The sequence below is a fragment of the Paeniglutamicibacter kerguelensis genome, assembly GCF_017876535.1.
Classification (GTDB): Bacteria; Actinomycetota; Actinomycetes; order Actinomycetales; family Micrococcaceae; genus Paeniglutamicibacter; species Paeniglutamicibacter kerguelensis.
In genome coordinates this window covers 113,886-171,556 of sequence record NZ_JAGIOF010000004.1, presented here as the reverse complement: position 1 = coordinate 171,556, position 57,671 = coordinate 113,886, and the positions used below count along the sequence as shown (strand labels likewise).

At 63.4% G+C, this 57,671-nt stretch carries 46 protein-coding genes (2 of these 46 cut by a window edge); 29 read left to right on the top strand and 17 right to left on the bottom strand.

The window, feature by feature from the left end:
* Together JOF47_RS20220 and JOF47_RS20215 are read left to right on the top strand one after the other, a co-directional pair.
* Nucleotides 1–1,215: the 3' portion of an APC family permease gene (locus JOF47_RS20220; protein ID WP_210002302.1), read on the top strand. It extends 66 nt beyond the left edge of the window; 1,215 of the gene's 1,281 nt are visible here — the last part of the coding sequence; its start codon lies beyond the left edge, outside the window; the stop codon is at nucleotides 1,213–1,215.
* Between the two features lie 237 nt (nucleotides 1,216–1,452).
* Nucleotides 1,453–2,997: an alkaline phosphatase family protein gene (locus JOF47_RS20215; RefSeq protein ID WP_342592878.1), complete on the top strand. Its 1,545-nt coding sequence runs from the start codon at nucleotides 1,453–1,455 to the stop codon at nucleotides 2,995–2,997.
* 76 nt (nucleotides 2,998–3,073) lie between these two features.
* On the opposite strand, the gene JOF47_RS20210 is transcribed toward JOF47_RS20215, so the two are convergent.
* Both JOF47_RS20210 and JOF47_RS20205 read right to left on the bottom strand, forming a co-directional pair.
* Entirely contained in the window at nucleotides 3,074–4,819 is a 1,746-nt protein-coding gene (locus JOF47_RS20210) for a BCCT family transporter (RefSeq protein ID WP_210002299.1), read from the bottom strand.
* A gap of 514 nt (nucleotides 4,820–5,333) precedes the next feature.
* Complete coding sequence (locus tag JOF47_RS20205; protein ID WP_342592877.1) at nucleotides 5,334–6,005, bottom strand: response regulator; 672 nt, start codon at nucleotides 6,003–6,005, stop codon at nucleotides 5,334–5,336.
* Between the two features lie 383 nt (nucleotides 6,006–6,388).
* Here JOF47_RS20205 and JOF47_RS22405 point away from each other — a divergent pair, with 383 nt between their 5' ends.
* Together JOF47_RS22405 and JOF47_RS20195 are read left to right on the top strand one after the other, a co-directional pair.
* On the top strand, nucleotides 6,389–7,654 hold the full coding sequence (locus JOF47_RS22405; protein WP_210002297.1) for a sensor histidine kinase: 1,266 nt from the start codon (nucleotides 6,389–6,391) through the stop codon (nucleotides 7,652–7,654).
* A 435-nt stretch (nucleotides 7,655–8,089) separates the two neighbouring features.
* Nucleotides 8,090–8,713, top strand: a complete 624-nt coding sequence (locus JOF47_RS20195; RefSeq protein WP_210002295.1) for a malonic semialdehyde reductase — start codon at nucleotides 8,090–8,092, stop codon at nucleotides 8,711–8,713.
* Between the two features lie 91 nt (nucleotides 8,714–8,804).
* Here JOF47_RS20195 and JOF47_RS20190 read toward each other — a convergent pair whose 3' ends face one another.
* Nucleotides 8,805–9,980 carry a hypothetical protein gene (locus tag JOF47_RS20190; RefSeq protein ID WP_210002293.1) on the bottom strand — a complete coding sequence of 392 codons (1,176 nt, stop codon included), beginning with the start codon at nucleotides 9,978–9,980 and terminating at the stop codon, nucleotides 8,805–8,807.
* Nucleotides 9,981–10,079: 99 nt separating this feature from the next.
* Nucleotides 10,080–13,457, bottom strand: coding sequence for a DEAD/DEAH box helicase (locus JOF47_RS20185; protein WP_210002291.1), 3,378 nt, complete (start codon nucleotides 13,455–13,457; stop codon nucleotides 10,080–10,082).
* A gap of 441 nt (nucleotides 13,458–13,898) precedes the next feature.
* Here JOF47_RS20185 and JOF47_RS20180 point away from each other — a divergent pair, with 441 nt between their 5' ends.
* Both JOF47_RS20180 and fdhA read left to right on the top strand, forming a co-directional pair.
* On the top strand, nucleotides 13,899–15,176 hold the full coding sequence (locus tag JOF47_RS20180; protein WP_210002289.1) for an NAD(P)/FAD-dependent oxidoreductase: 1,278 nt from the start codon (nucleotides 13,899–13,901) through the stop codon (nucleotides 15,174–15,176).
* A 213-nt stretch (nucleotides 15,177–15,389) separates the two neighbouring features.
* Nucleotides 15,390–16,610 carry a formaldehyde dehydrogenase, glutathione-independent gene (gene fdhA, locus JOF47_RS20175; protein ID WP_210002287.1) on the top strand — a complete coding sequence of 407 codons (1,221 nt, stop codon included), beginning with the start codon at nucleotides 15,390–15,392 and terminating at the stop codon, nucleotides 16,608–16,610.
* Nucleotides 16,611–16,722: 112 nt separating this feature from the next.
* On the opposite strand, the gene JOF47_RS20170 is transcribed toward fdhA, so the two are convergent.
* On the bottom strand, nucleotides 16,723–17,577 hold the full coding sequence (locus JOF47_RS20170; RefSeq protein WP_210002285.1) for an NAD-dependent epimerase/dehydratase family protein: 855 nt from the start codon (nucleotides 17,575–17,577) through the stop codon (nucleotides 16,723–16,725).
* Nucleotides 17,574–18,203 (bottom strand): uracil-DNA glycosylase family protein, encoded by a 630-nt coding sequence (locus JOF47_RS20165; RefSeq protein WP_210002283.1) that lies wholly within the window; start codon nucleotides 18,201–18,203, stop codon nucleotides 17,574–17,576. Before JOF47_RS20165 ends, JOF47_RS20170 begins: the two co-directional genes overlap by 4 nt.
* A 157-nt stretch (nucleotides 18,204–18,360) precedes the next feature.
* On the opposite strand from JOF47_RS20165, the gene JOF47_RS20160 reads away from it, so the two are divergent.
* The 4 genes from JOF47_RS20160 (at nucleotide 18,361) to JOF47_RS20145 (ending at nucleotide 21,356) form a co-directional block, all read left to right on the top strand.
* Nucleotides 18,361–18,870 carry a nucleoside deaminase gene (locus JOF47_RS20160; RefSeq protein ID WP_342592876.1) on the top strand — a complete coding sequence of 170 codons (510 nt, stop codon included), beginning with the start codon at nucleotides 18,361–18,363 and terminating at the stop codon, nucleotides 18,868–18,870.
* A gap of 359 nt (nucleotides 18,871–19,229) precedes the next feature.
* Nucleotides 19,230–19,967, top strand: coding sequence for a DsbA family protein (locus JOF47_RS20155; protein ID WP_210002279.1), 738 nt, complete (start codon nucleotides 19,230–19,232; stop codon nucleotides 19,965–19,967).
* 18 nt (nucleotides 19,968–19,985) lie between these two features.
* The gene (locus JOF47_RS20150; RefSeq protein WP_210002277.1) at nucleotides 19,986–20,861 is read left to right on the top strand and encodes a cytochrome c biogenesis CcdA family protein; all 876 of its coding nucleotides are present in this window, start codon (nucleotides 19,986–19,988) and stop codon (nucleotides 20,859–20,861) included.
* A gap of 147 nt (nucleotides 20,862–21,008) precedes the next feature.
* Nucleotides 21,009–21,356, top strand: a complete 348-nt coding sequence (locus JOF47_RS20145) for a LexA family protein (protein ID WP_245357084.1) — start codon at nucleotides 21,009–21,011, stop codon at nucleotides 21,354–21,356.
* Nucleotides 21,357–21,907: 551 nt separating this feature from the next.
* Here JOF47_RS20145 and trpS read toward each other — a convergent pair.
* Nucleotides 21,908–22,948, bottom strand: a complete 1,041-nt coding sequence (gene trpS, locus JOF47_RS20140; RefSeq protein WP_210002273.1) for a tryptophan--tRNA ligase — start codon at nucleotides 22,946–22,948, stop codon at nucleotides 21,908–21,910.
* A gap of 407 nt (nucleotides 22,949–23,355) precedes the next feature.
* On the opposite strand from trpS, the gene JOF47_RS20135 reads away from it, so the two are divergent.
* The 10 genes from JOF47_RS20135 to JOF47_RS20090 all read left to right on the top strand — a co-directional run bounded on the left by JOF47_RS20135 (nucleotide 23,356) and on the right by JOF47_RS20090 (nucleotide 36,784).
* On the top strand, nucleotides 23,356–23,823 hold the full coding sequence (locus tag JOF47_RS20135) for a hypothetical protein (RefSeq protein WP_210002271.1): 468 nt from the start codon (nucleotides 23,356–23,358) through the stop codon (nucleotides 23,821–23,823).
* 133 nt (nucleotides 23,824–23,956) lie between these two features.
* On the top strand, nucleotides 23,957–24,838 hold the full coding sequence (locus JOF47_RS20130) for an aldo/keto reductase (protein ID WP_245357082.1): 882 nt from the start codon (nucleotides 23,957–23,959) through the stop codon (nucleotides 24,836–24,838).
* Between the two features lie 114 nt (nucleotides 24,839–24,952).
* Nucleotides 24,953–25,747, top strand: a complete 795-nt coding sequence (locus tag JOF47_RS20125) for an SDR family oxidoreductase (RefSeq protein ID WP_210002269.1) — start codon at nucleotides 24,953–24,955, stop codon at nucleotides 25,745–25,747.
* A gap of 92 nt (nucleotides 25,748–25,839) precedes the next feature.
* On the top strand, nucleotides 25,840–26,151 hold the full coding sequence (locus JOF47_RS20120; protein WP_210002267.1) for an antibiotic biosynthesis monooxygenase family protein: 312 nt from the start codon (nucleotides 25,840–25,842) through the stop codon (nucleotides 26,149–26,151).
* Nucleotides 26,152–26,393: 242 nt separating this feature from the next.
* Entirely contained in the window at nucleotides 26,394–29,090 is a 2,697-nt protein-coding gene (locus tag JOF47_RS20115; RefSeq protein ID WP_210002265.1) for a PEP/pyruvate-binding domain-containing protein, read from the top strand.
* Nucleotides 29,091–29,186: 96 nt separating this feature from the next.
* Nucleotides 29,187–29,798: a TetR/AcrR family transcriptional regulator gene (locus JOF47_RS20110; RefSeq protein WP_245357080.1), complete on the top strand. Its 612-nt coding sequence runs from the start codon at nucleotides 29,187–29,189 to the stop codon at nucleotides 29,796–29,798.
* A 7-nt stretch (nucleotides 29,799–29,805) separates the two neighbouring features.
* Nucleotides 29,806–31,539 carry an ABC transporter ATP-binding protein gene (locus tag JOF47_RS20105; RefSeq protein ID WP_210002263.1) on the top strand — a complete coding sequence of 578 codons (1,734 nt, stop codon included), beginning with the start codon at nucleotides 29,806–29,808 and terminating at the stop codon, nucleotides 31,537–31,539.
* Entirely contained in the window at nucleotides 31,536–33,506 is a 1,971-nt protein-coding gene (locus tag JOF47_RS20100) for an ABC transporter ATP-binding protein (RefSeq protein ID WP_281070324.1), read from the top strand. Before JOF47_RS20105 ends, JOF47_RS20100 begins: the two co-directional genes overlap by 4 nt.
* A gap of 135 nt (nucleotides 33,507–33,641) precedes the next feature.
* Nucleotides 33,642–34,919 carry a Y-family DNA polymerase gene (locus tag JOF47_RS20095; protein ID WP_210002261.1) on the top strand — a complete coding sequence of 426 codons (1,278 nt, stop codon included), beginning with the start codon at nucleotides 33,642–33,644 and terminating at the stop codon, nucleotides 34,917–34,919.
* A gap of 857 nt (nucleotides 34,920–35,776) precedes the next feature.
* Complete coding sequence (locus JOF47_RS20090; protein WP_245357117.1) at nucleotides 35,777–36,784, top strand: glycoside hydrolase family 3 N-terminal domain-containing protein; 1,008 nt, start codon at nucleotides 35,777–35,779, stop codon at nucleotides 36,782–36,784.
* Here the strand turns inward: JOF47_RS20090 and JOF47_RS20085 are convergent.
* The 5 genes from JOF47_RS20085 to JOF47_RS20065 form a co-directional block, all read right to left on the bottom strand.
* Nucleotides 36,781–37,980, bottom strand: a complete 1,200-nt coding sequence (locus JOF47_RS20085) for a serine hydrolase domain-containing protein (RefSeq protein WP_210002257.1) — start codon at nucleotides 37,978–37,980, stop codon at nucleotides 36,781–36,783. The two genes, JOF47_RS20090 and JOF47_RS20085, sit on opposite strands and share 4 nt — an antisense overlap.
* Before the next feature lie 162 nt (nucleotides 37,981–38,142).
* Nucleotides 38,143–41,472, bottom strand: coding sequence for a S8 family serine peptidase (locus tag JOF47_RS20080; protein WP_210002256.1), 3,330 nt, complete (start codon nucleotides 41,470–41,472; stop codon nucleotides 38,143–38,145).
* A 419-nt stretch (nucleotides 41,473–41,891) separates the two neighbouring features.
* Entirely contained in the window at nucleotides 41,892–42,716 is an 825-nt protein-coding gene (gene thiD / locus JOF47_RS20075; RefSeq protein WP_210002254.1) for a bifunctional hydroxymethylpyrimidine kinase/phosphomethylpyrimidine kinase, read from the bottom strand.
* 289 nt (nucleotides 42,717–43,005) lie between these two features.
* Complete coding sequence (locus JOF47_RS20070; RefSeq protein ID WP_210002252.1) at nucleotides 43,006–43,662, bottom strand: hypothetical protein; 657 nt, start codon at nucleotides 43,660–43,662, stop codon at nucleotides 43,006–43,008.
* Between the two features lie 196 nt (nucleotides 43,663–43,858).
* Nucleotides 43,859–44,530, bottom strand: coding sequence for a TetR/AcrR family transcriptional regulator (locus tag JOF47_RS20065; protein ID WP_210002250.1), 672 nt, complete (start codon nucleotides 44,528–44,530; stop codon nucleotides 43,859–43,861).
* A gap of 273 nt (nucleotides 44,531–44,803) precedes the next feature.
* On the opposite strand from JOF47_RS20065, the gene JOF47_RS20060 reads away from it, so the two are divergent.
* The 7 genes from JOF47_RS20060 to JOF47_RS20030 all read left to right on the top strand — a co-directional run bounded on the left by JOF47_RS20060 (nucleotide 44,804) and on the right by JOF47_RS20030 (nucleotide 51,110).
* Nucleotides 44,804–45,526: a queuosine precursor transporter gene (locus JOF47_RS20060; RefSeq protein WP_210002248.1), complete on the top strand. Its 723-nt coding sequence runs from the start codon at nucleotides 44,804–44,806 to the stop codon at nucleotides 45,524–45,526.
* Nucleotides 45,527–45,681: 155 nt separating this feature from the next.
* Entirely contained in the window at nucleotides 45,682–46,374 is a 693-nt protein-coding gene (locus JOF47_RS20055) for an ABC transporter ATP-binding protein (protein ID WP_210002246.1), read from the top strand.
* On the top strand, nucleotides 46,367–48,088 hold the full coding sequence (locus tag JOF47_RS20050) for a DUF6297 family protein (RefSeq protein ID WP_210002245.1): 1,722 nt from the start codon (nucleotides 46,367–46,369) through the stop codon (nucleotides 48,086–48,088). The genes JOF47_RS20055 and JOF47_RS20050 overlap by 8 nt, the downstream gene beginning before the upstream one ends.
* 139 nt (nucleotides 48,089–48,227) lie before the next feature.
* Nucleotides 48,228–49,451 (top strand): MFS transporter, encoded by a 1,224-nt coding sequence (locus JOF47_RS20045; RefSeq protein ID WP_210002244.1) that lies wholly within the window; start codon nucleotides 48,228–48,230, stop codon nucleotides 49,449–49,451.
* 258 nt (nucleotides 49,452–49,709) lie between these two features.
* On the top strand, nucleotides 49,710–50,150 hold the full coding sequence (locus tag JOF47_RS20040) for a MarR family winged helix-turn-helix transcriptional regulator (protein WP_210002241.1): 441 nt from the start codon (nucleotides 49,710–49,712) through the stop codon (nucleotides 50,148–50,150).
* Nucleotides 50,151–50,233: 83 nt separating this feature from the next.
* The gene (locus tag JOF47_RS20035) at nucleotides 50,234–50,656 is read left to right on the top strand and encodes an organic hydroperoxide resistance protein (RefSeq protein WP_210002239.1); all 423 of its coding nucleotides are present in this window, start codon (nucleotides 50,234–50,236) and stop codon (nucleotides 50,654–50,656) included.
* On the top strand, nucleotides 50,649–51,110 hold the full coding sequence (locus tag JOF47_RS20030) for a DoxX family protein (RefSeq protein WP_210002238.1): 462 nt from the start codon (nucleotides 50,649–50,651) through the stop codon (nucleotides 51,108–51,110). The genes JOF47_RS20035 and JOF47_RS20030 overlap by 8 nt, the downstream gene beginning before the upstream one ends.
* 114 nt (nucleotides 51,111–51,224) lie before the next feature.
* Here the strand turns inward: JOF47_RS20030 and tgt are convergent, their stop codons facing one another.
* From tgt to JOF47_RS20015, 3 genes are all read right to left on the bottom strand, one after another.
* Nucleotides 51,225–52,532 (bottom strand): tRNA guanosine(34) transglycosylase Tgt, encoded by a 1,308-nt coding sequence (tgt, locus tag JOF47_RS20025; RefSeq protein ID WP_210002236.1) that lies wholly within the window; start codon nucleotides 52,530–52,532, stop codon nucleotides 51,225–51,227.
* Nucleotides 52,533–52,677: 145 nt separating this feature from the next.
* A complete protein-coding gene (locus JOF47_RS20020; protein WP_210002234.1) occupies nucleotides 52,678–53,124 on the bottom strand; it encodes a hypothetical protein in 447 nt (148 codons plus the stop codon).
* A 120-nt stretch (nucleotides 53,125–53,244) separates the two neighbouring features.
* Nucleotides 53,245–53,664: a hypothetical protein gene (locus tag JOF47_RS20015; RefSeq protein ID WP_210002231.1), complete on the bottom strand. Its 420-nt coding sequence runs from the start codon at nucleotides 53,662–53,664 to the stop codon at nucleotides 53,245–53,247.
* 426 nt (nucleotides 53,665–54,090) lie between these two features.
* Between JOF47_RS20015 and JOF47_RS20010 the strand changes: the two genes are divergently transcribed.
* A complete protein-coding gene (locus tag JOF47_RS20010) occupies nucleotides 54,091–55,161 on the top strand; it encodes an FUSC family protein (protein WP_210002229.1) in 1,071 nt (356 codons plus the stop codon).
* Here JOF47_RS20010 and JOF47_RS20005 read toward each other — a convergent pair.
* A complete protein-coding gene (locus JOF47_RS20005; RefSeq protein WP_210002227.1) occupies nucleotides 55,158–55,697 on the bottom strand; it encodes an NUDIX hydrolase family protein in 540 nt (179 codons plus the stop codon). The genes JOF47_RS20010 and JOF47_RS20005 overlap by 4 nt on opposite strands.
* Before the next feature lie 166 nt (nucleotides 55,698–55,863).
* On the opposite strand from JOF47_RS20005, the gene JOF47_RS20000 reads away from it, so the two are divergent.
* On the top strand, nucleotides 55,864–57,303 hold the full coding sequence (locus tag JOF47_RS20000) for an MDR family MFS transporter (RefSeq protein WP_210002225.1): 1,440 nt from the start codon (nucleotides 55,864–55,866) through the stop codon (nucleotides 57,301–57,303).
* 114 nt (nucleotides 57,304–57,417) lie between these two features.
* Here the strand turns inward: JOF47_RS20000 and JOF47_RS19995 are convergent, their stop codons facing one another.
* Nucleotides 57,418–57,671, bottom strand: the final stretch of a protein-coding gene (locus tag JOF47_RS19995; RefSeq protein WP_210002224.1) for an Lrp/AsnC family transcriptional regulator. 733 nt of this gene lie beyond the right edge of the window; the window shows 254 of its 987 coding nt (coding positions 734–987); its start codon lies off the right edge, out of view; it ends in the stop codon at nucleotides 57,418–57,420.

Genomic DNA, 57,671 nt, shown 5'->3' with positions numbered 1-57,671 from the left:
CAGGACGCAGTCATGATCGGTCTGGGATCCATGATCGGCGCCGGCCTCTTTTCCGCCTTCACGCCGGCGGCTGCCTCTGCAGGGTCTGCCCTGTTGGTGTCCCTGTTCCTGGCTGCGGCACTGGCCTACGCGAATGCCCGTTCCAGCGCCCAATTGGCGGCACGGTATCCCACCTCCGGGGGCACCTACGCCTACGGCAGAGAAGTGCTGGGCCCCTGGCCCGGATTCATCGCCGGTTGGGGGTTCGTGGTGGGCAAGACTGCCTCGGCGGCTGCCATGGCGCTGACTTTTGCCACCTATGCGGTGCCCGAATCATGGGTCAAACCAGTCGCAGCGGGGGCCGTTGCGCTGCTCGTCGGAGTCAATTATCTAGGGGTCACCCGGACGGCGGCAGCCGCACGAGTCATCGTGATGTCGGTGCTCGCACTCCTGGCGATCGTGTTGATCGCGATCCTTGGCGGAATCCAAGATGGTTCGACGGCCGTCTCGGGCGGAAATCCGGGCTTGGCGGGGATACTTCAGGGCGCTGGCCTCCTCTTTTTTGCCTTCGCAGGATACGCCCGCATCGCAACTTTGGGCGAAGAGGTTCGAGACCCCGCGAGGACAATACCTCGAGCCATCGGGTTGAGCCTCGGGATCGTGGTGGGTCTCTACGCCGTTGTGGCGCTGGTGTTGCTTCATAGCCTGGGCGCCGGCGGAATCGCTGGGACCAACAAACCGCTGGCTGCGGCGTTGGGCCAATCGTGGGCGCTGCCGCTGGTGCAGATTGCGGCGGCGCTGGCTTCACTTGGGGCTTTGCTCGCACTCATTGCCGGGATTGGGCGGACGGCCATGGCCATGGCTCGGGAACATGACCTGCCGCATGCGCTGTCTGCCATCCATCCGCGTTTTTCGACGCCGCACCGAGCCGAACTGACAGTGGGTGCGGCCGTCCTGGTGCTCATCGTGTTTTCCGATCTGACCACGGCGATCGGATTCTCATCCTTCGGGGTGCTGGTCTACTACCTGATTGCGAATATTTCGGCCGTCAGGCAGCCGGCCAGCGAAAGACGGAGCCCGCGGTGGGTGGGTATCGCCGGTGCCATCGGTTGCGCGGTGCTGGTGGCCATGCTTCCTGCCACCGCCGTCATCGGCGGCCTGATCATGTTTGCCGCTGGCATTTGCTACAGGTTCCTGCGGCTGTCCATACAGCGGCAGGGTTTCACCCGGCTCTAGCTCGATCCGGGAGTTCCTGCATATATACACAAGTTGAAGTGGTGCTCCCGACCAAATTAGCCAAATTTTTCATGTATTTCCGATGACCAAAACGGTTGGACCACGATCAAGTGTGAACGTTGTCTGAACAAGCGCATGTTGGCATTGAAGCGTGCCCGAATGGGCAGAGAAGATGGTCGCGTTCGTTCGGGAAAACCCGAGATGACCGCCCCATACTGATCACCCAAGGAAAATACCGTGCATTCTTCGCCACGAATCCGTACCTCCGTTGCAGCAACCGTCCTGGCACTGGCTGTTGTTGCTCCCACCGCTGCCATGGCGATGCCAACCGCGCCCAAGGCACCCGTTGAAGCCAAGAAATCCACACAGAATTACAAGGGACTTCCATCCGGAGTAAGCAAGAAAAAGACGCTCGTCATAGGTCTGGACGGCGCGGCGGCAGCACAGATCAACGAGAAGAACACCCCGAACCTGGCCGCATTGGTCAAGAACGGCATGCTTGCGAAGTCGAACCTGTACGCCAACCCCATGGCCCCCACGGTCTCCGGTGCCGGCTGGTCGACGATTGCCACGGGTGTCTGGCCGGACAAGCACAAGGTTCCGGATAACTCGTTCGCCAATCCGAACTACGCGCAGTACCCGGACTACCTCACCCGCCTGGAAATCGCGCGCGCCCAAAGCTCAACCCTGGTCGTCGGCACCTGGTCCCCGATCCCGCAGAAGGTCTTCGGGGAGAAGACCGACCTGCGCCTTGCCGGCGGGAACGATGCGGGCACCACCGCCAAGACCGTCGACTACCTGAAGAACGGCAACCCGGACAGCACCTTCGTGCACCTCGACGAGATCGACGGTGCCGGACACAGCAGCGGAAGCTCCTCGGCCGCCTACGCCAAGGCCCATGCCACGGCCGATGCGCAGATCGGGCAGATCCTTGCGGCAGTTGATGAGCGCAAGGCCAAGAAGAGCGAGGACTGGATGGTTGTCATCACCGCCGACCACGGACACACTCCCGGCGGCGGCCATGGCGGCAGCAGCACCGGGGAACGCGCGACCTTTGTGATCGCCCAGGGCAAGGGCATCGAGGCCGGCTCCGTGCGCCACGACGTCAAGATCTCCGATATCGCCCCCACGGTCTTGAAGCACCAGGGCGTTCGCATCGAAGACGAATGGCAGCTGGATGGACAGGCAGCCGGCACCATCAAGGCCGACGACTTCGATTCATTGCGCCCGCATCTCAAGACGGGCGTTGATGAGACCAAGCCGGGCACGACCACCACGGGGTGGACCACAACGGCCCCGAGCGGCTGGAGCATCGACAATTCGGCCATGCCCGCCGGCGGCGTGACCGAATGGCAGGGCTGGTCCTTTGCGACCGACGAGTTCTGGACCAACGTCGATTTGAACCAAGGCCGCGAAACCAGCGTGCACAACCGCAATGTCTTTGCCGTTGCCGACTCCGACGAATGGGACGACAAGGCGCACGCCGCCGGCCAGTTCGATTCGACCCTCATCAGCCCGAGCTACAAGGTTCGCGGCGGCAAGACGGCAACCCTGTCCTTCGCCTCGAACTACCGGATTGACGGACCGCAGAGCGGCGAGGTCTTCGTCAGCTTCGACGGTGGCGAGCCCCGCCTGCTGAAGTCCTACGACAAGAACTTCAATGGCGTTGAGACCATCAGCATCGACGTTCCGAAGAAGGCCAAGAAGGCCAAGGTCTCCTTCCGCTACACCGGGACCAACAGTGCCTTCTGGACCGTGGACCAGGTGAGCCTGAAGAAGTAGCCGTTCTGCGGGTTGAGGGACGCCATCGCTTCACGGCGCCCCTCAACCCGCGCTTCCCCGGTCCGGAAGCCAGGGGCTACTCGGTTTTGCTTTCCTCCACGTGCGATTCGGGCGGGGGATTGGACTTCAAGCGGGTCTGCGGCCCATGCAGCCGTTGAGCCGACGGGACCGCCCGGCGCAACCTGGCGGTGAACCTTCGCAGATCCAGCAATTGTGAATCCTGGTTGGCCGCTTCCACCTCCAGCCCATAGAAGTCGCCGATGTGATCGACAAAAGCCATCCTCCGCGCCTTTTCGTAGACGCGAACCTCGCGGGAGAACGCCCGATAGGTGGCCCAACAAATCAGGATCAGGACAACGCTGAAGGGCAACGCGATGATGATTGCTGCGGTCTTCAGCGCCTCCAGTCCTCCGGATAGCAATAGCGAAGCCGCCAACAAAGATGTGCTGAGCGTAAAGAAGATCCGGATCCAGTTCTTTGGCTCGACCTCGCCGCCGGTAGCGATCATGCCCATGACCAACGCGCCGGAGTCTGCAGAGGTGACAAAGAAGATCACGATCATGAGGATTGCACCGACAGTCAGCACCGAGCCTGCAGGCAGCTGATCAAGCATGGCAAAGAGGGCGCCTGCGGTATCCACCGTCCCGTCCGGCCCGACGAGGTTTCCGGTGCCCTGCAGCTGGCCGTAAATGGCGGTGCCGCCCAAAACCGAGAACCACAGAATCGTCACCGCAGTTGGAACAAGGATGACACCTGCAACGAATTGGCGGACTGTGCGTCCACGTGAAATACGGGCAATGAAGATGCCGACGAATGGAGCCCACGACATCCACCAACCCCAATAGAAGGTTGTCCAGGTGCCTTGCCAAGCCTCTCCCGCTTCCCCCGTGAACGCGCTGACGTTGAAAGACATGGCGAAGAACGTCTGCAGGTAGTTGCCGGTTGACTGGACGACGTTGCGCAACAGGAATTGGCTTGGCCCGACGACGAGCAGGAACATGACGAAAACCCCGGCCAGGATGAGGTTGGTATTCGACAGCCACTTCATGCCCTTGCCGACACCGGAGAGCACGGAAAAGAGCACCATGGCGGTGACGACGGCGATAATAATGAGGTCGAGCAGCTTCGATTCCTCGATCAACCCGACGCTTTGGAGTCCGGCGCTGATCTGTAGGACACCAAAGCCAAGCGAGGTGGCAACACCGAAAATGGTGCCAACAAGAGCGATGACGTCGATGAGATTGCCGAGTCCTCCATGGACCCTGCGGCCAAGCAACGGTTCCAAGGTCCAACGAATGGAGATCGGGCGCCCTCTGCGGTGGATCGCGTAGGCCAAGGCCAAACCGATCACTACATAGATCGACCATGCATGAACACCCCAGTGAAGGATTGTTTGCGATTGCGCTATCTGGGCAAGCTCCGCGGGGGTTCCCGAAACGCCTGGTTTCGGTGATGCAAAGTGGCTCAGCGGTTCACTTACGCCGTAAAAAACCAAACCGATGCCCATTCCTGCGGCGAAAAGCAGGGCAAACCATGAACCCAGTGAAAACTCTGGTTCGTCCTCATCCTTGCCGAGCTTGATGTCACCGAATTTTCCGAAACCCAACCAGAGGCTGAATCCAACAAAGGCCGTGGCTATGAGTACATAATACCAATTGAAATAACCAATGATCTTGGATTGAATCGAAGCGAAAAGAGCCTCAGCGATATCCGGGGCGATCATGGCGAATGCGACAAAAATGATGATGATCAGGGCAGCGGGCCAAAATACCCACCGATGGACGCGGAGCGATGAACCTGCCGTTTTCTGTTCCGTTGTCATTTGCCGAGCCTAAGGGATCATAGGGGGCAACCTCCAAGTAAAGTGGTTTTGCCCACCAAATTTGCAAAAAAGATATGGAATGTGTTTTTCGGTATGTTTCGGTTTGAAGATACTCCGCCAAAGACTTCGACGTAAGGTCTGGTGCAAGCCGACGGGCTATCAAGCTTGCAAACATCGGCAATGCGAAGGGGCTTGGAAGCTGTTGTGAAAAGGACTTCAGGTGCCCTAGGAAAATGGTGGCGTGCTGCGGGTGAAGATGTGTTGTCCAATAGGTCGCTACGGCCAGAAGCGCTTTTGCCGGATGCCGTCGCGCAGGTGTCATCCGGCGAGTCGCAGTGGCATGACTAAAAACCTGCCCTGATGTTGGCAGCAGCGGGGAAGTCCCGGGCGGCTGATTGATGCGCGTTGGTGCCAGAGTGAGTAGGTTCGCGGATGAAAAGTGAAAACCACGATCCATGGACGAGCAGCCCTTGGCGCCAGGGCGCAGAGCCAATAGAACGGGAATTGCCGGAAATTAATCCATGCTCAGTTCAACAAGGCCGAATTGAGTTGCCCGAATCAGCGTTTGCACTCTGTCACGAACCCCGAACTTGGCCATGATGCGACTGAGGTGTGCCTTGACAGTGGTTTCAGCAACGTGCAGTTCTGCCGCGATTTCCGGATTGTTTCGTCCTCGGGCCAGAAGGCGGAGTACCTCAAGCTCGCGTTCGGATAAGGCGATGGGCGGCATTCCTCCCGGAGCGGAGGTCTTTACCTCGTGCGCTGCGCGGATGGCCTTGATGAGGTCTTGTGAGACGGAGGGGGAAATGGCCGCACTGCCATCAAAGACTGCCTTGACGGCGGCAAGAAGTTCGGCGGGTTCTGAGTCTTTGACCATGTAACCGGCGGCGCCGGCGCGCAGGGCGGGGACGAGGTATTCCTCGGAGGAGAACGCAGTAACCGCCAATACGCCGATACCGGGGTAATTCGTGGTGATGATTTCCGTTGCTTCGACACCGTTCATTCGCGGCATTTGCATATCCATGAGGATGACATCCGGCGTATTCCCAGCACAGAAATTCACGGCTTCGATTCCATTGGTGGCTTCGCCCATCCAGTGGAATCCCGGTGCTGCGTCGAGAATGATCTTGAAGGCTTGGCGCATCAATGGTTCGTTGTCGACAACTAGAACTTGAATATCCGTCACATTTTTGAGTCTAGTGACGAATGGAAGCTTCATCCGCGTGGGCGCGAAAATGACATCAAAATGTGTACAAAAGTACCTATTGACTTCGGGTGTTAGATGCAACAATGAGGTCTATGACGCATAAAACTCGCATATTCGCCACTGTCGCCATGTCCGCTGCCCTGCTGATCCCAGCAGCTATCCCTGCCCAGGCCGCTCCGACCTCCAATTTGGTGGTTTCCGGCCCGATCTCGCAGGGCGCCAACAATCCAGGTGTTAGCACTCTCGGAATGTCTGATGCATTCAATGACTGGGTTTGCCGCAATCTTGGGGCCTTGTGCCGCTAAATCTCCTTGGGTTGGGGGCCCGCTGACTTGGGCCTCCAACCCATAGACAATAGAGGGGTGAAACTTTCGTTGCCCTTCTTATCTGGTCCTGCAGAAGCCGCTTCGTCGTATCCGATTGGACGAAAGATCCTCTTGGTCGCGAGCGGCATTGCCGTGCTCCTTTTGGGCACCGATGTTCTAACTTTCTTGGGCGCAACCGATCCTGTGGTGGCGCAACGCGCTGGCCTCTCCGTGTTGGTGAGTGCTTTGTTTGTTGCCGCTCTGGGTTTGCTCTGGACTCGAACCACTTATGCTGTGATCGTCTCCATGATTGCCATGGTCGCAAGTGTTTGGGCGGGCCAGTATCTTTTTGCGCTCTTTGTCGTGCCATTCCTGGTCGGCATGATTACGCTTGCCGAAGACCGCAAGTACTCTATGCGTTTCTTCGGTGTGACCGTGGTGTGGGTCGGGTCGATCGCCGTCGTTCGCCCACTGGACATAGGTTTTTTGGCCCTGATTCTGCCTTTGCTCGCTCTTGCCTACGCGATTGCTTACTTTTCCCGGAAGATTCAAGCCCAACGCGAAGCCGATAGGGCGCGCATGGCTGAACTCCGCCGCAAGCAACAAGAAGCCGTGGAGGCTGAACGCAAAGCGATCGCGCGGGATCTTCACGATATCGTCGCGCATGACATTACTGTCATCTCCATGCAGGCCAAGGCGGCTGAATTCTCCGGGGACCCAGCGGTGGCCCAGGCCGCACTGAAAGTCATCGGAGCTACTTCCAAGGAAGCGCTCCAAGATCTCCGCGTCATGCTCAATGTTTTGCGCAGCGACGGTTCTGCGACGCGGGTGGACGGTTCCCTTGTCGATTCTGCCGGCAATGCGGCTAGCAGCCTTGAAATCCTTATTGGCGTCGAAATTTTCGCGGAACGTCTTGTGGATCTCGGGCATCCGACGAAAACGGCGGCAGACCCGCGGCTTTCAGGGCTGCCGCAGTCGGCGCAGGCCGCTCTTTACCGGATCCTTCAGGAATCAACGACCAATATCGTCAAGCACGCGGATCGCGATTCGGTGTGCCGGATTGAAGCACTGATTGACGACGGCCGCGTATGGCTCGAGGTGGCCAATAAGCTTCCGAGAAATATGGACTATGAAAGCCTCGCGCGGAGCGAACACAGCTCGGGAATCGTTGGAATGACGGACAGAATGGCCGCCTTTGGCGGAACGCTCACGGCCAGGCGTCAGCGCGGTGACTGGGTCGTTCGTGCCGAGCTGCCGGCCGATATCATCGATTTCGAACGTACCCGGCTCGGGGAAGTGACCCCGAACACGGAAAACAGCTGAGGCAACCTCAGTAACTATGGTCAAAAGTCCAATGTGCAACATTGGGGAGGCCTATAAAGTTATATGTAGATCGACGGAACGGTTGGTCACAGAAAGTCTGAAGAACGTTTTGCGAGTGGCGTTCAAAGACTTTTTATCCAGCACGCCAGACGACGCCAAACTGCGAACCATTCCCCCAAGCTGGTTCGCACCCAGGAATAAGTAAAAGTACTTTCCCCCAAGCAGTACTTTTACGAAACATTCCTCGGGTTGCTGCAACCCCAAGTGCAGCAACCCACGGCGTCGTCAGGCGTGCTGATGACTTTAACGAGTAGGCTCCGCCGGCTGCCGCGGCGGGCCGCAGTGTTCGGTATCACACAGGCCAATGGGAATGATTCAGGCGGTTGCACCGGTTCACATAAGGGCAACCCCAAACGAATCACAAGGAGATTTTCCGTGAGCCTGGAAACCACCGAATCCATTTACTCGAACCTGGCGATTGACAGCGAAACCGCCGACAAGCTTTTCCTCGAGGCGCGCACGGCAAACACCTTCTCCGACGAAGCCGTTTCGGATGAAGCACTGGACACCATCTACGAGCTCACCAAGATGGGCCCGACCATGATGAACAACCAGCCGCTGCGCATCACCTGGGTCAAGAGCCAGGAAGCCCGCGAGGCAGTTGTCGCACACATGATGGAAGGCAACCGCGCCAAGTCGCTGGCCGCACCCTCACTGGCCGTCTTGAGCTACGACGCCGACTGGCACGAGCAGTTCTCGGAGTTCTTCCCGCACGCACCCGAACGCAAGGCGATGTTCGATGAGGACGCCGTCATGCGCGCCGAAATCGCCAAGAACAACGCCTGGATGCAGGCCGGATACTTCATCATGGCCGTTCGCGCTGCAGGCCTGCACGCTGGTCCCATGGGCGGCTTCAACCCTGCCGGTGTGGACACCGTGGTAAACGCCGGCAAGGCACACCACTCGTTCCTGATCGTCAACGTCGGCACCCCGGGCGAAAACCCTTGGTTCGACCGCCTGCCGCGTCTCGACGCAGGCATCGCAACCAGCAGCATCTAAGTTCCTTACGGCTTCGTATAAGAAGCCCGGTATGCCATGAGGCCACGATCGCGTATAGCGATCGTGGCCTCATGGCATACTCGAGCGGTACCTAGCCGAGGACCTCTTCTGCAACTCGCGTCAGCGCACGTTCAAGCGGTGCGCGCAGCACGCGCGGCACACGCAAGTGCTTGCCGATCCGGACCATGCCCTCGGACTCCAGGGCGCGCAGGATCGCTTCGGCGCCGGGGATGGTTTTTTCAAAGAGAGGCTGCAGATGGGCCTGCTCGGGTTCAAGATCGTCAACGGTTGGAACCTGGAAGGCAACGTCGGTGCGGGGTGGGTTGTTTGAACCTGCCTTGCTCAGCAGGGCCGCCGCCATCTGGGTGATGGTGTGGTCGTTCTCCGGGCCGATGGCGTTGAGCAACACGTGGGCGTAGATGCCCTCAGCGATAATGTCCTTGATGCCGCGGGCGCTGAACCCGGAGTCGGCCGCGAGCGCTTCCGCCACCACAGGGGTGGGCACTGCCTTGTCGTCCTGCTTGGTGAGCATGCCTGCGCGCAGCAACGCGTCCCAGTAGGCGCCGAGCTTGGGAATATGGGCCAGCGAGCCCACGGCCGTCCCGGCCTCGGGGACCCAGCGGAAGGATTCCGGCCGGGCATCGGCGTCAAAAACTGCATCTATGCCGATGGCGGCTGCCGCCGAAACCAACTCCGATTCCAGGAGTAGGCCGTTTGGCTGCACCGCACGGCCTTCGCCGACCCAGGCAAGGAGCTGCCGCGCCGTTGCGACCATGGGCAGCTTCGACCATTTTTCATCTGCAGTCGCCTCGTCGAGTTCGGGAACCACGATGGGTGACTCACCGCTCTGGGCGGAAATCAATTCGAAAACGGCCTTGAACTCTTCAACCGTTCCGCTCCACAGGCCGGTCTCGGCCAGGAACAAGACAAACTCCTTGAGGATGCTGGCGCATGCAATGGCCACGTCCTCGCCGATGGCGCGCAGGTCGCCAAATTGAATGGCCAGGGCGTCGTGTTCCAGCTCCGTCACGGAAATCTGGTTGCGAAGTCGCGAGTGCACCGTCAGCAGGGTAACCAAGCCTTCGATGCCGGCTTCGGTGTCGGCAGCGGTGTGCCGTTCGTTGAAGAACGCACGCAATTGCGCGGCGTAGCGCGCCATCGCATTGCGGACCGGCTGCTCGAAGACGGAAGCCCCGTCGCTGGTGCGACGTGCCGGGTGTCCGCTACGTGACTTCGCAGCGGGGGACTTGGACTTGGATTTCGACATGACGTGACTTCCTAGGGATCGGCAGGGTGCTGGATACTAATGACTATTGTGGCGACCGGTGGCCGCATCGTTGCGCCTGGGCGGGCTGCTGGCGTGGCGTTACTCCTCAAAGAGCGAGCGCACGTCATCGGCACTGATCGCCGAGGCAAACGCCGCGTCGTCGTCCAGCACCGCGGTGAAGAGCTTGGCCTTCTTTTCCTTCAACGCCATGACCTTTTCCTCGATGGTGTTCTTGGAGACCATGCGATAGACCATGACATTGCGTTTCTGCCCGATGCGGTGGGCGCGGTCGACAGCCTGGTTTTCCGAGGCGGGGTTCCACCATGGATCCATGAGGAAACAATAATCGGCCTGCGTGAGGTTCAGTCCGAAACCGCCGGCCTTCAGGGAAATCAGGAACACCTGGACCTTGCCGGAGGTGAAGGACTCAATGACCTTGCCACGGTTGGTAGTTGAACCATCCAGGTAGGCATGTTCGATCCCGGCTTCGGTGAGCATTGTGCTCGCCTTGCCCAGGAACGAGGTGAACTGGCTGAAGACCAGCGCGTTGTGGCCCTCGGAAGTGAGGTCCTCGAGCTGTTCCAGCAGGGCCTCGAGCTTGCTGCTGGGCACCGAATGGTACTGGTCGTCGATCAGCGACGCATCGAGCGACAGCTGGCGCAGCTTGGTGAGGGATGAGAACACGGCAAAACGGTTCTTGTCCATGTCTTCGAGCATGCCCAGCACCTTCTGCCGTTCGCGCTGCAAATGGCGCTGGTAGATGGTCCGGTGTTTCGGGCTGAGCTCCAGCTCCAGGATCTGCTCTTGTTTTTCGGGCAGATCGGTGGCGACCAGTTCCTTGGTCCGGCGAAGCATCAGCGGGCGGATGCGCCTGCGCAGGCGGGTCAGGGCTTCGGAATCGCCGTCCTTCTCGATGGGTTTGCGGTAGGTCTCGTCGAAGCGCTTGAGCGTTGCGAAAAGCCCCGGAGCGGCGATGGCGAACATCGACCACAGCTCGGAAAGGTTGTTTTCCATGGGAGTGCCGGTGATGGCCAGCTTGAACCCGGTGGGGAAATCGCGGGCCTGCTTGGCGGCCTGCGTGGCCGGGTTTTTAACGAACTGGGCTTCGTCCAGGACCAGTCCGGAGAACTTGGCGTGGCGGTATTCGTCCTGGTCGATGCGGAACAGGCCGTAGGAGGTGACGACGATGTCGACCTCGTCCGCGATTTCCTGGACCGGAACTCCGCCGCGCTTGATGGTTTCAGTGAGGTAGACGGCCTTGAGCCCGGGGGCGAAACGCCGGGTCTCGGCGACCCAGTTGGAAACGACAGAGGTGGGCGCAACAACCAGGAACGGGGGCATCTTGCCGGCCGAAGGATCGTGTCGGTCCTTGGCGTGCTGGATCAGTGCCAGGGTCTGCAGGGTTTTTCCCAGGCCCATGTCATCGGCCAGCACGCCGCCGAGCGAATGGTCGAAGAGGAACGAGAGCCATTCAAACCCCTCGCGTTGGTACGGGCGGAGGGTGGCGTTGATGCCCGCGGGCACCGGGGCGTGCTCGACGGAGGAGATGTTGACCAGGCTCCCGGCGGAGGTTTTCCATTCCGCCGTGGCTTCGGCATTCGTCGCCAGTTCCTTCAGGTCTTCCCACAGGGACGCCTGGTGCTTGGAAATGCGGACGGTGTCGTCACCGTGCGAATCGGACAGCGAACGGGCCTCCTCGATGAGCCTGCGAAGCTGTTCGTATTCCGGCCGGTCGAGCTCGAAGTACTTCCCGTTGGGCAGCATGAGGTGCTTCTCGTTGTGTGCCAGCGCCTGGAAAAGCTCGGTGAAGGGAACCTTGTTCCCGTCGATCTGTACCTCGACGCCCAGATCGAACCAGTCGTTGGTTTCGGTGTTTTGGGCCGAAACGGTGATCAGCGGGTCGGCGGTGAGTTCCTCGAACTCGGTGGCGGTGCCCTCCGCAATGATGTCCAGGGAGGGAAGCCGTTCGAGGAGCGGCAAGGCCAGCGAAACAAACCGGGCGGCCGGGACGCCGGTCAAGATGGTGGTGTTCGCCTCGGATTCCCCGGAGGGTTTCGAACCGGGGAACAGCGCGGCAAACGCCTCCGGGAAGTCGACCAAGGCTGCGGCGATCCCGCGGTGCAGTGACGTCTCTGCCCTGTGGTCCGGTTCGACGGAGCTCGCGGGCGAATGTCCCATGGGCACGAACGTGCCCGCGTAGTCGTACCCCCAGAACAACTTCACGCCTGGCGCGCCGGCCTTCTCTTTCTTCGGCTTCCGGGGTTGGTCCCTTTCTCCGGCAAGGTGCGTGAGCTTCAGGAGCATCGTGGGAAGCACGGAGGCCGGAACCGATATCGAGTGGTCCGAGGAGACCAGGGGAGTGGCCTTGGCAATTTTGGGCAGGTACTCCCGCTCGAAGTTTTCCCGCCCGTTGGCGGGAATCATGATCTTCTTGTCCGAACGCAGCAGGCCGGTGATGAGCGGGGTCAACCGTTCCTTGGAGGGCGCCAAGTGGATGTTGGCGTTCTTGAGGGTGCTGGAGCTGTCCCACCAATAGACCCCGTGGTCCGAAATCGTCCCGGCGAAGTCGGTGTCGAAGCCGGCAGGAGTTTCGTCGATATGGGGCCGAAGCCGCAGTTTCTTTCCTTCGGAGGCGACGTCGGCACGGACACTCACCGCGTCGTGCACCGTGACGAGGGACTTGGCCGACAAAGCGCGGAATTCGATGCCCAGCGCGGGAGCCTGGGCCAGGTGGTTCCAAACCATCGGGCTCAGGAAGTCACTGGTGAGCAGGTGCGAGCCGTTCCATGCGGCGAAGGAATTGAGCTGCAGCAGCATGCAGAACCACTCGACCTGGAGGGCGTCGTACTCGTTGTCGAACGGCAGCGTCGGGACTTCGCCGCTTCTGGTGTACCTGAAGTGTTGCCACGTGAGATTTCCGGAGACCCAACGGCCCTTTTCGTTCAGCTGGACCGGGCGCATCGTGAGTTCAAGCTTTGAGGTGTGCGGGATTTCCCCGGAATTGATCTTCTCGACGGCGCTGGAGTAGTAACGGGGGCTGGCCTTGGGGCGCAGCTCAAGCTGCACGCCCAGGGAACGTGTTTGCTTCCTTTCGCTGCCGGGTTCCTCGGCACCCATCAGCGCCAATAGCGAGCGTTCCCACGGCGCCCGGGTGTCGGCCTCTTCGAAGTTGGACTCTTCCCACATGAAGGCCAACAAGACGGCCGCGGCATGCTTGCAGTTGTTGCCGACCGGGCAGGTGCAGATGCCGTGTTGCGGGTAGAGGTATCCGTTGCGTACCTGGGAATGGATCGCCGTGCGGTAGATCTTGTTTCCGGACCCGACCACGCTGCCGCGCACGATGCTCATCGGCGGTATCCACGTGGTGTCAAGGACCCGCCCGGTGCTGGCGTATTCCGATCCCCGTTCCATGCTCGTCACGCCTACAAGTTCGGCAATAAGGGTGCTCGAAGCAAGCGTCGGGAAAGCGGAAGTCATGAAATCAGTCTAGGTGGGTTCGCCCACGCGAAGCGTCAAAACAAGCAGGATCACACCTCAAAGCTGAAACCGCGTTTGTCGGTACCGGCTGGTTTCGGTTGGTCCGTCCGTGCCCGCAGGATGCTGGGCTCGCGACGACCTGCCTCTTCTCCCGGGGTGCGTTGCCGCCGACGATCCCGAAGCGTCCCTGCCAACAGCGGAAATGACCGGTGCAACCGACGGCGAAAAATATCCACGGCGGGCACGGCGGCTTGAAGTGTGGCCGACCCGAAGCCCCACTGTAGAAAATGCTGAATATCCTACAAATTTCCGCACTTAATGCAACCCGTGATTCCTTGTGGCTTGCGTCACCGATGAAATGCGAAATGGCGTTGCTTCGCGCCGGTTTCACCGTCAAAGTTGAGTCAAAGTGTTAGCAATTTTCTTGAATGGAGTATGACCATGGCCAGCGCAACGACGCCTGAGCATGTTGTAATCGTAGGCGCCGGGTTCGTGGGCCTGTCCGCTGCCTGGTACTTGCAAGAAGAGGGCGTCAAGGTCACCGTCGTTGACCGCGGCGGCGTGGCCTCGGGCGCCTCGTGGGGCAATGCCGGTTGGTTGACCCCTGCGTTGACCCTTCCAATCGCGGAACCGGCGGTCTTCACCAACGGCCTGAAGATGATGTTCGACCCGGCTTCCCCGTTGTACATTCCGTTGAAGGCCGATGCGAAGCTGCTTCGCTTCCTGGTGGGCTTCGCTTGGCACAGCACCCCGAAGAAGTGGCAGGCGGCCATGCGGATCTACTCGGAGATCGGCACCACCGGCCTGGACGCCTTCGATGAGATCGCCGAAGGCACCAATGCCGGTCCCGGCGTGGTTGAGAAGACCATGCCCGCCAACCCGTTCCTCACCGGCTTCAAGTCGCTGAAGGACCGCGACGGACTGCTCCACGAATTCGACATGATCCACAAGACCGGCGGCAACGTCGAGTTCGACCTGCTCACCGGCGACGAGCTGCGTGCGATCGAACCGACCCTGGCCGACACCGTGGCAGCCGGCGTGGCGATCAAGAACCAGCGTTTCCTGAACCCGCCGAAGTACATGGATTCCCTTGCGGAGTCGGTTATTGCCCGCGGCGGCGACATCGTTGGCGCGTTCAACGTCACCGACATCCGCGACAACGGCAGCTCCGTCACCGTCATTGGTTCCGAGGGCCGTTCGATCACCGCCGACCACGTGGTGATGGCCACCGGCGCCTGGTTGAACGACCTGACCAAGAAGTTCGGCGTGAACGTCGTGGTCCAGGCGGGCCGTGGCTACTCCTTCACCGTGCAGCCCGAGGTCATGCCGACCCACCCGATCTACTTCCCGACCCAGCGTGTGGCCTGCACCCCGCTCGGGGACCGTTTCCGGATTGCCGGCACCATGGAGTTCCGCGATGCGAACCACCAGTTGGAGCCCAAGCGCATCGAGGCCATCGTGGCCGCGGCGACGCCGGTCTACAAGGGAATCAACTGGGAAAACCGCAAGGAAGAGTGGGTTGGCGGACGCCCCTGCACCGCCGACGGCCTGCCGCTGATCGGTGCCACCAAGTCCCCGCGCGTGCACGTCGGTGGCGGACACGGCATGTGGGGCGTGGCCCTTGGCCCGCTGACCGGCAAGATGCTTGCCGCGGGCATCGTGGGCAAGGACAAGCCTGCAGTGGCTCGCCATTTCAACCCGCTGCGCAAGGGTTTCTAGCCTCACGCAGAATTTCCTGAAAAACCCCGGCATCCGGCGCGGAATCATCCCGCACCCGATGCCGGGGTTTTCCTGTTCACGAAGATTTCCACAAAAAGTTGCTATAGCCAACAAATGGGAGCGAATAACTATGGCAAATCGGGATTTTCGTCGATAGCCTGTCCGGAGGTCGAGGCATCTGCCCCGGCCTTTTGGTCACAGGAAGGAAAACTCATGTCAGGTAACAAAGCTGTTGCGTACAAGGGGCCTGGAATCGTCGAGGTCATCGATACGCCGTTTCCCACCTTCGAACTACAAGACGGACCCGGGGTAAACCCGGCCAACGTCGGCAGGAAGGTCCCGCACGGGGTCATCCTGCGAACTGTCACCACCAATATCTGCGGCTCCGACCAACACATGGTCCGTGGCCGGACCACGGCGCCAGAGAACCTGGTGCTCGGGCACGAAATCACCGGCGAGGTCATCGAGGTCGGCCCGGACGTCGAGTTCATCAAGGTCGGTGACATCTGTTCGGTTCCCTTCAACATTTCCTGTGGCCGCTGCCGGAACTGCAAGGAAAGAAAGACGGGCATCTGCCTGAACGTCAACCCGGATCGCCCCGGCAGTGCCTACGGGTACGTGGACATGGGTGGCTGGGTCGGCGGCCAGGCCGAGTACGTTTTGGTTCCCTACGCCGACTGGAACCTATTGAAATTCCCGGACAGGGACCAGGCGTTGGAAAAGATCATGGACCTGACCATGCTTTCCGACATCCTGCCCACCGGGTTCCACGGGGCCGTGAGCGCCGGCGTGACCGTGGGTTCCACGGTCTACGTCGCAGGTGCGGGTCCGGTTGGTTTGGCCGCGGCAGCGGGTGCCCAGCTGTTGGGTGCCGCAGTGGTCATCGTGGGCGACCTGAACGAGGAACGCCTCGCCCAAGCCCGCAGCTTCGGTTGCGAGACCATCAACGTGGGCAACGGCGATCCGGCGGACCAGATCGAGCAGATCCTCGGCGTGCGGGAAGTCGACTGCGGCATCGACGCCGTCGGGTTCGAGGCGCGAGGCCACGGCCATGGCGCGGGGGCCCAGGAAGCGCCGGCCACGGTGCTGAACTCGCTGATGGACGTCACCGCCGCGGGTGGCGCGCTGGGCATCCCGGGGCTTTATGTCACGGGCGACCCGGGGGCCGTCGACGATGCCGCAAAGCACGGCAGCCTGTCGCTGAGCCTCGGCACGGGTTGGGCCAAGTCGCTGTCCTTCACCACGGGCCAGTGTCCGGTCATGAAGTACAACCGCCAGCTGATGATGGCGATCTTGCACGACAAGATCCAGATCGCCAAGGCAGTGAACGCCAAGGCGATCTCGTTGCTTGACGCGCCGCGCGGCTACGCGGAGTTCGATGCCGGAGCCGCAACGAAGTACGTGCTGAACCCGAACGGCTACGTCAACAACTAGCCGCGCTCCATCCGAGGTGCATTCCAGCCGGGCCGGTGCCCGGTCGGGGTGCACCTCGGTGCGTTCCCCACGGGTGTTCGCCCGAAAGCCGGGATGCTTTGGCCGCCGGAGGCTAAGGGTGCCGCACGCCTTCGCCCGCCAACACGCTGGCATAGCCCTCGCGGTAGGTCGGGAACGTGAATCCGAAACCGCTGGCCAGCAGCCTGTCGCTGGACAACCGCCGGTCCCCGCCCCGGTTCACCACGGCTTCGCCCGCCGGGGGAGACACAACGCCCAGGCGCTCGGCCAGGAATTCCTGGACCCGTGCAAGGTCAACGGGTTCGCGGTCCACTCCCAGGTAGAGCGGCTCGGGCGATTGGGACATGGTTCCCAAGTGCACGATCGCGGCCGCGGCGTCATCGCGGTGGATCCGGTTGGTCCACACCACCCGCCCGGCCTTGCGTGCCTTGCCGTCCCTGACCTGGTTGATCAGGTGGTTGCGGCCGGGCCCGTAGATTCCGGCGAGGCGCAGGATGATCGGCGTTCCGTCCTGCCCGCGCACCAGGTCCTCCGTTGCGGCAAGGACCTGCGCGGTCTCGGTGTGCGGATCGATGGGGGTTTTCTCGTCGACCAGGCCGCCGGCGGCGTCGCCATAGACGGCGGTGGACGAGACCATGATGAAGCGCCGGGGGTGTACATTGTCCCGCTCCAGCGCCGAAACAACGCGTTGCGCAGCCCAGAGGTAGGTGCGCCGGTAGGCCTGGGCACTGCGTTCGGGCGCGGCGGGGGTGAAGATGACCAGCTCGGTGTCCGGGTCGATGGCCGGAAGCTCGCGTTCGGAATCACCCAGATCGACGGATACCGCCATGAAGGAGCCGGGCAGCAATTCGGCGCGTCGGCGCCAAGCGGTTACCTTATGCCCGGCGGCGACCAAGCGAAGCCCTGTCTCGGTGCCGAGGTCCCCGGCACCGAGGATCAGGACCTTCACTTCTTGGTGGGTCGCACTCCGGCGCGCGCCATGGCGTCGGTGTAGGCGGCAACCATTTCGTCGAACCAGACCTGCTGCTTTTCGGCCGATCCCAAGAATGCGCGGTCCGCTGTGGAGCGCACCTCATAGATCTTGATGCCGCGTTGGTTGATGACCTGCTGGCCGCCCGCCTTGATCCAGGCCTGCACCAGGCGCTTGGCCTCGGTGCCGTGCGCCACGATCGCGGAGGTCCGGTACGCAATGCGCATCAGTTCCTTGAGCGGGCGAATCCCGGCCTTGACCTGGTCCGGGGTGAGCTTGGTGCCACCGTCGGGCAGTTCCCACGGGAATACATTCCAAGGAATGCCGTAGCGCGGTTCCAGCCCGGCCGCATCGTAGACTGCCGCTAGTCTGGCGGCCGTCGGATCGTCGTTGCGCAGTGAGAGGAAACCCGAGGACGTTCCGGGACCCGGCGCGATTTGCAGGGAAATAACCCGGGCCTCATCCACGTCGTGTATCGGATCGATCAGCGGAACCCGCGAACCGGGCTGCTGTTCCTGCAACTTGCGACATAGTGCAGTGAGCTCGGCGATGGAATCGTCCTCCACCTTGCTCAGCTGTTCTTCAAAGTACTCGGATTGGCTCATTATTAACCTTTCGCCTAACACTGAGCCTACGCCGATTGTGCCGCCCGCGCATTCACCGCCCGACGGGCGAGCATTTCCGGCGCATCCCCCGGGCGGATTCCAGCGCAGGAAGCCCTTGGTCAACCGATAGTTACCGATGGATGATAGGTCGATGGGAATGAACCGGAACGATCTGGATTACCTGCGGCGCTGCATCGAGCTGGCCGGGCAGGCACTGGAGGCGGGGGACGAGCCGTTTGGATCGGTCCTCGTCGACGAGGCCGGGACGGTGCGTTTTGAGGGCCACAACCAAGTGGCGTCCGGGGACGGCACCGCCCACCCGGAGCTGGCCATTGCGCAATGGGCGTTCAGGAACCTCACCGCCGCGCAGCGTGCCGCCTGCACCGTCTACACCTCGGGGGAGCATTGCCCCATGTGTGCCGGGGCGCATGGCTGGGCGGGCCTGGGCAGGATCGTGTTTGTTGCTTCCGGTGCCATGCTCGATGGCTGGCTGCGGGAATGGGGCGTGGATCCCGCGCCGGTGGCGCCGTTGCCCGTGGCCGCCGTTGTTCCGGGCATCGAGGTCGACGGCCCGGCGGAGGAACTTGTTGAACAGATCCGGGCACTGCACTTCCGCTCCCATCATTCGTCGGGCACCCCGGCGGGAGCCGCCAGGGAAAACGCCTGAAGGTCCAATCTGCCGAGCTGCCCCAAATGCCACAATGCGAGGCGCGCTCTCGCGGGTCCGGCGGACCGAAGCGACCGGGCTGGCCTTGACGCAGTGCCAGTTGGAGGCGTGAGCTCGATCCGCAAAACCGGGGTCGACCAGTAGGGACCCGAATTCGACGTCCACGCCAACGGCCTAATGCCCGGGAGGCCTGGGTTTCCGACGAACATGCGCGGGCCGCGATTTCACCTTGCGTCCATGGCTCCGATACGTTTCTTGGTAGACCCCTCGTCGCGGCCGTCGGAGCGCCCGGATACTTGCGTAGCCCGACGCCGCGGTGAGGATTGCCGCCCCCGATGGAAGGACCCTGCGTCTCTCTCATGTCAGAAGCAACCCAAACACCGGCCAAGCCAAAGCTGCCCTGGTTCTGGATCATGCCGATCCCCGTGGCATTGCTGATCGGCATCATCATCGGGATGCAGATCCCCACTCCGGGGGACTCCGTGGCCGCCGCGCCGGCACCCACCGAACAGGCCGCCGAAGGCGCGCAGAACGCCGATGCAACGCAACAGAAGATCAACGTCGAACGCCGCGATGCCAACGACCCGACCGCCGTCGGTGCCATTGACGCACCGGTCACCATGGTCACCTATTCGGATTTCCAGTGCGGCTACTGCGCCAAGTGGGCCGCCGAGTCCCTGCCCACGATCGTGCAGCAGTATGTCGACGCCGGCAAGCTGCGCATCGAGTACCGCGACATCATGTTCTTCGGCGAAAACTCACGCCAGAGCGCCGAACTGGCCGTTGCCGCGGGCAAGCAGGGCAAGTACCAGGAATTCCACGACGCAATCTTTGCCGACGGGGCCACCGCCAAGAACGCAGACTTCTCCGCCGAAGGCATCAAGGAGCTCGCCAAAACGATCGGTGTGGACCACAAACAGCTGGTGGCCGATGCCGCATCCGAAGAAACCTCCGCGTTGGTCCAGAAAAACCACGACGAAGCCAAGGACCTTGGCGTCACCGGGACCCCGACGTTCATCATCAACGGCTCCCCGGTGGTGGGAGCGCAGCCGCTCGAGGTCTTCGTCCAGGCCATCGACGTCGAGCTCGCCGGCTAAGAGGAAGGCCCAACACGCATGGAAGTTGGATTCGCCTACGCCGTAATCGGCGGAATGCTCGGGGTGTTCAGCCCCTGCAATGCACTGCTGCTGCCGGCTTTCTTTGCCAACATCGCCGCGTCCCGTGCCAAGCTGCTAAGCCTCGGTGCGGTCTTCCTGGCCGGGTTGCTCATCACCCTGGTGCCGCTTGGCCTGGGACTGGGCTGGCTGGGCGGAACGCTGAGCATCGATCGCGGTGTCCTACTGATCGGAGCCGGATGGGTGCTGATCATCCTCGGCCTGGTCACGGCGCTGGGCGGCGGGCTCGATTTTTCCCGGTTCATCCCGGGTGGCAGGCCCGCGCCGGCGGCCGGATCGTTGGTTGGAACCTTTGCGCTGGGTGCCGTTTCAGGTGTGGCGGGGTTCTGCACCGGGCCGGTGCTGGGAGCCATCTTCACCCTCGCGCTGACTTCGGCAAGCCCGGCCCGCGGCGGCCTGCTGCTGGGGCTCTTCGGGGTGGGAATGGTCATCCCGATCCTGCTCATCGCCTTGCTGATTCGCAAGACCGGGCACGGATCCGTGCGCTGGATGCGCGGCCGCAGGTTCTCCGTCGGGCGATTGAAATTCCACACCACCTCGCTGCTCATTGGTGCCGTGACGGTCTTGGTCGGCTGGCTCATGATCTTCACCAACGGCATGGCATCGGTCCCCGAGCTGCTTCCCTCCAGCTGGATTTCCTTCCTGGAAAACTCGGGACGATGGCTTGATTCGGTTGTGCCGTCTTGGGCGTGGACGCTCCTGGTTGGCATCCTGCTCATGGCCTGGTGGTTGCGGGCCGCCATTCGCAGGACCAACGGCACCGGTGCCACGGACGATGAGACGCTTCTGGTCTCAACGGACAGCGCCCAGCGCTAGGTCAGAGGGCAACGCCGTCGGCTCCGCACTGCTAGGCTGATGGCCGAATCTTTGGTCTAGGAGGTGTGTGCGTTGTTCGGGATGAATTTGCCGCAACTTCCCGCGCCCGGTCCCGAATCACAAGGGCCCGTTGGTGCCGTCGAAGCAATGGGATTTCCATCCCCGGCACGCGACTACTACAACGGCGGAATCGATCTGAACCGGTTGCTGATTCGCGACCGAACCTCGACATTCCTGATGCGGGTTTCCGGGAACTCCATGGCCTCGGCAGGAATCGCCCACGGGGATGAAGTCATCGTTGACCGTTCATTGACTCCCAAGGACGGGTCGGTTGTCATCGCGGTGCATGAGGGCGAACTCGTCATCCGCCGTTTGCTCCTTCACAAAGGCTCCATGGTTCTTTGCAGCGACGAACAAACGGCCGCCGAAGCCGGTGCCATCCTTGAGGAAACGAGCATTTGGGGCGTTGTCACCCGCTGCCTGCATCATGTCTAAATGGAGCTTTTCCGGCTCCTTCCAGCGCCAAAGCCACCCGTTGCCGGACTGGCTAGGTGCCAATACATGGCAGTGATTCCATGGGCCACAACGAATCCGTGGCCACTTGCGGGCTGGGTGTGAGCTGGTCGTTGCGTGCGAAGATGGAAGCATGAGTTCACAACTGCCGGTTGCGTTTTGAGCCACAGCATATTGGGGACCGTCATACTGGTTCAAGCGCCGTATCCGTAGCTGCCGATATGATGCACGATTCGCCCACGGGACCGAAGAATTTCACGTCCACGCGGACGCTGTTCTCCAAGGCGGACGCTGTCCTGCGGACGCGCATGTCGTACGAGAAGGCGCGGAGAATGCTTGCCCTGAAGTGGGCGTCGGTCCATGGGTGGACTACCCCTGGGGCAAGCCGTTTAGCGGGGTCTAGCGCCAATATGAGTAACGCCGCTTGCCGTCAACGGTGTTCGCGCCTGATGCATGATTTCCATGTCAGGCGCGAACACCGTGGAACCAGCCCCTCCTGGCAACCGCAAGGGACACACGCTGGAAGTCATCGATCAGTAGTGCGTGCCCATGGCCATGCGCACCTCATCGAGTGTTTGGTTGGCTTCATGGTTGGCTCGTTCGTTGCCTCGTTTGAGGATTTCCCTGACCAAGGCAGGGTCCTTGGACAAATCGGCCCGGCGTTCCCGGTGACCGGCAAGGAAGTCGTTTACGGCGTCCGACGTCAATTTCTTGAGTGCCCCGCTGCCCGCGTCCCCAAGCCCATCCGCGATCGATTCAGGTGCCTCGCCCAGACACAGCGCAGCGGTGGAAAGCAGCGCCGAGATACCGGGGCGCGACCGTGGATCGAAGGTGATCCGGCGCTCGGAGTCGGTGGTGGTGCGACGGATGACCTGGGTAGTTTCATCCGGTGACATCCCCAACGAGATTGCGTTTCCGTAGCTCTTGGACATCTTGCGTCCGTCAAGGCCGGGCACCTCGGGCGTGGCGGTCAGCAACGCGTCGGGCTCCGGAAAGACCTTGCCATAGCGTTCGTTGAAGCGACGGGCGATGACACGGGTCATCTCGACATGGGGCAGGTTGTCCTTCCCGATCGGGACCAGGTTTCCCTTGCAGAAGAGGATATCCGCTGCCTGGTGCACCGGGTAGGTAAGCAAAAGCCCGCTGAGGGCCCGTCCCGACGCCGCCAATTCCGCTTTCACTGTGGGGTTGCGGTGTAACTCTGCCTCCGTGACGAGGCTGAGAAATGGGAGCAGGAGCTGGTTCAGGGCGGGTACCGATGAATGGGTGAAGATCGTCGTTTGCTCCGGATCCATGCCGGCGGCCAGGTAGTCCAAGACGGCTCCGTGGACGTATTCGCGCACGCGGGGCATCGAATCCCGATCGGTGATCACTTGGTAGTCGGCAAGGATCAAGAATGACTCGACCCCGGCGTTTTGGAGCCGTAGGCGCTCCACGATGCTCCCGAAGAAGTGTCCGAGGTGCAAAGGGCCTGTCGGCCGTTCGCCGGTCAAGACCCGGTAATTCCGGGGTGTTTCCGCGATGGCCCGCACTAGATGGGTTGAGCGCAGTTCCGCAGTGGCAAATGAATTCATGGCTATTCCTCTATCTGAGCGTGTGAGGCTGCACAGTGCTGCGGATAGCGGAGTAAAAGGCTTCGCGGGCTGCTGTACAGCCCGCGGACATGATTGAACCGGCTGCTAGGACAGCCACCACCAAGACATGCGGTTAAGGTTCATGGCCCAATACTACGACCCAAGGCCCTGGATTGTTTGGATTCTCATCGTGGGTCGCATTGCCCTGAATATATATAGTGACTGGGGCGAACAGAAGTGCCTGCGCACGACGACAACTTCTTGACCTGGTCAGCTGCCAAGTCGTGTGCGAGAGGGATTGGTGCCAAAACGATTGTCACCGGTTTCCGATATGACCGGAACTTCATCCGGCGCGGGTAGACAAGGCTTCCATCCGTATGCCACCTATCGCGTGGAAGAATCAGCTTGTGGAAATCCCCGAGCAATCGATCGTGAACTGGCCGTCGCTTCTCTTCGCGCTCGTTGTCGATACGCTCCTGGTGTGGGCGCCCACCGTTGCTTTGTTCTTTTTCGCGCCGGAGTACCAAATCGAGTTGGCTCTGGGGATGTTGCTGTCAGTCATGGCAATCAATTTTTGGCTTTACTCCAGGGGAATGTCGTTTGGGACATTCCTTGCAGGGTTCCGACTGCGAACTCGAAAGAAGCAGCCGCCGGGGAAAGCCTATGGGCTGGTACTGACCATGATCAGCTTCGCGTCAATTCCCGCGATAGCACTGATGGTCTACCTAAGTTTCGACGGAGGGGGTCCAGGCGGTCCCGTGGACATACCGGGAAAGTCGGATAGCTACCCCGTCTTGGCAGAACGAATCCATCGACGCCGCTGGCTGAAGGGAGTTAACGCCTCTTTAGAACCTCGGTCGACTGGCCAAAATTAGGCTACGGTCTTGAAATTGCCTCGGCCTAGCTGCCGGTTACACCGGATCGCGCAGTTTTTGCGTGGGAGGGCCTGGAACAACAGGTAATGACAGTGCCTCCCACCTCTGCCGACAGGGGCGTAGCGTTGCCGACATGACAGCTACGAACCTAGTCCTGAACAACGGTGTCACCATGCCCGCAGTGGGCCTGGGGGTCTTTCAAACACCTCCCGACGAAACCACGGCCGCCGTCGCCGAAGCGATGCGTGTCGGCTATCGACACATCGATACGGCCGCCGCATACCTCAACGAACGCGAGGTGGGCCAGGGGGTCCGGGATTCTGGCCTGCCCCGCAACGAAGTCTTTGTCGAGACGAAAATTTGGGTCACCGACTACGGGTTCGACGAAACCCTTCATGCCTTCGAGAAGTCCTCCGCGAAACTGGGCCTCGAACAGATCGACCTATTGATCCTGCACCAGGCCGTACCCACGTCCTTCGAACGATCGATCGCCGCGTACAAGGCGCTGGAGAAGCTGTACTCGGACGGCAAGGTCCGCGCCATCGGGGTCAGCAACTTCATGGTCGAGCACCTCTCACGGTTGCTTGCTGCCACGGAAGTGGTCCCCGCGGTCAACCAGATCGAGATGCACCCCTACTTCCAGCAACGCGACGTCGTTGCCCTCGACGCCGCCCACGGCATCCTCACCCAGGCGTGGTCACCCATCGGCGGCATCACGTTTTACCGGGATGGAGGGAAGCGCACCCTCAAGGACGAAACCCTGCTCACGATCGCGAAGAAGCACGGCAAGTCGGCCGCGCAGGTGATGCTCCGGTGGCACCTGCAACAGGGGCGATCGGCCATCCCGAAATCCACGCGCCCGGAGCGGATTGCCGAGAATTTCAACGTTTTCGACTTCGAGCTGGCGCCCGAGGAGCTCGACGCCATTGATGCACTCGACACGGGCGTGCGCGGCGGGCCGGAACCCGAGCTGATCACGTCCGAGGGGTTCGGGCGCGTCATTCCCGAGGCCTGACCCGCGGCGGATGATTCCGCACGGACCGCTTTCTCCCTGAACTGAGGCTGGAACCAACCGCGGGCAGCCCGTCCGCTTCGGCTTGCGATATCGATCGTAGTGAAAGGAAACAACATGTCAGAATCCATCCGGACCGTGCTCGTTGTCGGCGCGACTGGGAGCATTGGGCGACCGGTCGTCGCGGAAGCGCTGGCCAAGGGGTTCAAGGTTCGCGCACTCGTGCGAGACCAAGCGAAGGCCGCGTCGCTTCCGGCAGGCACCGATGTGGCCCCGGGCGATCTGACAGACGGGGAAGCCCTCGCCGGGGTCGTCGAGGGAATCGATGCGGTCATCTTTACCCACGGATCCCGCGGCGGAGGGCCAACCGCCACGGAAGCCGTTGATTATGGCGGTGTGCACAACATTCTTCGAGCCCTGTCCGGGCGCCCGGTGCGCATTGTCCTGATGACGGCCATCGGCGTCACCGTCCACGACGGCAGCTACAACAGGGCCTCGGGTGCGCACGACTGGAAACGGCGTGCGGAGCGGGTCGTACGTGCCAGCGGCAACGTTTTCACCATCGTCCGGCCGGGATGGTTCGACTACAACGATGCCGACCAACATCGAATCGTCATGCTCCAAGGTGATCGGAGACGCGCCGGCGATGCCAGCGATGGGGCCATCGCCCGCCGGCAGATCGCAGAGGTTCTGGTTGCGAGCCTCACCTCGCCGGCGGCAGCACGCAAGACCTTCGAACTTGTTGCCGGGAAAGGACCGGCCCAGTCCGACCTTGGGCAGGTGTTTGCGGCACTGCAAGCCGATCCGCGGGGGAACCTTGATGGCGTTCTCGATCCTGAAAACTTCCCCCTCGCCGACGAACCGGTCCGGGTTCTCGAGCAACTTGAGGCGATCCGGAATCGCGCATACTGAGTGGTGCACCCAAGACCGCACCAACAGCCTGCCACGCTGGCGCGATTCCGCTTTTGTTCCCGCAACCCGCGAAGCTGGGGCAGAATTGCCGAATGGCCACTGAACATGCATTGCTCGCAGTCAGGCCCGGTATGGAGGGCGAATTCGAGGTTGCCTTCGGCAAGGCAAAATCAATCATTTCGTCCATGACGGGTTTTCAGGGCCTCACACTCTCACGCTCCCTCGAAAGCCCGTCCACGTACCTGCTGCTGGTTGAATGGCGAACCCTGGAAGACCACACAGAGGGATTCCGGGGCTCCTCGGAGTACCAAGAATGGCGCGGGCTGCTGCACCATTTCTACTCGCCGTTCCCGACCGTGGAGCACTACGAACAAATCGTTGCCGTTCCGGGTCTTCCGACGTAGCTCGACGCCAGCCCCGAACCCCACGGGGACTTCGTTCCGGGAACCGTCGAGGCACCCGGAACAACATGGCCGGTGCGGCTGCCGCGCCGGCTGAATCCGGGTTTGCCGGATACCCACGGAGACCCAAGAAATTCCCTGCGCCGGTACCTTGCGCCTAGCCCCGGTGCACGGCCGGTGCAAGACTACAAACAGCCGGACGGGATGGCCGCGGCACGCCGGAGAAAGCGAAAGGGGCATGCAGGATGCGCTACATCAGGGACCTGGACACCATCGGGGCAACGGACATCGACTTTGCCGGAGGAAAAGCCGCGAACCTCGGAGAACTGGTCACCGCCGGTTTCCCGGTGCCGTCCGGGTGCGTGCTCACCACCGACGCCTACCGGGCGTTCGTTGCCGCCAACCGGCTGGAGGAACGGATCCTGAAGCTGGCCGCCGCCCCGCCGGAGGAAAGCGCAGAGGCCGCCGGATCCATTGCCGCGCTGTTCGCGGCCGGGCTGATTCCCGGGGAGATGGCCCGGGAACTGCGTGAGGCCTACAAGGGGCTGGGCACCGGAAACGGGGAAGGCGTGCCGGTCGCGGTCCGTTCGTCCGCCACTGCAGAGGACCTGGCCGAGGCCAGCTTCGCCGGGCAGCAGGAAACGTACCTGAATGTCATCGGGGCCGACGACCTGCTCGACGCCGTCCGCGAATGCTGGGCCTCGCTGTGGACCGAACGGGCCATGTCCTACCGGACCCGGGCCGGCATCGCGCCGCAGGACGTCGCCCTGGCCGTGGTCATCCAGGTAATGGTCGATGCCGATGCCGCCGGGGTCATGTTCACGGCCAACCCCGCCTCCGGCAACCGGGGCGAGATCGTGATCGGGGCGGCCTGGGGGCTCGGCGAATCGGTGGTCGGAGGACTGGTGAGCACCGACGACCTCGTGGTCGACGCCGGGACCCTGAAGGTGCTCTCCAGCAGCGTCGCCTCCAAGGACACCATGACCGTTAATGCCGGGAATCGGACCGGCCAAACCCCGGTGCCCGAAGACCTGCGCAACAAGGCCGTGCTCGGCACCGGGGAGGCGCAACGCCTGGCCAGCCTGGGACTCAGGATCGCAAGGCACTTCGGTGTCCCGCAGGACATTGAATGGGCCAGGTCCGGCGGTGTGTTCCGCATTCTCCAGGCCCGGCCGATCACCGCACTGCCGGACCCGGAGGCCGCTGCGCCCGAGACCTGGCAGCTTCCCTACAGGCACGGCCTGTATTTCCGCGCCAGCATCGTGGAACAGCTGCCCGACCCGCTGACCCCGCTCTTCGCGGACCTCATCGACCCCTCGGTGACCGCATCCCTGGGATCCCTGATGTCCAAGGCCTTCGGGCGCAACGTCATGCACAAGGGCGACCTGGGGTTGCCCACCGTCAACGGCTACGCCTACTACTATTACCGGGCCTCCGGATTCATGCGCGTGTTCGCACTGTCCCCGATCGCCGTGGCCCGGCTGGGCCGCTCGCAGGCGGGGATGGGATTGGACGGCTGGAAAAACGAATCCCACCCCGCGTACCGCGCGGCCATCGAGGCTTGGGAACAACGGGACTGGAAGCCGCTGCCCGGGGACGAGCTGCTGGCGGCTGCGGTCGAGCTGCTGGACGCCGGAACCCGGTACTACACCGCCGTGCAGTCCGTGGTGCCGATGGCGGCGACCAGCGAGATCGCGTTCCGGGCGTTCTACGACAAGCTGGTCAAGGCCCCGGGGGACCCGGTCGCCGACACCTTCCTGCTGGGATTCGACAGCGAACCGATCCGGGCCGAGTACTCGCTGTACGACCTCGCCGCCTGGGCCCGCGAGCGCCCGGGGCTCTCCGCCCGGCTGCTGGCCACGGACACCTCTGCCCTCGCCGCCGAGGTGTTGGATCCAGGCGCCCGCGGGGACTGGCCGGCGCCCGGTTCCGCCCCCGATCCCGACCGCATCGAGTTCCTGGAACGCTTCCGGACCCACCTGCAAAGGTTCGGGCATGCGGTCTACAACCTGGACTTCGCCACCCCGGTGCCGGCCGATGCCCCCGCGCAGCTGCTGGACACGCTGAAATTCAACCTGCGCGGCGAGGGCGGAAACCCCCACGAACGCCAGCGCAATTCGGCGCAACGCCGCGAGGAAAACACCGCACGGATCATGGCGCACCTTGAAGGGCGCAAGGCCCGGAACTTCGGGCGCTTGCTGGCCTGGACGCAAAAGGCGGCGCCGATGCGCGAGGATGCGCTCTCCGACATCGGACTGGCCTGGCCGCTGCTGCGGTCCATGCTGCTGGAACTGGGGGAGCGGCTGAAGACGGCCGGGGTCGTGGGAGCGGCCGAGGACGTATTTTGGCTGCGGCTCGCCGAGCTGCAGGCCGCCAACGGCTTCGGCCTGGCGGATCCCGCCCCGGCGGCGGGCGACGGCGGGCCGGGCCCTGTCCGGATCACCGGCGCTCCCGAACCGGTGCGGGCCGGGGCCGTGGCCGAGCGCAAAGCCCTGTGGAAGGCCCGGCGCCGGGCCGACGCCCCGCAGATGCTTCCGGTCGCCCGCTGGGCGGACAAGGCCCTGTCCGGGATGATGCCCGCCGGTTTGCAGACCCAGACCGGGGACGTGATCAAGGGGGTGGGCGCCAGCCTGGGGACCGTGCGCGCCCCGGCCCGGGTGCTGGCCGGGCCTGACGACTTCGCCTCGATGCAATACGGGGAGGTGTTGGTGGCCCGGATGACCACCCCGGCCTGGACCCCGCTCTTTGCCATGGCCGCGGCGGTGGTCACCGATGTCGGCGGCCCGTTGAGCCACAGTTCGATCGTGGCCCGGGAATACGGGATTCCCGCCGTGCTGGGCACCGGGGTGGCGACCCGCCGGATCCGCACCGGGGACATGGTCACCGTGGACGGGGACGCCGGAACCGTGGCCCTCGGGGATCACCGGGACGCGGGGAACTGAGCCGGCGGCGCGGTCCGAGGCCACACACCCGGACCGCGCCGAAATTCCCCGTTGCCGACCCTTGTGAGTGAGCGCTCACTCAGTTAAGTTTTGGGTATGTCGGATCCAGGAACCACCCACGAAGCGAAGCCTCCCCGGGCAACGGCACTGGCCCCCGGGGAACGGAAGGCGATGATCGTCGATGCGGTCATGCCGCTGCTGCTGGAATTCGGCCCGGCCGTGACCTCCCGCCAGATTGCCGAGGCGGCCGGGATCTCCGAGGGGACCGTCTACAAGGCCTTCGGGGACAAGGCCTCGCTGATCCAGGCCGCCGTCGACAAGCAGATGGACCCGGCACCGTTGCTGCGCGAGCTGGGCGGAATCGACCCCGCGCTGCCGCTTGAGGACAAGGTGCTGCGGGCCCTCGGGCTGCTGCAGGAACGGTTCCGCGAGGCCTTCCGGTTCATGGCGATGTTCGACAAATACCAGAAACCCTCGTCGGGCAAATCCCAGGAGGGTTTCGCCCGGGTCTTTCGCGAGTTCCTGGAACCCGACCTCGGCCGGCTCAATTGCGACCCCGACCGCGTGTGGCAGATCCTGCGGCTGCTTGCTTTCTCCTCGTCGCTGCCCCGCCTCAACGGGGGCGAGACCTACGGCGCCGAAGAGCTCACCGGCATCATCCTCTACGGGATCGCCGGAGCCAAGCCCCCCACCGAAACCGAGAACTAGGAAAATCATGCTGCTGCGAATTCTCCGCCGCCACCTGAAGCCGTACTGGAAATGGCTGGTCGCCGTCGGGTTGTTCCAGGGCGCGCAATCCATCGCCTCGCTCTACCTGCCCAGCCTCGTGGCGGACATCATCGACAACGGGGTGGCCAAGGGCGACGTGGGCCATATCGCCTCCGTCGGCGGGACGATGCTGGCCATCACGCTGGTGCAGATCGCCTGCGCGGTCGCCGCCGTCTACTTCGGCGCCAAGACCGCCATGTCGCTGGGCAGGGACCTGCGCGGCGCGATCTTCCACAAAGTCGGCGACTTCTCCGAGCACGAGGTCTCCAGGTTCGGCGCACCGTCGCTGATCACGCGCACCACCAACGACGTGCAGCAGGTCCAGATGGTGGTCCTGATGACCTGTACGCTCTTCGTTGCCGCGCCCATCCTCGCCGTCGGCGGGGTCGTCATGGCCATGCGGCAGGACGCGGGGCTCTCCTGGCTGATGGCCGTGAGCATCCCGGTGCTGCTGCTCTCGATCGGCCTGATCATCTCGCGCATGGTCCCGCTGTTCCGCCTCATGCAAAAGCGCATCGACGTGGTCAACAAGGTGCTGCGCGAGCAGCTGACGGGCATCCGGGTGATCCGCGCCTTTGTGCGCGAGGACCTCGAGACCGAGCGGTTCGCCCGGGCCAACGCGGAACTGACGGATGTGTCGATCAGCGCCGGGCGGCTGTTTGCGCTCATGTTCCCGATCGTCATGATGGTGCTGAACGTTTCAAGCGTCGCGGTGATCTGGTTCGGCGGTCTGCGCGTGGAATCCGGTGAGATGGAGGTCGGCGCGCTGGTCGCCTACCTCAGCTACCTGCTCCAGATCCTGATGGCCGTCATGATGGCGACCTTCATGGGCGTGATGCTGCCGCGCGCCGCGGTGAGCGCGGACCGCATCGGCGAGGTGCTGGAGACCGAGTCCTCGGTCAAGATGCCCGAGCACGGGGTGGCAACGCTGGAGGGCGCGGGCAGCGTCGAATTCGCCGACGTCACCTTCTGCTATCCCGGGGCCGAGCAGCCGGTGCTGCGGGACCTCGAATTCACCGTGCGCGAGGGGCAGACCACCGCGATCATCGGCAGCACCGGCGCGGGAAAGACCACGCTGGTGAACCTGCTGCCCCGGCTCTTTGACGCGACCGGCGGAGCTGTCCTGGTGGACGGGGTCGACGTCGCGCAGCTGGATCCGGACCTGCTGTGGAGCCGGATCGGGCTGGTCCCGCAAAAGCCGTACCTGTTCGCCGGGACGGTGGCCAGCAACCTGCGCTACGGCAAGCCCGACGCCACCGACGAGGAGCTGTGGGAGGCCCTGGGGATCGCCCAGGGCAAGGACTTCGTGCAGGAGATGGAGGGCGGGCTGGAGGCCGAAATTTCCCAGGGTGGCACCAACGTCTCCGGCGGCCAGCGGCAGCGGCTCGCCATCGCCAGGGCCCTGGTGAAGCAGCCAGAGATCTACATCTTCGACGACTCGTTCTCGGCGCTCGACAGCGCAACCGATGCCCGGCTGCGCATCGCCCTGAAGAAGCACAGGAACCGGGCCACCAAGATCATCGTGGCCCAGCGGGTGGCCACCATCATCGACGCGGACCAGATCATCGTGCTCGATCGCGGCAGGATCGTGGGCCGCGGAACCCACGACGAACTGCTCAAGACCTCGGAGACCTACGCGGAGATCGTCGAATCCCAGCTCACGGCGGAGGAAGCGGCATGAGTGACCAACGGACCCGCAACGTCCCGCCCCGGCCCATGCCGGGCCCCGGCGGACGCGGCCCCCGGTTCGGGCCATCCCTTCCGGCGGAGAAGGCGCTGAACTTCATGCCCTCGGCCAGGAAGCTGGCACGGCGGCTGAAGCCGCACCGGCTCGGCCTGCTCGGCATGCTCCTGCTGAGCATGGCCAGCGTCGGGTTCAGCGTGCTGGGGCCCAAGCTTCTGGGCCAGGGAACCAACCTGATCTTCGAGGGGGCCATGTCCCAGCGGCTGCCGGCCGGCGTGACCCAGGAGCAGGTCATCGAGGGGCTGCGCGCGGCGGGGCGGAACTCGGAGGCGGACCTGCTCAGCGGCATGCACCTGACACCGGGGACGGGCATCGACCTGCAGGCCCTGAGCCGGATCCTGCTGGTGGTGCTGGCGCTCTACATGCTCTCCTCGATCTTCGGCTGGCTGCAGGCCTACGTGCTCAACGAGGTTGTCCAGCGCACCATGTACAGCCTGCGCCAGGACGTCGAGGGGAAGATCAACCGGCTGCCGCTTGGCTACTACGACAAGATGCAGCGCGGGGAGCTGCTCAGCCGCGTCACCAACGACATCGACAACGTCTCGCAAAGCCTGCAACAGACCTTCAGCCAGATGGTGACCTCGCTGCTCACCGTGGTCGGGGTGGTCACCATGATGCTTATCGTCTCGCCGCTGATGACGGTGATCGCGGTGGTGACGATCCCGCTGACAATCCTCATCACGGCCGTCGTAGCCAAGCGCTCGCAGAAGCTCTTCGTCGCCCAATGGAAGCACACCGGCGAGCTGAACGCGGACGTCGAAGAAAACTACACCGGGCACTCGCTGGTGAAGGTCTTCGGCCGCCAGCGGGAGGTCCGGGCCGTCTTCGACGCCAAGAACAAGGAGCTGTACCGCGCGAGCTTCGGCGCCCAGTTCGTCTCCGGCATCATCCAACCCGCGATGATGTTCGTCGGGAACCTCATCTACGTCGCCATTGCCGTGGTCGGCGGCATGCAGGTGGCGGCCGGGGCGATGCGCCTGGGCGACGTGCAGGCGTTCCTGCAGTACTCCCGCCAGTTCACCCAACCCCTGGCGCAACTGGGCAGCATGGCAAACCTGATCCAGTCGGGCGTCGCGTCCGCCGAGCGCGTCTTCGAGCTCCTCGAGGCCGACGAGCAGTCCCGGGACAGCAGCCCGGCACAGAGCCCGGCGGCCGCGGACGGCAAGCTGGTCTTCGAGGACGTCTGCTTCCGCTACACCCCGGACAAGCCGCTGATCGAGAACGTGTCCCTCACGGCGCGTCCCGGGCACACCATCGCGATCGTGGGCCCCACCGGTGCGGGCAAGACGACGCTGGTCAACTTGATCATGAGGTTCTACGAGCTCGATTCAGGGTGCATCACCCTGGACGGTGTGGATATCGCCATGATGACCAGGGACGACCTGCGCGGCAGGATGGGCATGGTCCTGCAGGACACCTGGCTGTTCAGCGGCACGATCCGCGAGAACATCGCCTACGGGCGCCCGGATGCCACTGAGGAGGAGATCATCGACGCGGCAACCGCCACCTACGTGGACAGGTTCGTCCGCTCGCTGCCCGACGGTTATGACACGGTGCTGACGGACGCGGCCGAGAACGTGAGCGCCGGCGAGAAGCAGCTGATCACCATCGCCCGGGCCTTCCTGGCCAAGCCGAGTGTGCTCATCCTGGACGAGGCGACAAGCTCGGTCGACACCCGCACGGAGGTTCTGGTGCAAAAGGCCATGGCGGCGTTGCGCAGCGACCGCACCAGCTTTGTGATCGCCCACCGGCTCTCGACGATCCGCGACGCCGACCTGATCCTGGTGATGGATGCCGGGCAGATCGTCGAACAGGGAAACCACACCGAGCTGCTCGCGGCCCGCGGCGCGTACTTCGAGCTCTACAACGCGCAGTTCGCCGTGCCCGTGGCCGAAAACATCTAGGGGAGCCGCGGCGGCGGATCAGGCCGCTAAAGCATGGTGCCGGTCAACTAATCTGGAGGCATACCCGCAAGCGATCAAAGGCACCCCGATGAAGAACCCGTTCAAGCCCGCGGCCGGCGCCGGTTCGCCACAACCATGAGCAACGAACGCATCGCCCTGATCGATGTCAACAACTTCTACGTGTCCTGCGAACGCGTCTTCGACCCCAAACTCGTGGGACGTCCGGTTGTCGTCCTCTCCAACAACGACGGCTGCGTGGTGGCGCGCTCGCAGGAAGCCAAGGACCTGGGCATCACCACCGGGGCCCCGTTTTTCCAGGTCAAGCAGTTCATGCGCAGCCACGGCATGGTCGCTCGGTCCAGCAACTACGAACTCTATGGCGACATGAGCGCCCGCGTCATGGAGGTGCTCTCGCGTTTCGGCACCTGGCAAGAGGTCTACTCCATCGATGAGTCCTTCCTCGGGGTGCAAGGCACTCCGGACCAACTCGGGGAACTGGCCACACGCATCCGGGCCACAGTGGGCCGCAGCGTTGGTGTGCCGGTGTGCGTAGGCGTCGCCCCGACCAAGACCTTGGCCAAGTTCGCCAATCACGTGGCAAAACACAACGCCCACTTGAACGGGGTTTGTTCGATGGATTCCATGGACCCGGACCTGATCGAGCGGATCCAGTCCAGGGTGCCGGTTACGGATCTGTGGGGAGTGGGCGGAAAAACTGGCACCAAGCTGGCCGGCATGGGGATCTCCACCATCGCCGATTTGAAGTGCGCCGACGTCACGGAGATCCGCAAGAAGTTCTCCGTGGTCTTGCAACGCACGGTGCTTGAGCTCAACGGCACTCCCTGCATCGCCCACCATGAGGAACGCGCGGACAAACAACAGATCATGTATTCGCGGTCCTTTTCGAGCCCGGTGACAACCTTGGACGCCATGCAGGAAGTCATGTCCATTTATGCCCAACGCGGCGCGTCCAGGCTTATGGGCGACGGGCTGTGGGCGACGCTTCTCACGGTGACGGCAGGAACCAGCCGATTCGCCTCGGGCGAGGCCTCGTTCCCTTCTGTGACACTTAAACTACCCCGGCCAACCCAAGATCCCATCCTGCTCACCCGGCTGGCAAGCGCGGCAATGCGCGACATCATGCGTCCCGGTGCTTCCTATGTGCGCGGCGGGGTCGTGCTCTCCGGTCTCCAACCGGACCCGGGCCAAGAAGCCTTCGGCATTTTCGAAGACGAGGTTTCCGAAAAACACGTTGGCGATGTGCTGGGTGCCGTCAAGGCAAAATTCGGTGACAAGGCCATTGGCTTGGGTTCGGGAGGGCTCGCCGTCGAACCAAAATGGTCGATGAAGCGAGAGTATTCTTCGCCGAAGTTCACCACAGAATGGGCCGAACTGCCCGTGGTCCGGGCCTAGTTTTCGCGGTTCCGCACCCGGGGTGGATTTTATCCGGGTACCCGCCTGTTCCTTGAGAAATGGGCGACGATTTCAAGGCCACATTCGAAGTGATACTTGGGCACCGACGTGCCGTTGACGGATCCCGCAGAGACGCGAATGCCCATCAGGAAAAACTCGCACATCTCAATGTAGGTCCATGGCCGTGTCGACGAATTCCTCGGGTGCCATCCACTCGGGTCATTCACAAGGTCCCCGGCAAAGGACGAGACGGTTTCCCTGTCCAAGTCGTGATGTTCCCCGCAATCGCACCACTCGCTGCCATGCGAGGGCATGGTCCAAGGAGCGGGGGCCGCAGCGGGTCTGAAAGGAATGACAGGGGTCTGCGGCTGGGCAGTCAGGCTGGGCGAACGAAGGCCTATCGCCAAGGAATCCAAGGAATTTGCAACCGATGTCATTCCTTCAGCTCTTGCTGTGCCAAGGCTAGGAACACTCACCGACTTTTTCGAATGCGACGCCTATTGAGCGGAATTCATGGCTTCTTTCCAGATCCAAGGGGCAATGCCCCAAGTAAATATCTGGCACGCTGGGATAGGACGGATGCAGGCGGAAGACGGGCAGTGATGAGAATGAGCAAGGCGGTTTCAAAAAAACACGGAGTGATGCTGTGGTTGGCCATCCCGTGTCTCTTGATATCGGGTTGCAGTTCCAGTCCGGCCTCGCAGGAGGTTTCGAGCCCGGCTTCGACGCCCGGACAAACCCAAGTTCCCGGGCCAGGAAGCCAGCCTCCCGCATCAACAGGAGCCAGTGAATCCGCGTCGGATTCCGGCACCGGAGAAACGAAGGAGCCCAGCAACGCGCAGGCGCTGTTGGCACGGATGAACCTCGAGGAAAAAGTCGGCCAGGTCTTGATGACGGGGTTTCCCGCCACCGGAAGCAGCGCGCAAGACCGAGAAAACATCGCAGAACACTCCCTCGGAAACGTCTTCCTGAAAGGTCGGAGCACCGAGGGGCTCGAGGCCACCAAGACCGCCGTCGACCGCGTGAAAAAGACAATTGCCAAGTCCCAAGCTGCGGAAGTTAGCCCGTACGTTGCCACGGACCAAGAAGGCGGACTTGTCCAGGTTCTTAAGGGCAGTGGGTTTGAATCAATGCCCTCGGCCAAGGTCCAAGGAACCTGGGACCCGGCTGAGTTGAAGGCCAAGGCAACCACGTGGGGCAATGAATTGGCCGGCGCGGGGATCAACGTCAACCTGGCGCCGGTCGCCGACACGGTGCCGAGCGCAGCATTCGCCCCCTCGAATGCTCCCATCGGACATTTCGGCAGGCAATTCGGGTTCACCCCGCAAGCGGTTTCAACCTCATCCATGGCGTTCTCCGAAGGCATGCTGGCGGCCGGCGTGGAACCGGTCGTCAAGCACTTCCCTGGACTGGGAAGAGTCACGAAAAACACCGATGTCGCATCCGATGTGACCGACACGAATACGACGCGCAACGATGACTACCTGCAGCCGTTCCGGGACGCAATCGAGGCAGGGAACCAGTGGGTCATGGTCTCGAACGCGTACTATTCCAAAATCGATGCCGAGAACATCGCACCGTTTTCCGGAACCATCATGAGGGACATGCTTCGAAGTGACCTGGGGTTCGAGGGCATCATCGTGTCCGACGACGTGTGCGAGGCAAACCAGCTTTCGCCCTGGGGACTGGGCGACCGGGCACTGCGCTTCTTTGAAGCGGGAGGAACCATGTTGCTGTGCGTGGATTCCGGAAAGACCGCGACAATGGCCGACGCCTTGGTCAAGAAGGCCTCGAAGGACCCTGAATTCGCCAGGCTAATCGACCAGGCGGCACTGATAGTTCTGGAAACCAAGAAAGCCGGCTAGTCGAAAAAGACATCGTCGACAACATCCAGGTAGCCGCCCGCCTCGGCCCGGAGGGCGTCCTGGATGCTGAGCCGTTCGACGCGTGAGGCAATACGCGTTTGTTCATCCACCCACCCGCGTTCGTGGTGGTAATTCTTGTCCCAGTCATCCATCCAGGCACGGATCCTCCGGGTCAACTCGTCGCTGATCCCCAGCTCACAGGGCTCGAGTTCCAACACCACGTTCTCGCCGCAGAAGGGCCACGTCATTCCGTAGTCCGGAGCGAACTTCAGGATGCGCTTCCCCTCCCGACCCAGCAAACGCACGAGGGTTTCCTCAGCCTCGAACGAACCGGCGCCCGGACAGATTATTGCCGCCGCGGCCCGGTTGCCGAAGCTGCTGAACACCGCACCGCGATACCCGGGTCCCGAGCCGCCGTGCCCCCAGATGCCCAGGGCTGGATCCGTCATGACCCCGGCACCGTAACGCGGCACCCGCCAGGGATCCTGGGCCGGCACCGGAACCGACGCGAAGAATTCCTTGGTTGCCGCGGCGCTTAACGGCGGCGACCAAGAGGATTCGACACCGAGCATGAACTGCTGGAAGCGCAAGAGGTCGGTGGGCGTGGAGAATGCGGCCCCCGCGGGACCCGCCCACAACGTGGAATAGCCGCTGGGTGTGATCGAGGTTTCAAGTTCCGGATATCGCGTGTCCATCATGTTTGCCGGTTCGAACACCTCCCGGTGCAGGTACTGGCCCAGGGCCATGCCCGAGACCTGCTCCAGCATGGCACCCAAATACCAGAACCCGGTATTGCTGTACTCGAAGCGGCCCCGGGTCCCGGGTGCACTGGCTTCAGCGATCAGGTCCAGCCCCCAGGGTTCGCCCGGCCGCGCCGCGACGGCCCGGACATACTCGGGCTCGGCCGTGTAGTTGCCCAGCCCCGCGGTGTGGTGCAGGACCTCGCGGACGGTGCACCCGGCAGGCGCCCCCTCAAGGCGCGAGGCCAACGAATCGGAAAGTTTCAGGACCCCGGCATCCATGGCCCGCAGGACGCCCGCGGAGATGAACATCTTTGTCACGCTGTACACCGGAAGCGGCTCGGTGGACCCGCTGTGGCTGATGTTCCCGAACGGTTCCTCGGGGCCGCGGTAGGCGGCAACCGACCCGCTGGGCAGCAGGGCGAGAAGATCCTCCAGCACGCGTGATTCTTCCATGTGCCCCAGCCTACGGGTGCGCCGCGGCTTCCGGATACCGTCCCGGGACACGCGAACGGCGCGGCTGGTTCCGCCACGGAAAACCACTCCGCCGCGAATCCGGCCGCGCCGCATTCAGGTTGCCTCCGGGCTGCAGCCCGGCATGGACAGGTCCCGGGGGACCTACTTCTTGTTGCTGATTTCCACCTTCACAACCTCGGCACGGTCTCCCGTGGCGTTCTTGTTCTTGCCGCTCAGGTCACCGGTGGCATTGTGGAGGTGCAGGAACAGTGCCTGGGCCTCCTTGGTGCCGGCCTTCAGCTGTGCGGTCAACTTGGTGTTGTCCAGGTCCGCGAACACGGTGCCTTCTCCGGCGAAGGACAGGGCCGGGGCAATGGCGTCGAAGCCGATCCATTTGGTCCCGTCCACCGGCACGTTCTGGCCGGTCTCGTCGGTGTTGTACTGCGAGTACGTGAGCACGCGGTACTTGATCGGTGCGCTGGTGCCCTTCAGCCCCAGTGCCGCAAGCGATACCGGGAAGGTTGCGGTGTTGGTGTCGAACGTGTTGCTGTCGACGCTTCCGGGCAGGCCGTTGAAGAACTGCATGTCGACCTGCTTGAGTGTGCGCATGTCGTACGTCGCAACGACGTCAAGGTCCAGGCCCTCGGCGGTGGTGTTGAACGTCAGGAAGTCGGCCACACCGTCGCCGTTGGTGTCGATTTCGATGTCGATCTCGGTGCCGCCGGCAAGGTGCGCCCAGTTGCCCCAGGTGCTGACGCCGAAGTTCAACAATCCTTTTGCGGCACCGGTGGTCGGGGCGGTGGAAGCCGCTCCGACGTACTGCAGGTCCATTTCCCGGGCACCCGGGGTCGAGTCAAGCGTCTTGCCCTGGCGCGGGGATGAAGCCCCGAATTCGAAGGCGGAGACCAACGAAACGACCTGGGTGTCACCCTGGCCCGCACGGATGTCGTCGCCCTCGAGTTCCACCTTGGCGGTGGTGGCGCCCTTCTTGAACTCGATCTCGTCATCGACCTCCATGTCGGAGACCGGCTTGGGCGCCGCATGAACCGGAACGCGCAAGGTCGGTACCTTGGAACCGCTTAGCTCCACACGGCCGGAAACGTCGCTGACCCAGGCGCGCGGCAGGCCCAGCTGGGTGCGGTCCATGGTCGGGTCCATGGTCTTCGCGAACTTCGTGGTGTCGATTTCCAGGGTGACCTTGATCTTGGTGCTCTTGCCCGCCCTGAGCGTCACGCTTCGGTCGCTCAACGAGTAGGTGGCACCCGGGATCTCGGTGGAAGGAACGTACTTCACGTTGTAGGTCTGGGTCTTGGAGGACTTGTTGACCACGGTGATTGACTTGGAATCCTTGAACTTCTCCTTGTCCAGTTCGATGACACCGAAGACCACGCTGGTCAGGTCGGGGGCATCGGTAGCAAAGGCATAGGCGGGGGTTTCCAGGGCCGCCGAGGCGATGACCCGGCCGGAACCCACGCGGTTGGGGCCATAGGCCTTGCCGTTGGGCGCCAAAACGTCCACCGAAGCGGTGTTCATCACGATCGACTTGATCTGGTTCGGGGTGTAATTGCCGCTGGCTGCAACCAAGGCGGCGATGCCCGCGGCATGCGGGGCTGCCATCGAGGTTCCGGACTTCACGGCCGCGCCGCTGCCCGTGCCCACGCCGACGGAGCCAATCAAGGTGCCCGGTGCCGCGACATCTGGCTTGACGATTCCCTCGGAACCGTGGACGCCTCGGGAGGAGGACGAGTTCAGCGTGTTGCCGAGGCCCGAATCGACCGATGCCGTGCCCACCATGGCCGGGTCGAGGGTGATGCTGAGGGTGCCGGCTTCGGCGGCCGGACGCATGGCCTCCGAGTTGGCCTTGGTGAACTGCGCGCCGGGGATCGTTGCGTTGCCTCCGATGCCGGCCTCGAAGACCGAAACCTCGGAGTCGAGGATCACTCCGGTGGCCCCTGCGGCCTGCGCGTTGTTGAACCTCACGCCGGATCCGCACGGGAAGGCCAGGTCTTCGCTCCACTTCAGCCAGACCCATTTGCCCTTCAGTGAGCCGGGTGCGAACGCGTTGCAGCCGAAGGCGTTGCCCGCCGGGCCCATGACAACCCGCCCGGTCAACGCGGACGGATCGGCCGCGGCGTAGTTGAAGTTCGAGGAGTATTGTCCTGCCGAAACCCCGGCATGGCTGTCCGGTTCGTTGACCTTGATGCCATCGAGGGTGGCCTTGGAGCCCACCGAGTTGGCGACGGTGAGCGCGGAGCGGGCATTGCCCGGCGCCCCGCCGATGTCGGTCACGTCTCCGGCGTTTCCGGAGGAGACCACCGAAAGGATTCCGAGCTTGGCCAGGGCGTTGACGATGTCCGTTTCAGGGTCGTCCGCGGGGGACTGGTCGGAGCCCAGGGACATGTTGATGATCTGTGCCCGGTCGTCGAAGTTGCCGTCGTTGTTGGGGTCAAGCACGTAGTCGAGTGCCTGGCCGACCACCGAGGAGGAGCCTTCGCAGCCGAAGACGCGGATGCCGACCAAGGCTGCCTCCGGGGCGCTGCCCGGGCCGATGCGCATTTCCGAGACATCCTCGCTGGTGAGCTTGGTGAAGTCCCCGTTGTAGGTGCCGCCATCGGCGTCGACGCCGTATCCGGCGGCCGAACCGGCCACGTGGGAACCGTGTCCCGCGGAGGAGCAGTCCAACGGGTTGGAGTCTGGCTTGGGAACCGGCTGGTAGCCCGGGGAACGCGGGTCGGAGTTGTAGTCGTCGCCGACCAGGTCCCATCCGCCAATGAACTTCTCGGGGTCGTAAAGACCCGAGTCCTTGGCCGGCAGCTCGGTGGAGGACTGCGCCTTCTTGTAGTCCTCCAGCGTGCCCGGACCTCCGAACCCTGCGTGGGTATAGTCGATGCCCGTGTCGAGCACGGCAATGGTGACGCCCTTGCCCGTCTGCTTCAGGGCACTCCATGCTTCGATGGACTTGGTGTCAATGTCCGAGTTCTTGTTGTCCGGGGTCTTGGGGACGATGGCGGTGATCTTCTTGACGTCGCTGCGTGCGGACAATGCGCGCAAGGCATCGGCGTCGCCGTGCAGCGCCACGCCCGGAATCGCGTTGGTGGTCGTGTAGATGACCTTTGCGTCGGCCTCCTTGGCCATGCCCTTGCCCTTGGCCTTGATGCCGTCGCGGATCGTTTTGACCTTTGCGGTGTCCTTGACCAGCGCGCCGGCGGATTCCGCAGCTGCCGCGGGCTGGGTTGCTTCGAAGGCTCCTTCGCCTTCGAACTGGACGAAGACCGAAACCTCTCCCTGGGCCTTCTTCAGGGATCCTGCGACCTTGAGGGATTTCAACTCCTTGGTGGCAAGGCCGCCAAGTGATGTGGCATCACCCCCCGGGGACGGGTCGATGTCGGGTGGTGTCGCAAATGATGGGACGGACATGGTGACGGCCAGGGCTAGCCCGGTGGCCGAAGCCAAGATCGTCCGCGCGAGTTTTGGGCGACGCGGGTTGATCATAGTTCTCCTTGAATCCAGTGGGAGTGATGAGTGGGACGTGTGGCCAAAGAGCCTGCAAGTCACAAGCGAAATACTATGTGAGCCAGCCCATATCTCAAGGAGTTGTTTGAGAGCGTGTCTAATTGTGTACTTTTGTATACCTTCAACCTTCAGCTTTTCGCCGGCCACAACGGGCGATCAAAACGTCGGGCCTGATGAGTAGTGTCTGCTGCGGAGACGCGTTCCTTGGGGGGACGGGCCTTCTGCGCGGAGCTGCCGCGCGTGCGGTACCGGGCAAGGGCGCCGGACGCGAGGGCGGTTCCGCAGGCGTCACCATGCGCTGGGGGAACGCAAAACGGTGGCCTCATTCGTTGAATGAGGCCACCGTTTGGATTCCGCCCTCCGGCCCGCGGGGTGGGGCTTCGGGTCGCGCCTGGTCTTTAGCGCGCGCCACCCTGCCACAGGGCGTCGAACGGCGCCGCCGAGGAAACGCGGTTCTTGATGCCTTCGGTGACAAACGCCTTGGCGTTGCGTGCGGCTTCAAGCGGGGTTGCGCCCTTGGCCAGTTCTGCGGTGATTGCCGCTGCAAGCGAGCATCCGGCGCCCGATACGGCAACTTCGCCGACCTTGGGTGCGGAGAGCACCTCCAGGGTTTCGCCGTCGTAGTAAACGTCCACTGCTTCGCTGCCGGCCAGGCGGACCCCGCCCTTGGCCAATACGGCTGCACCCGAGAGCTCGTGGATCTTCTTTGCCGCGGCGGTCAGGTCATCAACGTTGTTGATGGTGATGCCCGACAGGGATTCCGCCTCGAAGTGGTTGGGGGTGACGAAGGTTGCCAGCGGCAAGAGGTTGGCCTTGAGCGCTTCGTCGGTGTCCAGGGCGTGGCCCGGTTCCTGGCCCTTGCAGATCAAGACGGGGTCCAGAACGATGTTGTCCCATTTCTGGTTGCGCAGGGCGGTGGCAACGGTGTTGATGGTGGCGGGGGAGCCCATCATGCCGAGCTTGACGGTCTTGAGGTCCTCTGCGTAGCAGGTCTGGATTGCCTCGAGCTGGTCGGCGATGACCTGGGTTTCTACCGGAACAAAGCGGTGGTTCCAGTTGTCCTTCGGGTCGAACGACACGATGCACGTCAGTGCCGTGATGCCGTAGGTGCCCAGTTCCTGGAAGGTCTTGAGGTCGGCCTGCGCACCGGCGCCGCCGGTGGCCTCGGAGCCTGCAATGGTCAAAGTAATGGCGGGACGAATCCCGTTGGTGGCAGAAGTCATGTTTTCTAGTTTAGAGCGATTGGCGGGCGCCGTTTTCATCCGCGAAGCCGACGGCGCACTCGCGAAATCGGGGAGACTGCGCCAATCAGGACGCAGACCGGCGGAAACGACCCGCGGCCACCCGGATGCATCGGCGGGCGTCGAGGACCAGGACGGCGATGCCCACAGCGCCTGTCGAGAGTCGCGGGACGACGGGCCCGGTGAGCTGCCGCCCCTTGCCGGGGCATGCCGCAGGACCCGGAGGGATTCATCGACGCCCGGGCCGGGGCTTCCAGGATGGACAGCGGGTTTAGCTGCGCGTGAAGGTGGTAATCAAGGTTGCGTTTGACCAGCCAGTGCCGCGAAGGGTGCGGGTTCCCGCGGAATTGTCGGCTGCCGCGACCATGAACAACCATGGCAGGCCCTGCCGCGATGCCGATGCTGCCAGATTGGCGATTATCGCGGAACGGAATTGTTCGGCGTTGCTGCTGGACATGATCTCGGGTTCGCTCAACAAGGCAAAGCCATCGGCAAAGCGGATGCGGCCCCGTCCTGCCGGTGCATCGAAATCCGCGATTTCCACGACGTCGTAATCGTCCATGGGCGCCTCAAAGAGTGTCGCCGTCTCCGGAAGGCCGGCCACCTGCTCCACGTCATCTGTGGTTGCCGCCAACAGGACATGGTTTCCATTGACGCTCCAGCCGTGCGTTGCCAGCTCGCTGATGACGCCTTCATCCGGCGTACCCAGCAAAGTCAGCCGTGCGGAGCGTCCCTGGGCGCGTTCCGACACCAGGTTGTGGAGAGAATGTACCTCGTCGAGGGCCGGCCACCAGCGCAGCAGCTCGAAGTCGCCGTTCGCGGTGCCGATGCTGTGCAGCTCGGAGGAATCGTCGTTGGTGATGGTGCGATCCTTGAGCGGCGCAAGTTCGCGGACCCAGCCTGGAAGATTCTTGGGTTCGGATGGCATTCGTTGTCTCCTCATGTATCTGCTGAAACGAGAAAGCCAGTGAAGGCGTTGAAACGAACCGCAGCGCGTTGAGCCGGATTGTGGTTTCCCCTCGCCTGACTTCAGGATCGACTCTACGCTCCTGTCCGGAATGCGTGGATCGAGGTCACCGCGGGTCGAGGTCGCAACCTTGTTGCTGCGAGTGGGTACGCCGAAGTCAGGATGCAGTGCGCACCAGGGAGAGCACGTCGTCCAGGATCGTCCGGACCACCGGCATGCGGGAAAGAACCACCAGGCGCGCAACCACCGGCGCAATGTTTTTCACGAGCCTGCGGCTTCGTTTCGCTCCGGGGGACGAGTCGTAGGCCCAGAAGAGGAAAACGCCGCGCTGGATGAGCCACAGCAATTGGGGAAGGTCCTGCCTGATGGCCAGCGGAGGAATCGGCCTGGAAGCCGTGACAACCTGGCGCCACAGCCCGAACTCCTGTGCCCGGTGGGCATCACCGGGATCCCCCTGCGGGCCGGAGAACGCGGTGCGAATAAACGCAGGTCCAAACTCGTGAAACGGCTCCAGGATTTCGAGGTTCTTATCGAGGGCCAGGCGCACATTTGTCTCAAGGTTGTTTCCCTCGACCAACAGCGGCCATGTGGCCGCACGATGCTGTTCGGACAGGCCTCGATAGAGCTCGTGGACGATCGCGTCCTTGGAATCAAAGTAGTAGTAAGCGTTTCCCAGCGAAAGGCCAGATTCCCTTGCAATGGCGCGCATCGTGGTTCCGGAAAAGCCGTCTTCGGCGAAGAGCCGCAGGGCGGTGTTTAGCAGCAAATGGCGGGTTTCGGCACCCTTTGCGGTTTGCTGCGCCACGTGGCCCCTTGATTCATTAGGCATGTTGACCATCATAGTACTTTTTGAACATGTTCAATATGCGGATTTCGTGGCACAGGTCACACTAGGGCGGGGTAAGCGTGACCAAAATTGCGTGCAACGGTCGGAAAAGCGCAGTTGATCCCGAAAAATGCCGTGGGATACTTGAACCTCAAGTGCTAATACAGCGAGTGCTCCCAACAGCCCGCAATCCACCCGCCGAAAGATGCTCGAATCGCGGGGAAGAATGCTGCCCGGGAGTGACTTGGCGAACCACTTCTTCGATTGGGTATAACCATGGGCGAAATCTCCGCCTCAACTTCACAACGTCCAAAGGCTTCGCGCGCGGTTTTCGCGGCAGCGGGAAGCCCCTACTTCTCCACCGTCCTGGCCTTGATGGCCGTGGTTGTCATTCTTTCCAACATCGGTGCGGCCAAGGGAGTCACCTTTGGCCCGATCGTCACCGACGGCGGATTCTTCCTCTTCCCGCTGGCCTACATCCTGGGTGACGTCATCTCCGAGGTCTACGGATTCAAGGTCGCGCGCCGGGCCATCATCACGACCTTTGCGCTGGCCGCATTCTCCACGCTCTGCTTCTGGATCATGATCGCCCTGCCCGCGGCAGAGTGGTACGACGGCCAGGAAGCCCTCGAACGTACCCTCGGCCCCGTCTGGCTGATCGTCCTTGCCTCGCTGCTCGGCTTCCTGGTGGGCCAGACGCTGAATTCCTTGGTACTGGTCAAGATGAAAGAGCGTTTCGGCGAACGCGGCCTCGTTGGCCGGTTGATGGGGTCCACGGGCGTGGGCGAGTTCGCCGACACCCTGATCTTCTGCTCCATCGCGGCATCCGTCATCGGGATCGCCGACGCACCCACGTTCATCAACTACGTGCTGGTCGGATTCCTCTACAAGACGGCAGTGGAATTCGCGTTTGTTCCCGTGACCGCGTTCGTCATCCGCTGGTTCAAGCGCCGCGAGCCAAGCTATTTGCTGGCGGATGCCTCGCCCGCAGCCGCCTAAGGCAGCAGGCGCCCCTTCCGGGCGGCGGCACACCCACAGCACTGGTGGGCGGGCTGCCGCCCTTTGCGTTGCCGCCGTGGAACAGGAGCGGCAACGAACAAAAATCATCCGCAGTGCTGAACGGGTCGCTCGCCACCTGCGGGTACCGTCGTCCTATGGACAGCACCACGCGGGACTTGCTCAAGGCCACCGGCCTCGTGGCCGGATACGGCCATCAGGACGTGTGCGGGCCCATCGACTTGCTGGTCGAGCCCGGACAGTCATGGGGCATCGTCGGCTTCAACGCCGCCGGCAAGTCAACGCTGCTGCGGACCCTGGTCGGCTACCAGGAACCGGTGAGCGGGGAATCGGTCATCCTGGGTTCGTTTTCCGACGACTCCAGCTTCATCTACCGCAAGGCGGTCTCGGTGGTCCTCGACGAGGACGCCTTCTTCCCGTCGCTCAGCGTCGAGGAGCACCTGCAGCTCATCGCCGGCGGGCACGCAGTGGCAGACCCGCAGGCCGCCGTGGACAGGGAACTCGAGTTCTTCGACCTTGCCGCCGCCAGGACCGAACTTCCGCAACGTCTGTCCTCGGGCCAGCGCCGGCGATTGCTGCTGGCCGCCGCCTTGTTGCGCCCCTGCAGGCTTCTGGTGCTCGATGAACCGGAACAGCGCCTGGACCCGACAATGCGTGCCGCGCTGGCAGCACGCCTGCGCCGGCGGGTGGACGCGGGGACCGCCCTGCTGGTGGTCACCCACGACGCGGAATTCCTCTCGAAGGTGGCCGACTCCGTCCTGGTGATTTCCGGCGGGCGCGTCATTCCCTCCACCGTTGCCGAAGGCGTGGCGGCAATCGCCCATGCCTGAGCTCATGGCCGCGCCCGGTGGCCGGCCGCTTGCCGTTCCCGGCAACTCGCCGGTCGACTTCGACCCGTGGAAACGCAACCGCGTCGCGGAAAGGAAGGTCCGCCGGGAGAACTTCTGGGAACGCATGGGGGACGCCTATATCTCCCTGCTCGCCGCCGCCATTGCCTTCGCCTACGCGGCGGGCATTGCACACGCATTTTCCGCCTCGCTGAGGGAAGATGCCCAAAGCGGGGTGGTCCGCAGCGGAATCGGTGTGGTTCCCGGTGAATCCGCCGCCTCCGCGCTCGTGCTGTTGGGGCTGCTCGCCGCGCTTTCGCTGATTTCCAGGCTGGGGCCGGTCGCTGTGGACCGGGCCCAGGGGTTTTGGTGGCTAAGCCTGCCGGTGGACCGGACGCCGTTCCTGTCCCGGCTGCTGCGCCAACGCCTGGTCACCACCTGCCTTTACGGCATGCTCTTGTGGCTTCCGGTCGGATACGGCACGGTGCTGGGCGGCCTTTCGCACGGAAGCTTTGCGGGGGTTCTGCTGGGCGCGTTCAGCCTGGGCCTGCTCTTTGTGCTGCTTTCATTGCTGGCGGCCTTGGCGCAAAGCCGTGGTTGGGCACGACATTTCCGCGCCGCGGTGCATGCCGCCTACCTGGCGGTTGTCATCGCCTACGGGGCCGATGTCCTGTTGCGTCTCACGGGAACCGGCTCCCTGGCGGGTTTCTGGGCGGTGCTGCCATCCACCATTCCCGCGGCTGCGCAGGACGGCGCGTGGTGGATCCCGGTGTTCCTGCTGGCCCTTGTCGTCGCGGTGTCCAAGGGGTTGCGACGGCACCTGCAACGCATTCCCGGCCGGGAATTGATTTCCCGCGGCGCCGCCAGCGCCCATGCCGGTGCCGCGCTGGCACTGTTGGACGACAAATCCCTGTCGGCCGCGATAGGCCAGGCGGGTGCCGGTGAAACCCGCCGAAGTCTTGCCTGCCTGGAGCGCATGCGCCTGCGCGGGGGAGGCGCGTTTTCACGCATGCTTCCGGTTTCCCTGGTGCGCGGCCCCTATTCGGCGCTCATTCGGGCCGAGGCCTTGGTTTTGTTGCGCGCACCGAAGGTGTGGCGGGGAATGCTGGCGGGCTGGGGCATTCCCGCGGCCGGCGTCTTTGCCGTGCAGGGCGGGCAACCGCTGGTGCTGGGAACCCTGGTGGTCGTCGGTTCCTGCGTGGCCGCGAAGGCCGCCTCGACGGCGGCAGCCCAGGCGGCCGATGTTCCGTCGCTCGAATCGATCATTCCGCTGGGCCGCAGCGCCATGCGGCAGACCCACGCGGCGGTGGCTGCAACGCTGCTGGTTCCCTGGGGAATCGCCCTTGCGGGATTCCTGGGGTGGGCGGTTTCCGCCGATGCGGCTTCGCTGGGGACGCTCCTTGTGCTGGGCGCGCTTGCCGGCGCGGGACTGGCCGCCGGGGCCGTCCGTTTGGCGTACAGGCCGGCCCTCGACTGGGGCTCGGTGATGCTGCTGGCGGCACTGGGGCAGGCGACCGGGCCCATGATCCAGCATTTCGCCTACGGGTACGACGTCATGGTTGTTGCCGTGGTCGCCCTGGTCGCGGGACTTTTCCTGAGCCCGGTTCCTGCCCTGCTGCCGGTGGTCGCCTCGGTGGTGGCAGCGATCGCCTGGGGCGTCGGAACCTCCCTTTCGGCGAACTCCAAGGCCCACGGCCACGGCGGGCGGGTCCCGTAGGACGCCGCGCGGAGCCGGCCGGCCACGCTGGTTAATACGGGCGACACCGATCACCGGGGCGTGCCGTCGCCATGCAAAACTGGAGAGCGGTCCGGCATTGCCCCGGACGCCCACCCCCGCTTGAGCCGAAAGGAGCGCCATGGAGACCCGTGCCGGGCGCCCGCCACTGAGCCTGTTGGCCATTTTGCTGGCGGCGGTGGGCATCGCCCCTCTGCTGACCTACGGCCTGAGTGCCACCAGTGACCTGATCATTTCCGACCTGGGCATCAGCACCGCGCAGTTCGGCTTGCTGGCCACCATGTGCTTTGCCTGCGCGGCGATCGGCAATGCGGTCTTCGGGCGGTTCGCCGACAGGCAGCCGGACAGGACGCTGCTGCTGTTGGTCTTCGGCCTGGCGGCCCTGGGCCTGCTGCTGGCCGCGATTCCCGGCGGATATGTCCTCCTGCTGGCGGCATCGGCCGTCGCGGGGATCGCCCAGTCATTCCCCAACGGGGTGACGAACAGGATCCTGGCCGAACGCGTGCCTGCCGACTACCGCATCGGATGGATCGGTGTGAAACAGTCGGGCGTGCAGGCTAGCCAGCTGGTGGCAAGCCTCGGCTTCCCGGTCCTGGCCGCGTGGATCGGCTGGCACGGGGCCAGCGCGATCGGCGCCGTGGTTGCAGCGGTGCTGGCGGTGCTCGCCGTCCGGGCGATTTCCACTTTCCCGCTGTTGCCCGCCGAACCCCGTCCGGCGCAGCCGGTGGCCGCCGGCGCAACCGCCGTGCAGGCACCCAGCACCCGCTTTGTCATTGTCGCGCTGGCCGTCTTCGGGTTTGTGAACGGCATGGGAGTGCAGGCAACCAACGTGTACCTGCCGCTCTTTGCCGTGCGCGAACTGGGCTTCTCGCTGGTGCTTGGCGGTCTCACCGCCGCCGTGGCCGGAGCCATCGGGGTCAGCGCCCGGGTGGGTTGGGGCCGGATGATGAGCCGCGGGGTGGCCGCACCCAAGTTGCTGCTGCTCCTGGCGATCATGGCCACCTGCGGCGCCGTGGCATTCCTTGCTGCCGGCGCGACGGGCTACGCCGCGCTGCTGTGGCTGGCCGTCGCGCTGCACGGATCCTCGGCACTCGGGGTGTCGGTGGTGTTGATGGCGGGCCTGTTGCGCAGCGTCCCTGCGGGGTCCATGGGATCGGCCACCGGCTGGGTTTCAGCCGGGCAATTCGGCGGCTTCACGATCGGTCCGCTGGCCATGGGAGCCCTGATCGGCTCGCCAGGCGGGTTCGCCGCCGGGTGGACGGCCGTGGCCCTGACCTACCTCACCTGCGTGGCGCTGGCGTTGTACCTGGTGCTGCGACGACGCCCCTCCACGTCAAGGAACTAGGGGTTCCTGCGGGTCCGGTTGCCGGCCTTGAGCGGGGAATGCCGGCTGCCTTTTGCGCCCAAGACCTCGGGGCCGTGGTTATGCTGTGGGTGAAGGCGACCATTGTCCACCCTTGCGCTTCGTTCGAGCCCAGAACAATTTGCGGTTTGTGGTTGTCCGTTTTGGGCAGTGAGGTGCGTGATGTCGAACGCGTCGGGGCGGCAACGACCTTAATAATATATATTGTGCGCAACTAGATTGTGTGCAACCATGTTAACCATGTCAATTGTCGATGAAATGGTCTGCTTCTCCTTGTACTCGGCCACACGGGCCACCACGAGGGCATATGCGGAGTTGTTGGCTCCGTGGGGCCTAACGTATCCCCAGTATTTGGTCCTGGCGGTCCTCTGGTCGGAAGGGGACAAATCGGTGAATGAGCTTGGTGAGTTGCTCCAGCTTGATTCGGGAACTCTTTCACCACTGCTTCGACGCATGGAGGCAAAACTCCTGATCGAACGCAAACGAGTTCATGAAGACAACCGAGTAGTCACCATCGTGCCGACTCAACGTGCCGGCGAACTCCGGGAAGAACTGGGACACGTTCCCATGAGCATTGCGTGCGCCACGGGTCTTCCGGACGCGGCTTCGGCCCGGGAACTCATCGACACCTTGCAAAAGCTCACAAAAGCTATGGGCCAACTCGGCAAGATCAACAGCTAAAAACTGAGCGCTGGCAAATTCCACCCCCAGTTATCGGCGGCAACAATATTGGCCGCATCCAAAACCTTCGAAAGGCATAAACCATGAACGCCATTTACACAGCCGAAGCGCTCTCCACCGGACAAGGACGAGAGGGGCGCGTCGCAACCTCGGACGGAAGCCTCGATCTCACCATGGCACCGCCCAAGGAGCTGGGAGGATCGGGCGCGGGAACCAACCCCGAGCAGCTGTTCGCCGCGGGATTCGCCGCATGCTTTCACTCCGCGCTACAGGCCGTTGCCCGCAGCAGGAAAACCAAGGTTGAGAACTCGAGCGTGGGTGGACGCGTCACGATCGGCAGCAACGGCGAGGGCGGATACCAGTTGGCCGTTGTGCTCGAAGTGATCATTCCGGAAATACCGCATGACCAGGCCCGGGAACTCGCTGACGCAGCGCACCTTCTCTGCCCCTACTCCAACGCCACCCGCGGCAACATCGAAGTCACAGTGGTCGTTTCCGATGACTGACGCCGCGAAGGGATCCCTTGCCCGGTTCCTGGAAGCCCGGGTGCCGACCTCGCGCAAGCGCTTAGGCGTTCGAAACGCCATGGGCGGACTTTTTGTCGGTGCCGGGATCAGCCATCTGACATTCGCCCGTGAGGAGTTCTCGGCGCTGGTGCCGGCCTTTGTTCCCGTCGAGAGCGACACCGTGGTTGTTGCCTCGGGGGTCGTAGAAATTTGCCTGGGAGCGGCGTTGATGCTGCTGGCCAAGCGGCGTGTGCCCATCGGCTGGGCCGCAGCCCTCTTCCTGGTTGGTGTGTTCCCCGGCAACATCTCCCAGTGGACTCACGCCCGTGAGGCTTTTGGCATGGATACCGACTCCAAACGCTTCGCCAGGCTGCTTTTCCAGCCGCTGTTGGTTGTGGCTGCGCTGTGGTCCACGGCTGCTTGGCGGGATCGTCCGCGCGCCGGCCGGCTCTAGGCGAATCGTTCACCGGCGCAGGAGAGGCCAAAGGTTGCGCGGCCCGAAAGCAGCATCAACGCACGACGGCCGGGGATGCCGCGTCGGTTTGTCGACGTGGCATCCCCGCCGCCGTTACGCGGTGGTGACCAGGGCCGGGAGCCCCTGCGGGTCCGGCTTGCGCGCGTAGTACTTGGCCATGACGTCCGCCTTCATTTCGTGGAAGGTACCGTCCTCGATGGCCTGGCGTGCGTCGTCGACCATCTTCACCACGAAGTGTTCGTTGTGGATGGAGATCAGCGTGTGGCTGAGGATCTCCTTCGACTTGAACATGTGCTGGATGTAGGCGCGCGTGTAGTTCTGGCAGGTGTAGCACTCGCAACCCTCGGCCAGCGGGGTGAAGTCCCGCTTGTACCGGCTTCCCGAGAGGTTGAAGCGGCCGTGCGGGGTGTAGAACGCCGAGTTGCGGGCCACCCGGGTGGGGGAGACGCAGTCGAAGGTGTCGGCACCGTTTTCGATGGCCGTGAAGATGTCGTCGGGCTCGGAAATTCCCAGTAGGTGGCGCGGCTTGTTCTCCGGGAGTTCCTCGGCGCACCAGCCCACGATGGTGCCCAGGTTTTCCTTCTCCAACGCCCCGCCGATGCCGAAGCCGTCAAAAGCCATGGCGCCGAGGTCCTGGCAGGCCTTGCGGCGCAGGTCCTCGTACTGGGCGCCCTGGATGACGCCGAAGAGCGCCTGATATTCCTTGCCGACGCGATCGTCGGTGAGGTTGAAGTGTTCCCTGACGCAGCGTTCGGCCCAGAGGCGGGTGCGTTCCAGGGATTCGACCTGGTAGCCGCGGGAGTTCTGCAGCGTGGTCAGCTCGTCGAAGGCGAACATGATGTCCGCGCCGATCTCGTGCTGGACCTTCATGGAGATCTCGGGGGAGAAGCGGTGCTTGGTGCCGTCGAGGTGGCTCTTGAACCAGACCCCGTCGTCGTCAACGTTCGCCAGGCGTTCCTTGCCCGGGGCGACGGCGTCGTCAGGTCCCGACTGGTCCACCAGGTTCATGTCGATGACCTTCTTGAAGCCCGAGCCCAGGCTCATGACCTGGAATCCGCCCGAGTCGGTGAAGGTGGGGCCGGACCAGTTCATGAACTTGCCCAGGCCGCCGGCGGCATCGAGCAGGTCGGAACCGGGCTGCAGGTACAGGTGGTAGGCGTTGGCCAACACGGCCTGGGCGCCGAGCTCGGCGACGGCCTCGGGCAGGATCGCCTTGACCGTGGCCTTGGTGCCCACGGCAATGAATGCGGGGGTCTTGATCTCCCCGTGGGGGGTCTTGATGACGCCGGTGCGCCCGAGCGCCTGCGAGCCGTCGGGGTTGGTCAGCCGGGTCCCGACCTCGAAGGAGAAATCGGTTTGGCGTGGATGGGGCGCTGTGGGGTCAAAAGAATCGTGGGGCACCTATCTAGTGTGCCGCATGGCCCGGCGATAGACGGAAAAACGGGACGTGCGGTGGCTCACCGTCGTTTGTCTTGGCCTTATGCATGCTGCGTTCACTGCCGCGCGGGCGATTCGGCGCGGCCTGGCCAACAGCTGCGAGCAGGCCTCACAGGTTGAACTCCTCGGGCACGAGGAAGAGGACACGGTATCCCATGTCCTTTTGCTGCACGATCTGGAGCGTCAGGGGTTCCAGCTCGATTCCCGATCCGCCGCCCAGCGTGTAGCTGCCGGCCTCAAACTCGGCGTCGCCATTCTTCACGATCCGGACGTTTTCCGCGGTGATACCGCGTTCCTCGGCCGAGATCCGTAGCTTCTCAAGTTCGCGTCCCAGGTTCTTGCCCTCAGGGGTGCCCGTGGTTACGGTACACGCCATGGCGACGTCGGACTGGCTCGCGGCTTCAAGCAGGATCTCCATCGCAGTGACGGCTGTGGGAACGCCCGGACCTCCGTCGCAGGAATCCGGTGTCGATTCGCCGCGATCGGAGTTGGCAGAGCACCCGGTGAGCGCCATAGCGGCCAGCGCGGCGACTGCTGCGCGTTGTGTCCAAACCATTGGAGCCCCCTCACCTGCCCGTTCTCCTGGGCACACTCTGATTCTTTCCCCGACGCTCGGGTCCTGCCCTTGCCTTCCACTGTAATCCGGCCGCGCCCGAGCCGGCGTCAACTGGCGGCCCTAGTGAATGAATGCTTTGAGCAGAACGACGCACACGCCCAACAACGCGGTCCCGGCCCCCACCCTAAGACGCAGCGATGTGTTGCGGGTCCATGCGCCGGATGAGAAATACCCCAGAAGCCCCAGCAATGCCGCGTCCACCCAGAGCGCGGTCCACAGGGCGATGTCGTCACTGATCAGGTCCACCACGCCCAGTAGCACGATTGTCAACGGCACCACCGCGGCAATGAGCAGTCCCGCGGAATGGGCGAAGGCGTAACGGAGGGACTCACTGAATGGCGATTTGGCGTCGGCCACCACGCCCATGCGGGACACCGCCGTGGCGAAGACGTGCGCCAGCCAGAAGACCACGACCGTCCCCAAGACCTTGAGAAAGACCTCACGTGAGGTGACCTCGTATTGGTTGGTGACGAGGAGCATGGCCGAAACCACGACCAGCCCATACACCGCGGACTCGGAAAAGAAATCTGCCCTTCGAAGCCTGTATCCCACTGCGCCCCCAAGGTAGTTGAATCGCTGGCCGAAGACAAGCCTCGGAAGGTTGATTGAGTCTAGCGCGGAAGGCCACGCGGAGAAGGCGCACCACCTGACCGAAGCCAGGTCGCCGAGCAGATGGCGTCATTGGACTGACCACTACCCGGCGACCAGATGCATCCGGAACTCTTGCCCGGCGGTGTTTCACTTCGAAGGAACCGGGAAATCAGGCGGGTACGTTGGCTCACCCCACGCTATTCGCCGGGTCACAATCCTGTGGTGCTTCCCGGTTCCGGGCGTAACGTTGGAAACCGGAAATCGGAGACTAGAAACGAATTCCTGTGAGCCGGTGAAAGGAAGCGGAGCACCCAGATGAGCGAAAAATTCGGGGGACTGCTGACTCTGGGCCCGGCACATGACGATCATTTGATTGCCCTGCGCACGGGCATCGGAGTGTTCGTCCCGCTCTTGGCGCTGCTGGCGATGGGCCGGCTTGACCTGGTGCCATTCGCGGTTTTCGGCGCCTTCACCGGCGTCTACGGCCGCGTGCCGGGTTACGCGAACCGATTGGTCGCCCAGTCCAAGGCAGGAGCCCTGTTCCTGGCCGTGATCCTGCTGGCCGCGCTGTGCTCTACCTACCTGGTGGACCATGTGGATCCGGCGCGAGGGGCCTGGATGATCGTCGCGTTGACCACCGTGGTCTCCGGAGTCTGTGCGGTGGCTGCCGGCCTGCTGCAATTGCGCCCCGGCGGCTCGCTCTTCCACATCTTCGCCTTCGCCGCGATCGCCTCGATGCCAACCCAGCCACCGGTGGCCCAGTCCTTGGGAGCTGCGCTGGTTGCGGTGCTGCTGGCCATCGTGATCGGATTTTCCGGCATGCTGCTTCCCGGTTCCAAGGGATGGGGAGAGCGCACGCGCCCGCCCGCCCTGTCCAAAAGTGTGCGCACGGCCATCTGGTGGGAGGCGTTCTTCTATGTGGTCGCAGCCGGTTTGGCCGGCAGCATCGCCAACCTGCTGGCCCCGGCGCTCTCCACCGGGCACAGCTATTGGGCCATGGTCGCCGCGGTGGTGCCGCTGGTCGGGCACACCACCCGGCACCGGGTGCGCAGGGGAATTCACCGCATCCTCGGCACGCTCACCGGCATTGTGCTGATGGCGGCGATCATCGCGTTCCAGCCGCCGGTGTGGGTGCTGCTGGTCTTGATCGGGTTGCTGCAGATGTGCGCCGAGCTGTTCATCGCGCGGAACTACTTCATTGCACAGATCTTCGTGACCCCGCTGGCCCTGATGGGCGCCTCGATCGGGACGGGGCTGAGCACCAAGCTGCTCTACGACCGCGTGCTCGAAACGGTGATCGGCGCGGTGGTCGGCATCGCGGTGGTGCTGCTGGGTTCGCTGTGCGGCAGCTGGTACAGGCGCCGCACAGCGAACCCAGATCGCTAGCGGATGTAGCCCACGTGGGAGAGGGCCTGGCGGATCAGGTTCCCACGCCCTCCGGCAAACTCTTCCTGGATGTTCGGGCTCAGCGCCTCTTCCGGGGTGAGCCAGGTCAGCTCGAGCGCGTCCTGGCGCGGCGAGCATTCGCCGCGCATCGGCACGATGTAGGCCATCGAAACGGCATGCTGGCGCTCGTCGGTCAGTCCGGTCTCCGAAGGGGACGGGAAATACTCGGCGACGGTGAAGGGGGCGGGGCTCGGCGGCAGCTGCGGCATGGCCATCGGACCCAGGTCCTTTTCGATGTGGCGGATGAGCGCCGCGCGAATAGTCTCGCGGTATACGACGCGGCCCGAGACGAAGGAGCGCAGCATCCGGCCCTCCGGATCGGCCGTGAGCAGCAGGCCCAGTTCGGTGACGTAGCCGAGGGGATCCAGCCGGACCGGGATCGCCTCGACGTAGAGCATCGGTAGGCGGGCACGAGCCTCGTAGAGGTCTTCGTCTGACAACCAGCCGGGGTATGGATCCGGAGTGCGTACGTTCATGTTCTCCATCTTGGCGCATGGGTGCCCCAATGGCGATCTTGGCGTCGCCGTGTTGTGCCGCGGGCCGCCAAGAGTTAACTGCTGCCCGGGAATGAAATGACGGCCCCGAACGCTAGAATTAGATGTTCACCAACAACCAAACACTTCATGGAAGAGGCCACACTTCGTGACCGAGACCAATACCCGGCTCAATCCCAAGGACCTGGCCACCATTACGGTGCTGATCATTTCCGCCTTCATCGTGATCCTCAACGAGACGATCATGAACGTCGCCTTGCCCGTACTGATGCACGAATTCAAGGTCAGCGAGGACGCCATCCAGTGGCTGGCCACGATCTTCATGCTCACCATGGCCGTTGTCATCCCCGCCACGGGGTTCCTGCTGCAGCGCTTCAGCACCCGCGGGGTCTTCCTGCTGGCCATGGGGCTGTTCTCCGCCGGCACGCTGCTTGCCGCGGCGTCCCCGAGCTTTGCAATGCTGCTCGGAGCCCGCGTGATCCAGGCTTCCGGCACCGCGATCATGATGCCGCTGCTGATGACCACCATCCTTGACCTGGTGCCGGCGCACCGCCGCGGCGTGATCATGGGCAACGTGTCGATCGTGATCTCCGTGGCCCCGGCCATCGGCCCGACGATCTCCGGGTTGATCCTGCAGTTCCTGAACTGGCGCTTCATGTTCCTGATCATCGCGCCGATCGCGATCGCCGCCCTGCTCATCGGTGCCCCGCGCCTGAACAAGAACGCCGAGGCCTCGGGCACGCCGCTCTCGATCCCCTCCGTCATCCTGTCGGTCCCGGCCTTCGGCGGCCTGGTCTACGGGCTGAGCAAGCTTTCCTCCAACGGGCTGGACGCCACGACGCTGGCCGTGCTGGTGATTGCCGTGCTGTCGTTGGTGACGTTCGTGATGCTTCAGCTGAAGCTGCAGCGCAAGGACCACGCGCTGCTGGACATGCGCCCGTTCACCTACCGCCCGTTCACGCTGTCGCTGGTGCTGATGGTGCTGGCCATGGTGGCGCTGTTCGGCGTCATCATCCTGTTGCCGATGTACCTGCAGAACGTGCGGGGCCTGGACACCCTGGCCACCGGCCTGATGCTGCTGCCCGGCGGCCTGCTCATGGGCCTGCTGGCCCCGTTTGTGGGACGTGCCTACGACAAGGTCGGCCCGCGCCCGCTGGTGATCCCCGGCTCCGTCATCCTGGCCCTGGTGCTCTTCGGGTACTCCCGCTTGCTCGGCGCGGAGACCCCGATCCCCGTGATCATCGGCCTGCACCTGACCATGTCCCTGTCCCTCGCGCTGATCTTCACCCCGGCGTTCACCACCGCGCTGAACCCGTTGCCGCACTCTCTGCACTCGCACGGTTCGGCGGTGCTCAGCACCCTGCAGCAGCTGGGCGGCGCCGCGGGCACCGCGTTGCTGGTCGGCGTATTGGCGTCGCGGATTTCCACGGGTGCCGCGGCCGGGTCCGATCCGATCGCCGCACAGATCTCCGGTTTCTCCGCGGGATTCACCGTGGCTGCGATTTGCGGGCTCGGCATGGTCGTCGTTGCACTGTTCCTGTCCAAGGCCCCGGCCGAGGAACTTGCCGAGAAGGCGCACGTTCACTAGCCAATCCTTGGCGGCTGCCGCCTGCACAGATGTCCCCGACTGTTCACGGTCGGGGACATTCGTGCGTTAAGCGCCGATCCAGCCTGGGGGGGAGCTTGGCGTGGGACGGGAGGGTCAGACGACAACCTCCCCGGTCGGCCGTCCCTCCGGATCCAGCATCCATCCCATGCGTTTGAACGAGCGCACCCCCACGCACGACTCGACGATGGCCACCCCGGGCACGCGGGCCGCAAGCTTGGCCTCGATGTCGGCGATATCGGCGGGGGTGCGCAGCTGCATCATGAACGTGAAGTTCGAGACCCCGGTGGTCGAGGCGCACAGGCGCAGCGTGCGATGCTCCAGCAGGAATACCGCCACGGCGTCCTCGG

Bases quoted from the DNA above. Each gene is read 5' to 3' on its own strand.
- JOF47_RS20210 (WP_210002299.1), bottom strand. From the start codon at position 4,819: ATGACAACGGAACAGAAAACGGCAGGTTCATCGCTCCGCGTCCATCGG.
- JOF47_RS20190 (WP_210002293.1), bottom strand. From the start codon at position 9,980: ATGTCGAAATCCAAGTCCAAGTCCCCCGCTGCGAAGTCACGTAGCGGA.
- JOF47_RS20185 (WP_210002291.1), bottom strand. From the start codon at position 13,457: ATGACTTCCGCTTTCCCGACGCTTGCTTCGAGCACCCTTATTGCCGAA.
- JOF47_RS20180 (WP_210002289.1), top strand. From the start codon at position 13,899: ATGGCCAGCGCAACGACGCCTGAGCATGTTGTAATCGTAGGCGCCGGG.
- fdhA (WP_210002287.1), top strand. From the start codon at position 15,390: ATGTCAGGTAACAAAGCTGTTGCGTACAAGGGGCCTGGAATCGTCGAG.
- JOF47_RS20165 (WP_210002283.1), bottom strand. From the start codon at position 18,203: ATGAGCCAATCCGAGTACTTTGAAGAACAGCTGAGCAAGGTGGAGGAC.
- JOF47_RS20160 (WP_342592876.1), top strand. From the start codon at position 18,361: ATGAACCGGAACGATCTGGATTACCTGCGGCGCTGCATCGAGCTGGCC.
- JOF47_RS20155 (WP_210002279.1), top strand. From the start codon at position 19,230: ATGTCAGAAGCAACCCAAACACCGGCCAAGCCAAAGCTGCCCTGGTTC.
- JOF47_RS20150 (WP_210002277.1), top strand. From the start codon at position 19,986: ATGGAAGTTGGATTCGCCTACGCCGTAATCGGCGGAATGCTCGGGGTG.
- JOF47_RS20145 (WP_245357084.1), top strand. From the start codon at position 21,009: ATGGGATTTCCATCCCCGGCACGCGACTACTACAACGGCGGAATCGAT.
- trpS (WP_210002273.1), bottom strand. From the start codon at position 22,948: ATGAATTCATTTGCCACTGCGGAACTGCGCTCAACCCATCTAGTGCGG.
- JOF47_RS20130 (WP_245357082.1), top strand. From the start codon at position 23,957: ATGACAGCTACGAACCTAGTCCTGAACAACGGTGTCACCATGCCCGCA.
- JOF47_RS20125 (WP_210002269.1), top strand. From the start codon at position 24,953: ATGTCAGAATCCATCCGGACCGTGCTCGTTGTCGGCGCGACTGGGAGC.
- JOF47_RS20120 (WP_210002267.1), top strand. From the start codon at position 25,840: ATGGCCACTGAACATGCATTGCTCGCAGTCAGGCCCGGTATGGAGGGC.
- JOF47_RS20115 (WP_210002265.1), top strand. From the start codon at position 26,394: ATGCGCTACATCAGGGACCTGGACACCATCGGGGCAACGGACATCGAC.
- JOF47_RS20110 (WP_245357080.1), top strand. From the start codon at position 29,187: ATGTCGGATCCAGGAACCACCCACGAAGCGAAGCCTCCCCGGGCAACG.
- JOF47_RS20105 (WP_210002263.1), top strand. From the start codon at position 29,806: ATGCTGCTGCGAATTCTCCGCCGCCACCTGAAGCCGTACTGGAAATGG.
- JOF47_RS20100 (WP_281070324.1), top strand. From the start codon at position 31,536: ATGAGTGACCAACGGACCCGCAACGTCCCGCCCCGGCCCATGCCGGGC.
- JOF47_RS20095 (WP_210002261.1), top strand. From the start codon at position 33,642: ATGAGCAACGAACGCATCGCCCTGATCGATGTCAACAACTTCTACGTG.
- JOF47_RS20090 (WP_245357117.1), top strand. From the start codon at position 35,777: ATGAACCTCGAGGAAAAAGTCGGCCAGGTCTTGATGACGGGGTTTCCC.
- JOF47_RS20085 (WP_210002257.1), bottom strand. From the start codon at position 37,980: ATGGAAGAATCACGCGTGCTGGAGGATCTTCTCGCCCTGCTGCCCAGC.
- JOF47_RS20080 (WP_210002256.1), bottom strand. From the start codon at position 41,472: ATGATCAACCCGCGTCGCCCAAAACTCGCGCGGACGATCTTGGCTTCG.
- thiD (WP_210002254.1), bottom strand. From the start codon at position 42,716: ATGACTTCTGCCACCAACGGGATTCGTCCCGCCATTACTTTGACCATT.
- JOF47_RS20070 (WP_210002252.1), bottom strand. From the start codon at position 43,662: ATGCCATCCGAACCCAAGAATCTTCCAGGCTGGGTCCGCGAACTTGCG.
- JOF47_RS20065 (WP_210002250.1), bottom strand. From the start codon at position 44,530: ATGCCTAATGAATCAAGGGGCCACGTGGCGCAGCAAACCGCAAAGGGT.
- JOF47_RS20060 (WP_210002248.1), top strand. From the start codon at position 44,804: ATGGGCGAAATCTCCGCCTCAACTTCACAACGTCCAAAGGCTTCGCGC.
- JOF47_RS20055 (WP_210002246.1), top strand. From the start codon at position 45,682: ATGGACAGCACCACGCGGGACTTGCTCAAGGCCACCGGCCTCGTGGCC.
- JOF47_RS20050 (WP_210002245.1), top strand. From the start codon at position 46,367: ATGCCTGAGCTCATGGCCGCGCCCGGTGGCCGGCCGCTTGCCGTTCCC.
- JOF47_RS20045 (WP_210002244.1), top strand. From the start codon at position 48,228: ATGGAGACCCGTGCCGGGCGCCCGCCACTGAGCCTGTTGGCCATTTTG.
- JOF47_RS20040 (WP_210002241.1), top strand. From the start codon at position 49,710: ATGTCAATTGTCGATGAAATGGTCTGCTTCTCCTTGTACTCGGCCACA.
- JOF47_RS20035 (WP_210002239.1), top strand. From the start codon at position 50,234: ATGAACGCCATTTACACAGCCGAAGCGCTCTCCACCGGACAAGGACGA.
- JOF47_RS20030 (WP_210002238.1), top strand. From the start codon at position 50,649: ATGACTGACGCCGCGAAGGGATCCCTTGCCCGGTTCCTGGAAGCCCGG.
- JOF47_RS20020 (WP_210002234.1), bottom strand. From the start codon at position 53,124: ATGGTTTGGACACAACGCGCAGCAGTCGCCGCGCTGGCCGCTATGGCG.
- JOF47_RS20015 (WP_210002231.1), bottom strand. From the start codon at position 53,664: ATGCTCCTCGTCACCAACCAATACGAGGTCACCTCACGTGAGGTCTTT.
- JOF47_RS20010 (WP_210002229.1), top strand. From the start codon at position 54,091: ATGAGCGAAAAATTCGGGGGACTGCTGACTCTGGGCCCGGCACATGAC.
- JOF47_RS20005 (WP_210002227.1), bottom strand. From the start codon at position 55,697: ATGAACGTACGCACTCCGGATCCATACCCCGGCTGGTTGTCAGACGAA.